At 68.0% G+C, this 41,849-nt stretch carries 28 protein-coding genes; 15 read left to right on the top strand and 13 right to left on the bottom strand.

From position 1 onward, the window contains the following. The first annotated feature begins 84 nt into the window (after positions 1–84). Genes VMD50_RS07470 through VMD50_RS07460 form a run of 3 tightly spaced genes read left to right on the top strand, consistent with a single transcriptional unit; the run spans position 85 to position 3,698 of the window. Positions 85–1,344 (top strand): glutamate-5-semialdehyde dehydrogenase, encoded by a 1,260-nt coding sequence (locus VMD50_RS07470; RefSeq protein ID WP_325426359.1) that lies wholly within the window; start codon positions 85–87, stop codon positions 1,342–1,344. 36 nt (positions 1,345–1,380) lie between these two features. Then, positions 1,381–2,256 carry an AAA family ATPase gene (locus tag VMD50_RS07465; protein WP_325426357.1) on the top strand — a complete coding sequence of 292 codons (876 nt, stop codon included), beginning with the start codon at positions 1,381–1,383 and terminating at the stop codon, positions 2,254–2,256. Further along, positions 2,241–3,698 (top strand): vWA domain-containing protein, encoded by a 1,458-nt coding sequence (locus VMD50_RS07460; RefSeq protein WP_325426369.1) that lies wholly within the window; start codon positions 2,241–2,243, stop codon positions 3,696–3,698. Before VMD50_RS07465 ends, VMD50_RS07460 begins: the two co-directional genes overlap by 16 nt. Positions 3,699–3,720: 22 nt before the next feature. On the opposite strand, the gene VMD50_RS07455 is transcribed toward VMD50_RS07460, so the two are convergent. Together VMD50_RS07455 and VMD50_RS07450 are read right to left on the bottom strand one after the other, a co-directional pair. After that, positions 3,721–4,149 carry a type II toxin-antitoxin system VapC family toxin gene (locus VMD50_RS07455; protein ID WP_325426356.1) on the bottom strand — a complete coding sequence of 143 codons (429 nt, stop codon included), beginning with the start codon at positions 4,147–4,149 and terminating at the stop codon, positions 3,721–3,723. Then, positions 4,133–4,366, bottom strand: a complete 234-nt coding sequence (locus VMD50_RS07450; protein WP_325426354.1) for an AbrB/MazE/SpoVT family DNA-binding domain-containing protein — start codon at positions 4,364–4,366, stop codon at positions 4,133–4,135. The genes VMD50_RS07455 and VMD50_RS07450 overlap by 17 nt, the downstream gene beginning before the upstream one ends. 71 nt (positions 4,367–4,437) lie before the next feature. Between VMD50_RS07450 and nadD the strand changes: the two genes are divergently transcribed. Genes nadD through VMD50_RS07425 form a run of 5 tightly spaced genes read left to right on the top strand, consistent with a single transcriptional unit; the run spans position 4,438 to position 7,764 of the window. Further along, positions 4,438–5,082: a nicotinate-nucleotide adenylyltransferase gene (gene nadD / locus VMD50_RS07445; RefSeq protein WP_325426352.1), complete on the top strand. Its 645-nt coding sequence runs from the start codon at positions 4,438–4,440 to the stop codon at positions 5,080–5,082. Continuing rightward, a complete protein-coding gene (rsfS, locus tag VMD50_RS07440) occupies positions 5,079–5,492 on the top strand; it encodes a ribosome silencing factor (RefSeq protein WP_325426350.1) in 414 nt (137 codons plus the stop codon). The genes nadD and rsfS overlap by 4 nt, the downstream gene beginning before the upstream one ends. Then, on the top strand, positions 5,489–6,169 hold the full coding sequence (gene gpgP / locus VMD50_RS07435) for a glucosyl-3-phosphoglycerate phosphatase (RefSeq protein ID WP_325426348.1): 681 nt from the start codon (positions 5,489–5,491) through the stop codon (positions 6,167–6,169). Before rsfS ends, gpgP begins: the two co-directional genes overlap by 4 nt. After that, on the top strand, positions 6,159–6,926 hold the full coding sequence (octT, locus tag VMD50_RS07430; protein ID WP_325426346.1) for a diglucosylglycerate octanoyltransferase: 768 nt from the start codon (positions 6,159–6,161) through the stop codon (positions 6,924–6,926). Before gpgP ends, octT begins: the two co-directional genes overlap by 11 nt. Positions 6,927–6,930: 4 nt before the next feature. Beyond that, the gene (locus VMD50_RS07425; RefSeq protein WP_325426344.1) at positions 6,931–7,764 is read left to right on the top strand and encodes a DegV family protein; all 834 of its coding nucleotides are present in this window, start codon (positions 6,931–6,933) and stop codon (positions 7,762–7,764) included. A gap of 54 nt (positions 7,765–7,818) precedes the next feature. Here VMD50_RS07425 and VMD50_RS07420 read toward each other — a convergent pair whose 3' ends face one another. From VMD50_RS07420 to VMD50_RS07390, 7 genes are all read right to left on the bottom strand, one after another. After that, positions 7,819–10,716, bottom strand: a complete 2,898-nt coding sequence (locus VMD50_RS07420; RefSeq protein ID WP_325426342.1) for an MMPL/RND family transporter — start codon at positions 10,714–10,716, stop codon at positions 7,819–7,821. Then, positions 10,713–11,141 carry an MmpS family transport accessory protein gene (locus VMD50_RS07415; RefSeq protein WP_325426367.1) on the bottom strand — a complete coding sequence of 143 codons (429 nt, stop codon included), beginning with the start codon at positions 11,139–11,141 and terminating at the stop codon, positions 10,713–10,715. Before VMD50_RS07415 ends, VMD50_RS07420 begins: the two co-directional genes overlap by 4 nt. Before the next feature lie 163 nt (positions 11,142–11,304). Continuing rightward, complete coding sequence (locus tag VMD50_RS07410) at positions 11,305–12,363, bottom strand: NAD(P)H-dependent amine dehydrogenase family protein (protein ID WP_325426340.1); 1,059 nt, start codon at positions 12,361–12,363, stop codon at positions 11,305–11,307. Between the two features lie 62 nt (positions 12,364–12,425). Continuing rightward, on the bottom strand, positions 12,426–14,174 hold the full coding sequence (locus VMD50_RS07405; protein ID WP_325426338.1) for an AMP-binding protein: 1,749 nt from the start codon (positions 14,172–14,174) through the stop codon (positions 12,426–12,428). 40 nt (positions 14,175–14,214) lie between these two features. Beyond that, positions 14,215–15,342 (bottom strand): acyltransferase PE, encoded by a 1,128-nt coding sequence (pe, locus tag VMD50_RS07400; protein ID WP_325426336.1) that lies wholly within the window; start codon positions 15,340–15,342, stop codon positions 14,215–14,217. Between the two features lie 40 nt (positions 15,343–15,382). Further along, positions 15,383–18,397 carry an MMPL/RND family transporter gene (locus tag VMD50_RS07395; RefSeq protein ID WP_325426334.1) on the bottom strand — a complete coding sequence of 1,005 codons (3,015 nt, stop codon included), beginning with the start codon at positions 18,395–18,397 and terminating at the stop codon, positions 15,383–15,385. Positions 18,398–18,466: 69 nt separating this feature from the next. Beyond that, positions 18,467–19,888, bottom strand: a complete 1,422-nt coding sequence (locus tag VMD50_RS07390) for a condensation domain-containing protein (protein WP_325426365.1) — start codon at positions 19,886–19,888, stop codon at positions 18,467–18,469. A 465-nt stretch (positions 19,889–20,353) separates the two neighbouring features. Here VMD50_RS07390 and VMD50_RS07385 point away from each other — a divergent pair, with 465 nt between their 5' ends. Continuing rightward, a complete protein-coding gene (locus tag VMD50_RS07385) occupies positions 20,354–31,441 on the top strand; it encodes a type I polyketide synthase (protein WP_325426332.1) in 11,088 nt (3,695 codons plus the stop codon). 13 nt (positions 31,442–31,454) lie between these two features. On the opposite strand, the gene VMD50_RS07380 is transcribed toward VMD50_RS07385, so the two are convergent. Genes VMD50_RS07380 through VMD50_RS07370 form a run of 3 tightly spaced genes read right to left on the bottom strand, consistent with a single transcriptional unit; the run spans position 31,455 to position 34,194 of the window. Further along, positions 31,455–31,907: a PPOX class F420-dependent oxidoreductase gene (locus VMD50_RS07380; protein ID WP_325426330.1), complete on the bottom strand. Its 453-nt coding sequence runs from the start codon at positions 31,905–31,907 to the stop codon at positions 31,455–31,457. A gap of 3 nt (positions 31,908–31,910) precedes the next feature. Then, positions 31,911–33,026 (bottom strand): acyl-CoA dehydrogenase family protein, encoded by a 1,116-nt coding sequence (locus VMD50_RS07375; protein WP_325426328.1) that lies wholly within the window; start codon positions 33,024–33,026, stop codon positions 31,911–31,913. 7 nt (positions 33,027–33,033) lie between these two features. Continuing rightward, positions 33,034–34,194 carry an acyl-CoA dehydrogenase family protein gene (locus VMD50_RS07370; protein WP_325426326.1) on the bottom strand — a complete coding sequence of 387 codons (1,161 nt, stop codon included), beginning with the start codon at positions 34,192–34,194 and terminating at the stop codon, positions 33,034–33,036. A 154-nt stretch (positions 34,195–34,348) separates the two neighbouring features. On the opposite strand from VMD50_RS07370, the gene VMD50_RS07365 reads away from it, so the two are divergent. From VMD50_RS07365 to holA, 3 genes are all read left to right on the top strand, one after another. Beyond that, complete coding sequence (locus tag VMD50_RS07365; protein WP_325426324.1) at positions 34,349–35,215, top strand: ComEA family DNA-binding protein; 867 nt, start codon at positions 34,349–34,351, stop codon at positions 35,213–35,215. A gap of 67 nt (positions 35,216–35,282) precedes the next feature. Next, entirely contained in the window at positions 35,283–36,827 is a 1,545-nt protein-coding gene (locus VMD50_RS07360) for a ComEC/Rec2 family competence protein (RefSeq protein WP_325426363.1), read from the top strand. A 59-nt stretch (positions 36,828–36,886) separates the two neighbouring features. Beyond that, positions 36,887–37,867 carry a DNA polymerase III subunit delta gene (gene holA, locus VMD50_RS07355; protein WP_325426321.1) on the top strand — a complete coding sequence of 327 codons (981 nt, stop codon included), beginning with the start codon at positions 36,887–36,889 and terminating at the stop codon, positions 37,865–37,867. Between the two features lie 34 nt (positions 37,868–37,901). Here holA and rpsT read toward each other — a convergent pair whose 3' ends face one another. Next, positions 37,902–38,162 carry a 30S ribosomal protein S20 gene (rpsT, locus tag VMD50_RS07350; protein WP_325426319.1) on the bottom strand — a complete coding sequence of 87 codons (261 nt, stop codon included), beginning with the start codon at positions 38,160–38,162 and terminating at the stop codon, positions 37,902–37,904. A 145-nt stretch (positions 38,163–38,307) separates the two neighbouring features. On the opposite strand from rpsT, the gene VMD50_RS07345 reads away from it, so the two are divergent. From VMD50_RS07345 to VMD50_RS07335, 3 genes are read left to right on the top strand one after another with little or no spacing between them, the layout of a single operon-like run. Further along, entirely contained in the window at positions 38,308–40,002 is a 1,695-nt protein-coding gene (locus tag VMD50_RS07345; RefSeq protein WP_325426361.1) for a circularly permuted type 2 ATP-grasp protein, read from the top strand. Continuing rightward, positions 40,002–40,979, top strand: coding sequence for an alpha-E domain-containing protein (locus VMD50_RS07340; protein ID WP_325426317.1), 978 nt, complete (start codon positions 40,002–40,004; stop codon positions 40,977–40,979). The genes VMD50_RS07345 and VMD50_RS07340 overlap by 1 nt, the downstream gene beginning before the upstream one ends. Beyond that, on the top strand, positions 40,979–41,818 hold the full coding sequence (locus VMD50_RS07335; protein ID WP_325426315.1) for a transglutaminase family protein: 840 nt from the start codon (positions 40,979–40,981) through the stop codon (positions 41,816–41,818). Before VMD50_RS07340 ends, VMD50_RS07335 begins: the two co-directional genes overlap by 1 nt. Positions 41,819–41,849: the final 31 nt, after the last annotated feature.

The following is a 41,849-nucleotide window of genomic DNA, read 5'->3' as shown; positions in this document are numbered from 1 at the left end:
GGGGACCGGGCGAAGCGGGTCGTCGACACCATCGGACCAGCGGGCCGCCTGACTTCGTCGGCGCTGGCCCGATACCCTGGTTCAATGAGTCTGCAAGCTCCCTCGCGTCCTGACTTGCGCCGGGATGTCCACGACGCCGCTCGCCGCGCCCGGGTCGCGGCCCGTGCGCTGGCGTTGTTGCCGACGGTCGCCAAGGACGCCGCGTTGCAGTCGGCGGCCGCCGCGATATGCGCCCACGCTGATCGGATCCTGGCGGCCAACGCCGAGGACCTCGAGGCCGCACGGGCCGCCGGCACCCCGACCGCGATGCTCGACCGGTTGGCGCTGGACCACAAGCGGATCGACGGGATCGCGGCCGGCCTGCGGCAGGTCGCCGGGTTGCCCGACCCGGTCGGGGAGGTGCTGCGCGGCTACACGCTGCCCAACGGCCTGCAGTTGCGCCAGCAACGCGTCCCGCTCGGCGTCGTCGGCATGATCTACGAGGGCCGGCCCAACGTCACCGTCGACGCCTTCGGCTTGGCGCTCAAGTCCGGCAACGCGGTGCTGCTGCGCGGCAGTTCCTCGGCGGCGAAGTCCAACCAGGCCCTCGTCGACGTGTTGCGCGCGTCGCTGATGAGCGAGGACCTGCCCGCCGACGCGGTGCAGCTGCTGTCGGCCGCCGACCGGTCCACCGTCACCCACCTGATCCAGGCGCGCGGCCTGGTCGACGTGGTGATCCCGCGCGGCGGAGCGAGCCTGATCGACGCGGTGGTGCGCGACGCCCGGGTGCCCACCATCGAGACCGGCGTCGGCAACTGCCACGTCTACGTGCATGAAGCCGCCGACCTGGAAGTGGCGGAACGGATCCTGCTGAACTCCAAGACCCGGCGGCCCAGCGTCTGCAATGCCGCCGAGACGCTGCTGGTGGATGCGGCGATCGCAGGTGTTGCCATGCCCCGGCTGATCGGCGCCCTCCAAGAAGCGGGGGTGACGGTTCATGGCGGTCTTGGTGCAGACGCGGACGAGGCCGACCTGCGCCGCGAATACCTGTCGATGGACATCGCGGTGGCGGTGGTCGACGGCGTCGACGCGGCGATCGCCCACATCAACGAGTACGGCACCGGACACACCGAAGCCATCGTGACCACGAACATGGCTGCGGCCCAACGCTTTACCGACGGCGTCGACGCGGCCGCCGTGATGGTCAACGCTTCGACGGCGTTCACCGACGGCGAGCAGTTCGGGTTCGGCGCCGAGATCGGCATCTCCACGCAGAAGCTGCACGCGCGCGGCCCGATGGGATTGCCGGAACTGACCTCCACCAAGTGGATCGCGTGGGGAGACGGGCAGACCCGCCCGGCCTGACGCCTTTCGGACAAAAGCTTTAGGAGAACTGAGACTGTGAGTGTGCCCGCCCGGCCGGCGCCGCTGTTCGCCGACATCGACGACGTCTCGCGGCGGTTGGCCGAGACCGGTTACCTGCCCGACACCGCCACCGCGACGGCGGTGTTCCTGGCCGACCGGCTCGGCAAGCCGCTGCTGGTGGAGGGGCCCGCCGGCGTCGGCAAGACCGAGCTGGCCCGCGCCGTGGCGCAGGCCACCGGCTCCGGGCTGGTGCGCCTGCAGTGCTACGAGGGCGTCGACGAGGCGCGCGCCCTGTACGAGTGGAACCACGCCAAGCAGATACTTCGTATCCAGGCCGGCTCCGGCAACTGGGATCAGACCAAGGACGACGTGTTCAGCGAGGAATTCCTGCTGCAGCGGCCGCTGCTGACCGCCATCCGGCGCACCGAGCCGACGGTGCTGCTCATCGACGAGACCGACAAGGCCGACATCGAGATCGAGGGCCTGCTGCTCGAGGTGCTGTCCGACTTCGCCGTGACCGTCCCCGAACTGGGCACGCTCACCGCGGAGCGGGCGCCGTTCGTCCTGCTGACCTCAAACGCCACCCGCGAACTGTCCGAGGCGCTCAAGCGCCGCTGCCTGTTCCTGCACATCGACTTTCCGAGCCCCGAGCTGGAGCGGCGCATCCTGCTGTCCCGGGTTCCCGAGCTGCCCGCGCACCTGGCCGAGGAATTGGTGCGCATCATCGGTGTGCTGCGCGGGATGCAACTGAAGAAGGTGCCGTCCATCGCCGAGACGATCGACTGGGGCCGCACGCTGCTCGCGCTGGGCCTGGACACCATCGACGACGCGGTGGTCGCCGCCACGCTCGGCGTGGTCCTCAAACATCAGTCCGATCAGCAGCGCGCGTCCGGGGAATTGAGGCTGAACTAGTGGCCCGCCGCATCCGCCCCACCCGCCCGCTGGCCCCGCACGGGCTGCCCGGCCACCTGGTGGGGTTCGTGGAAGCGCTTCGCGGGGCGGGCATTTCGGTGGGGCCGTCGGAGACCGTGGACGCCGGCCGGGTGATGGCCACCCTCGGGCTGAGCGATCGCGAGGTGCTGCGCGAGGGCATCGCCTGCGCGGTGCTGCGCCGCCCCGATCACCGCGACACCTACGACGCGATGTTCGACCTGTGGTTCCCCGCGGCGTTGGGCGCCCGCGCGGTCGTCGGCGACGAGGCGGCCGACGGGGCGCAGGGCGACTCGTTGCCGGCCGACGACGTCGAGGCGATGCGCCAGATGCTGCTGGACCTGCTCGCCGAGAACCCCGACCTCGCGGACATGGACGAGCGCCTGGTGGCGATGGTGGCGCGAATCGTGGAGGCCTACGGCAAGTACAGTTCCAGCCGCGGCCCGTCGTTCTCGTCGTATCAGGCGCTCAAGGCGATGGCGCTGGACGAACTGGAGGGCAAGCTGCTGGCGGGACTGCTGGCCCCGTACGGCGACGAGCCCACCCCCACCCAGGAACAGATCGCCAAAGCGCTTGCTGCGCAGCGGATTACGCAGCTGCGCAAGATGGTCGACGCCGAGACCAAGCGGCGCACCGCCGAGCAGCTCGGCCGCGACCACGTCCAGATGTACGGAATCCCACAGCTTTCCGAGAACGTCGAGTTCCTGCGCGCCTCGGGCGAACAGCTGCGCCAGATGCAACGGGTGGTGGCGCCGCTGGCCCGCACCCTGGCCACCCGGCTGGCGGCGCGCCGGCGCCGCTCGCGTGCCGGCGTGATCGACCTGCGCAAGACGCTGCGCAAGTCGATGTCCACGGGCGGGGTGCCGATCGACGTCGTGCTGGCCAAACCCCGTCCGGCGCGCCCGGAACTGGTGGTGCTGTGCGACGTGTCGGGTTCGGTCGCCGGGTTCAGCCACTTCACCCTGCTGCTGGTGCACGCGCTGCGCCAACAGTTCTCGCGGGTTCGCGTGTTCGCCTTCATCGACACGACCGACGAGGTGACCCACATGTTCGGGCCAGAAGCCGACCTGGCCGTGGCGATCCAGCGGATTACCCGGGAGGCCGGCGTGTACAGCCGCGACGGGCACTCCGACTACGGCAACGCGTTCGCGTCGTTCGAGCAGGCGTTCCCGAACGTGCTGTCGCCGCGCGCCTCGCTGCTGGTGCTCGGCGACGGCCGCACCAACTACCGCAATCCGGAGACCGAGCTGCTGTCCCACATGGTGACCGCGAGTCGGCACGCATACTGGCTCAACCCCGAACCCAAGCATCTGTGGGGCAGCGGCGACTCGGCGGTGCCGCGCTACCAAGAGGTCATCACGATGCACGAATGCCGCTCCGCCAAGCAGTTGGCCACGGTGATCGACCAGCTGCTGCCGGTGTGAGGCGCACACGTCGCGGCCCGCATCAGGCCAGCAGCTCGACCCCGACCTGGAGCTTGCGATAGATCTCCAGCGCGCGCCGGTCGCGGGTCACGAGCGTGAGCCGGTGCTCATTCGCGGCCGCGCCGACAAGCGCGTCATAGATCGAGCCGCCGGCAATCCCGGTCGATCCGAGCGCCGTGAGCAGCGCTGCGGCGGCGCGAGCTCCGAGGAACCTCGTCTCGGGGAACGTCTTGGTCAGCAGCTGCGTGACCGTCGCGGGGGTCCTCCGCGCCGGCGGCGGTAAGCGCGTCAGCACCGAAAAGGTCTCGAATGCGGCGTGGCCGGCCAGACCGAGGGTGCGGCCGCGCAGCGCCTGGAAGGTGTCCTCGTGATGTTCGTGATCCGCAACCACGAGTGCGACGGCGACGCTGGTGTCGACGAGCAGCGCGGTGGTGCTAGCGCTGGTCGGCATCCCGCAGTGCCTGCACTAGGGCGTCGTCGATGTCGACGCCGCCCGCGGGTATGACAAAGCGCCCCTCTCGCTCTTCGAGGGCACCATCGGCCAGTGGCTCGACGCGCAGACCGGCGCCGTCGGCCGTTACCTCGACTTCGCCGGGTTGAAGCCCGAGGTGGTCACGCAGCACCTTGGGAATAACCAATCGGCCTGCCTTATCAATGGTTGCGCGCATGCCTAGAGGTTACCATTACCGGGCTGACGTCATCCGAGCCGGACCCAAACGCTCAAGTAAGCTGGCACATCGTGCAAAAGCAGCTTCGCAGGCTCGGGGTGATGGGTGGGACGTTCGACCCCATCCATTACGGCCACCTGGTTGCCGCCAGTGAGGTCGCCGAGCTGTTCGACCTCGACGAAGTGGTGTTCGTGCCCAGCGGACAGCCGTGGCAGAAGAGCCGGCAGGTCTCCGCCGCCGAGGACAGGTACCTGATGACGGTGATCGCCACCGCGTCCAATCCCCGGTTCTCGGTGAGCCGGGTCGACATCGACCGGGGCGGGCCAACCTACACCCGGGACACCCTGCGGGATCTGCACGCCCTCAACCCGGAATCGCAGCTGTACTTCATCACCGGCGCCGACGCGCTGGAATCCATCCTGTCGTGGCAGGGCTGGGAAGAGGTGTTCGGGCTGGCGCGCTTCATCGGCGTCAGCCGGCCCGGATACGAGTTGCGGCGCGAACACATCACCGGGGTGCTGGGCGAGCTGACCGAGGACGCGCTGAGCCTGGTCGAGGTCCCGGCGCTGGCGATCTCGTCGACCGACTGCCGCGCCCGCGCCGAGCAGGGCCGTCCGCTGTGGTACCTGATGCCCGACGGCGTCGTGCAGTACGTCTCCAAGCGCCGGCTGTACCGCGCGCGCCAAACCACCCTGGCCACCGGGAACAACGCGTGACCGCGACGCAGGAAGCGATCGACATGGCGACCGTGGCCGCCAGCGCGGCCGCCTCGAAACTGGCCGACGACGTGCTCGTCATCGACGTCTCGGGCCAGTTGGTCATCACGGACTGCTTCGTCATCGCCTCGGCGTCCAACGAGCGGCAGGTCAACGCGATCGTCGACGAGGTCGAGGAGAAGATGCGCAAGGCGGGCTACCGCCCGGCGCGGCGCGAGGGTGCCCGGGAGGGGCGCTGGACGCTGTTGGACTACCGCGACATCGTCGTGCACATCCAGCATCAGGACGACCGCAACTTCTACGCCCTGGACCGGTTGTGGGGTGACTGCCCGGTGGTGCCGGTGGATTTGGACGAGGATCCGGGGGACCCGGACTCAGCGGCCCCTGACGAGTCGGCGAGCGCGCAATGAGGGTTCGCCGGCTGGTGATGTTGCGGCACGGGCAGACCGAGTTCAATCTCGGTAGCCGGATGCAGGGCCAGCTGGACACCGAGCTCAGTGAACTGGGCCGCGCGCAGGCGGTCGCAGCCGCCGAGGTGCTGGGCAAGCTGCAGCCACTGCTGATCGTTTCGTCGGACCTGCGGCGCGCCTACGACACGGCGATCAAGCTGGGGGAGCGCACGGGGCTGAAGGTCTGGGTGGACGATCGGTTGCGGGAGACCCATCTCGGTGACTGGCAGGGCCTGACGCACGCGCAGATCGATGTCGAGGCGCCGGGCGCGCGCCTGGCATGGCGCGAGGACGCGACGTGGGCGCCGCACGGCGGGGAAAGCAGGGTCGACGTCGCCGCCCGCAGCCTGCCGTTGGTCGCCGAACTGGTATCCGGCGAGTCGGAATGGGGCGACCCGAACGAGCCGGACCGGCCGGTGGTGCTGGTCGCCCACGGCGGGCTGATCGCCGCGCTGTCGGCCGCGCTGCTGCGCCTCCCGGTCGCCAACTGGCCGATTCTGGGCGGCATGGGCAATGCGAGTTGGGTGCAGCTGTCGGGCCACTCCGACGATTGGGGCGCCGGCGCCGATTTCGAGAGCATCCGCTGGCGCCTGGATGTGTGGAATGCTTCGGCGCAGGTGTCCAACGATGTCCTCTGAGCCGTCCCCAAAGCAAGGGTCCAGGCCCACCCTGCTGGTGTTCGCCGACTCGTTGGCCTATTACGGGCCCACCGGGGGGCTGCCCGCGGACGATCCGCGCATCTGGCCCAATATTGTTGCAGCGCAACTGGATTGGGATGTGGAGCTGATCGGCCGCATCGGCTGGACCTGCCGCGACACCTGGTGGGCGGCGACCCAGGATCCGCGGGCCTGGGCGGCGCTGCCCAGGGCGGCCGCGGTGATCTTCGCGACCGGCGGGATGGATTCGCTGCCGTCGGTGTTGCCGACCGCCTTGCGCGAGCTGATCCGCTATGTGCGCCCGCCGTGGCTGCGGCGCTGGGCCCGCGACGGCTACGGATGGCTGCAGCCCAGGCTTTCGCCGGTGGCGAGGCCGGCCTTGCCCCCGCATTTGAGCGCCGAATACCTCGAACAGACCCGTGGCGCAATCGATTTCAATCGCCCCGGCATCCCGATCGTGGCGTCGCTGCCGTCGGTGCACATCGCCGAGACATACGGCAAGGCGCACCACGGCCGGCCCGGGACGGTGGCTGCGATCACCGAATGGGCGCAGCAGCACGATGTTCCGCTGGTGGATCTCAAAGCCGCGGTGGCCGAACACGTGATGAGCGGCCGTGGCAATCCCGACGGCATCCACTGGAATTTCGAAGCCCACCAGGCGGTCGCGGAGCTGATGCTCAAGGCGCTGGCCGAAGCTTTGCAAAAATCTGAAGTCCCGAACGAGAAGCCGCGCGGGTAGGGCCATGGGTGTCGTGGTGGTGACCGATGCGTCGTCGCGCTTGCCGGCCGACCTGCTCGAAAAGTGGTCGATACGAGTGGTTCCGTTGCACATCCTGCTCGACGGCCGCGACCTGCGCGACGGCATCGACGACGTCCCCGAGGACATCTACAAGCAGCACGCCACCACCGCCGCGGCCACCCCCGCCGAACTGGCCAACGCCTACCAGCAGGCGCTGGCCGACAGCGATGGCGACGGCGTGGTGGCGGTGCACATCTCCTCGGCGCTGTCGGGAACCTACGCCGCCGCCCAACGGACGGCGGCCGACCTCGACCCGAACGTGCGCGTGGTCGACTCGCGATCGGCGGCGATGGGCACGGGTTTCGTCGCGCTGGCCGCCGCCCGGGCGGCGGCCGCCGGCGGCGACCTGGACGTGGTCGCGGACGCCGCGACATCGGCCGTGTCGCGCGGCCACGCGTTCGTGGTGGTCCACCGGCTGGACAACCTGCGTCGCAGCGGGCGGATCGGCGGGGCCACGGCGTGGCTGGGCACCGCGCTGGCGCTCAAGCCGCTGTTGCGCATCGATGACGGGAAACTCGTTCTGGCCCAACGCGTGCGCACCGTCACCCACGCGACGGCGGCGATGATCGACCGGGTCTGCGAGGTCGTCGGTGACGGCACCGCCGCCCTGGCGGTGCATCATGTCGCCAATCCCGACGGGGCCAAGGAGGTCGCGGCGGCGCTGGCGCAGCGGCTACCGGCGTGCGAGCCGGCGATCATCACCCCGCTCGGGCCGGTGCTCGCGCTGCACGTCGGTGCGGGAGCGGTCGCCGTGTGCGTGCAACTGCCGGAAGACTAGTTGTGGCGATCGCAAGCGCGGCGTAGCCGGGCGCTGCGGGTCGCCACCAGAAGACTAGGCGCGCACCGCTCGTCGGGCGTTGTCACCGCGCGGGTGGACAACCTGCGGCCACCAGAACCAGCGCCCGAGTAGGGTGGCGATCGACGGCATCAGCAACGTGCGCACGACCAGCGTGTCGAGCAACAGACCGATGCACACGGTCGAGCCGAACTGACCGAGCACCCGCAGTTCGCTGCCGAGCATGGACGCCATGGTGAAGGCGAACACCAGCCCCGCCGCCGTCACCACACCGCCGGTGCCGGCCATCGACCGGATGATCCCCGTCTTAAGTCCCGCATGGATCTCTTCCTTGAACCGGGAGACGAGCAGCAGGTTGTAGTCGGATCCGACGGCCAACAGGATGATGACCGACAGCGCCATGACGATCCAGTGGATCTTGATGCCGAATAGGTCCTGCCAAATCAGCACGGACAGGCCGAAAGACGCGGCGATCGAGCTGGCCGCGGTGCCGACGATCACCAGCGCGGCAACCACGCTTCGGGTGAGCAGCAGCATGATCATGAAGATCAGCGTGAGCGCCGAGACCACCGCGATCATCAGGTCGAATTTGGCGCCGTCGTGCATGTCCTTGAAGGTTGCGGCGGTACCGCCGAGATAAACCTTGGCGTCCGAGAGGGAGGACATCTTCAGCCCCTCCTGGGCGGCGGTGCGCTCCGCATCGACGCGCGAGATGCCTTCCGGCGTCATGGGATCGCCCTGATGGGTGATGAAGAAGCGTGCCGACTTACCGTCCGGCGACAAGAACATACGCAACCCCGTCTGGAAGTCCGGGTTGTCGAACGCCTCCGGCGGTAGGTAGAACATGTCGTCGTTCTTGGCCGCGTCGAAGCTTTGCCCCATGACGACGGCCGTGTTGCTCATGGCCTCGATCTGGTTGATCATCGCCGAGAACGTCTGGTACAGCGTCAACGTGATGCCCTTGGTGGCCTTCAGCGTCGCAATCAGCGTGGGGAACAGCGTCATCAGCTCGTGCGTGGCCGAAGCGGTGTGCTGGATGTCCGCCGTGAGTTCGTGGAACTTCTCGGCAAGCTGGTCGAACCCGTCCAACGAGTCGAACAGTGCCCGAGTTGACCAACAGATGGGAACGTCGTAGCAGTGCCTCTCCCAATAGAAGAGACTGCGTATCGGCCGCCAGAAGTCGTCGAAATCCGCGATGTGGTTCCGCAACGTATCGGTGATTTCCGATGTCTCGGCCGTGGTCCGTGCGCTGTCGTCAGCAGCCTTGGAAAGATCCTGCGTTATCGCGTACTGGCGTTCCGTGACGTCGATGTTGACCTGCAGCTGGTCGGCCAACTTGAGGATGTCGGCCATGCGTTCCTTGAGGAAATCCATGTTCTGCATGGTCGTTTGGCTCTGCATGCTGTTCTGGAACGGTATCGAGCTGTGTTGAATGGGAATGCCCAGTGGCCTCGTGATGTCCTGGATCATGGCGATGCCCACCGTGCGGATGACGTTTTTCGCCACCTTGTCCAACACCAGCATGTCGGCGGGGTTGCGCATGTCGTGGTCGGCCTCGATCATCAGCATGTCCGGGTTCATCCGGGCCTGGGAGAAATGCCGGTCCGCAGCCGCGTATCCCACATTCGCCGGGGCACTGGTAGGCAGGTAGTACCGGTCGTTGTAGCTCGTGACATAGCTCGGCAGGGCGACCATGCCGACGAGAACGACGGCGGAGCTGACGGCCAGAATCGGTGCGGGCCAACGCACCACCGCGGTGCCGACGCGTCGCCACAGCGTGCCCCTGACCGTCCGCTTGCGTTCGAAAAGCCCGATCTTGCTCCCCAGGAAGATCACCGCGGGACCCAGGGTGAGGCCGGCCAACACGACGACCAGCATTCCGATCGCAACGGGTGCGCCCATGGTGTTGAACCAAGGCAAGCGGGCGAAGCTCAGGCAGTACGTCGCCCCGGCGATGGTGAGACCCGACCCCAGCACAACTGGAGCCACGCTACGAAAGGTGGTGTAGTACGCGGTTTCCCGATCCTCGCCCGCCGCGCGCGCCTCTTGGTAGCGGCCCACCAGGAAGATGCCGTAGTCCGTCCCGGCCGCGATCGCCAGCATCGTGAGGATGTTCGCGGCGAAGGTCGTGAGGCCGAAGACGTTGTTGTACCCGAGAACCGCGACGGCTCCGCGCGCCGTTGACAGCGCGATGCCGGTCATGAACAGCTGGATCAGCGTCGTCACGATGGAGCGATAGACCAGCAGCAGCATGATCGCGATCGCGCCCAGCGTGAACAGCGTGATCTTGGCCAGGCTGGCGTTGCCGATGATGTGCATGTCATCGGACAGCGCCGCCGGACCGGTGACGTAGGCGTGCACGCCGGGTGGTGGCGCGTTCCGCTCGATCACCTTGCGGACGGCGTCGACGGATTCGTTGGCCAGCGTCGTTCCCTGGTTGCCGGCCAGGTTCAGCATGACGTACGAGGCCTTGCCGTCGGCGCTTTGGGCTCCCGCCGCGGTCAGCCGGTCCCCCCAGAAGTCCTGGATGTGCTGAATGTGCTTGGGGTCCTCGCGCAGCTGGCGAATGATGTTGTCGTAGTACCGGTGCGCGTCCGCGCCGAGGGGTTGCTGCCCCTCGAGGACGATCATGACGGTGCTGTTGGAATCGAATTCCTTGAAGTTGTGACCCAGCCGCATCATCGCCTTCATCGACGGCGCGTCCAGCGGCGCCATCGGCGCCGAGTGCTGCTCGCCGACCACTTCCAGTGTCGGAACGGCGACGTTGACCAGGACCGTGACGAACACCCAGACCAGGATGATCGGCACCGCAAACCAGCGGATCATGTGCGGGATCAGTGGCCAGTGGCCGCGCGGAGGGCGGCCGGCCTTCTGGACCCCGATCGGGCCGGTGTCCTCGGTGTCGTCGACGGCTCGGGTGTTCAACTCGCTCATGCCGACTTCACCAGGCAGAAGGTCTGGGCGTTGCGGCCATCGGAGTTCTGCTGCTCCCTGACGACGCCGTCCACGGTGATTTTGCAGCTGATTCGGTTGCCGTCGGTTTGCGCCATGATGTTGGCGCTCACCGCGGGAAGCGTGGTCGAGATCGTGGTCGACCACGGCAGCGGAGCCCCGTTGACCTGGTGCGTGTTGGCATTCTCGTCCCAGTAGTTGATGTTTGCAACGCTCCCGGGCGGACCGGAGACCTCGTAGACCACGACCTTCGGGTTGAACTGAACGATCTCGATGCCGGCGCCCGCGTTCGCGTTGAGGTCCTGCGAGCCGAAAATCCTGTGCAGCCGCGACACGACCAATCCCGAGACCGCCAGCACGACGATCAATAACAGCGGTATCCACGCCCGCTTGACGGCGCGGGTTATGGCGCCGGTCTTTGGTCTAACCTTCACCTGACCGCCTTCCCGCTCGCCGCTGCCCGGGGGACAACTTGGCTTGTCAACAGAACATTTGCTCAGCTAAGCATCGTAAACCGTAGTGCACGGAACCGTTCCTCGGGGTGCCGACTTTGTGACGACCGACACGGGGTCAGCGGGACACCCTGCCGGTGACCGGCGGCAGGTCGGCAAGCGTCACGATGCCGGGCTTGGCGGCCACTACGGCGGGGACCGCGTTGGTCACCGGCATCGCTGTGTAGATCATGCCCAGCCCCATGAACCCGGGCTCCGTCCAATCCTTCGGCGGCAGGCAGTGCAGCACGGTGCGCATGTTGGGCAGTCCGAACACCTGGATGACGTGGCCGTGCTCGAGGGGTTTGGGTGGGACCACATGATCGCCCATGGTCCAGTTGAATCCGACGCTGACGACGTTGCGATCGCCTTGCCAGCCGCGGTGGTAGCCGTAGACGCTGCCGACCGTTCCCGCGGGAATTTTCATGAAGCCCAGATCGGAGTCGGCGGTGGCCGCGGTGAAGGTGACGTCGAACGTCATCCTGTCCAGTTCGGCGCCGATCGCGTCGGCCATCATCGCCGCCGATTCCGCGAAGACCTCGCTTTCGGTCCGCACGCTCTCGGCCAGCCCCGGTGTGCCGGGGTCCTGTGAGAACCCCATCGCCGTCTGGGTTTCGGCCGACTCGTAGGTTGAGCAGTCCACCGACTCGGTGATGCGGATCTCGTCGACCCGCTCGCACGACGCGGACAGCACCATGCCGACCATGTTCGTCATCCCGGGGTGCGCCCCGCTGCCGAAGATCGTCGAACCGCCCCGTTGGCAGGCGTCCACGATGCGCCCGCGGTCCTCCGGTGTCTGCTTGCCACCGGTGATCCAGGCGGCGCTGGTGCACACGTTGACGCCCGACTCCAGCAGCCGCACGAGCTCATCGACGTTGGGCCACAACGGGTTATAGCAACAAGCGTCGGGCCGCAGCGCCAGCAGCGCATCGATGTCATCGGTGGCCTCGACCCCGGTCGGCTCCGGCCACCCGGACAGTTCGGCGGCGTCGACCCCGACCTTTTCTGCGCCGTGCGCGTACACCCCGACCAGTTCCATGTCCGGCCGGCCGATGATGGCGTGCAGCGATCGCCGCCCGATGTTGCCGGTCGTCCACTGGATAACGCGAAACGGACGGTCTGCGCTGGTTGTGCTCATCGGGGGCTCCTCTGCCGGTGCGGTTGACTCATTATGTGCAACCGGGCTCGGCGCTCCGGGCCCTAGGCGTCCAATCGGGTGAACTGGTCCTGCCGGTACTGCTCGACACAAGCGGCGCGCCGGATCTTGCCGCTCGTCGTGGTGGGAATCGACCCGGGTGGTACCAGGACGAGGTCCCCGACATTCAACCCGTGCGCATTGGATATCGCCGAGGTGACGTCGCTTTTGACGCAGGTGAGCCAGCGCGTCGCCTCCTCGGTGGAGTCTCCGCGCTTCTTGAGCTCGATGACGGTGACCAGCGTCTCGGTGCTGTTCACCGGGACCGAGATCGCCGCGACCCGACCACCTGTGATCTCTTGGACCGTGGCCTCGATGTCCTCTGGATAGTGATTGCGCCCGCGGATGATCAGCAGATCCTTGATGCGGCCGACGATGAACAGCTCACCTTCGGAGATGAAGCCGAGGTCGCCGGTTCTCAGCCAGGGGCCGTCGGGCGTGCCCGGCGACGGGTCCACGAGTACGGCACTGAAGCAGCGTTGCTCCTCCGGCGGTTTGCGCCAGTAGCCCTCGGCGACATTGGGGCCGTGTATCCAGATCTCGCCGACCTCGTCGTGCGGGCACTCGCGGCCGGTGTCGCAGTCGACGATGCGCAGCGTGGGTGATTGCGGCACTTTGTATTTGACCAGCGCCGTGCCGGTCCTGGCCGCGCATCGCTCAACGCGGCCGGCGGACAGCTCCCCGGCGTCGAAATCAACCGCGCCCGACGAGTCGCACCAGGTGCCGGCCGTCACGAAGACGGTTGCCTCCGCCAGGCCATACGAAGGACGCACCATATGGTCCTGAAAATTGAAGTGGGCGAACCGATCAACGAAGCGCTGCAATGTCGCCGGCTCTACCCGTTCGGCGCCGCTTATGATGCCCAGCACCCCCGCCAGGTCGAGCCCGCCCAGGTCGGCGTCGGTTGTCTTGCGGGCGGCCAGGTCGTAGGCGAAGTTCGGCGCCGCCGAAAACGCATGCGGACTCCTGGCCAAAGATTGCACCCACCTGGCCGGCCTCTCCAGGAACGAAACCGGACTCGTCAGCTCGCCGCGAAAACCGCCCAGGATCGGTGCGCAGACCCCCAACACCAAACCCATGTCGTGGTAAAAAGGCAACCACGAAACGATCGTGAGATCTGATGGGACCTTGATCTGGGACTCCGCGAAAAAGCTGCGCATCAGCTGGTCGAAATTCACCTGCAGGTTGCGGTGCGAGATCATCACTCCGGTGGGCAGCCGGGTGGAACCGGAGCTGTACTGCAAATAGGCCGTGCTCGGCAAATCGGCTGTCCGACCGATTGTTCCGCCATCGGCGTCCAGATTCAGGGCATCGATTTCGACGATTTTAGGGACGCCGTCCAGGCGGGCCTCATCGACGTATTCGGCGATGTCTTCCGCGACCGCCGACGTGGTGAGAACGATGGCGGGCGCCGTGTCGGCAAGGACCGCGCCCACCCGCTCATGAGTCGCGCCGCGGTGCGGCAACGGGAGCGGAACGGCGATGAGCCCGGCCTGCATGGAGCCCAGGAATGCCGCGATGTAATCGAGGGATTGGGGAGCCAGGATCACCGCCCGGTCGCCGACCGCGCCATGGTGGGCGAGTTCGCGCGCCACATTGAATGTCCGGCGGGACAACTGCGACCACGTGAGACTCTCGGGAACACCCGCCCAGTCGTCCTGGTAGTCGGTGAAGGTGAACGCTACGTCATCGGGCCGCAGGCTGGCGCGCGCGTGCAGCATCGAGAGGACGGATGACTGGGGAGGTGGCGTCACATCACGTCCGTATTGATCTGCCCAATGCGTCGCATCGAAGTCAGTGGTCAGCCTGTCCCGCGCCGTGGGACAACACGGACATGGCGCCGGCGAGGATCTGCGAGAACGGGTCGGCGCCGCCGCCGAATGTCGCCTGGTTGGCCGGCGCGGTGACGGCCGCGGGGTCGAAGCCGTGCACCGGGTCCACCTGAACCGGAGCGGTCGACGGGTCGTCGTTTCGCGAATAGCCGGCGTTCACCCGGGGGATCAGGATTGCGTCGAGCTTGTTCAGCGTGTCCTCCGGGATCCCGATGTAGGCCAGCGGCATGACAAGGGGAAGGTGCTTCTCCGGGACCATGATCGTCGTATCTTTCGCGCCCCTGGAGTTGATCGTCGTTCTGATGTTCTGCGGCGGCACCATGCTCGGGTTCGTGAAGGCCACCGCGGTGTGGCCCGTGGCGAGGCCCAGGAGGGTGTTGGCGAGGGCGAACATGTTGTCCGGGCGGTCCGGGAAGTCCGCGATCGAGTCGTAGGCCGCCACGAACTTGTTGGTGTCGTACTGGCTCTCGTACGGCGGTGGCATGCGGTAGTCGAGCGCGGGAACAACGCTGCCGACCGGGAACATGGCGCTCAGGAAACTCTGACCGAAGGCGTGCCGCCCGATCGGGTCGCCGAATGTGGCGAAGTTCAGCGTGTTCGGCGGGGGAGCGGTCGGGTCATTGGCGAGGCGAGCCTGCTCGCCGTCGACCACGAACCCGCCCTCGGACAAGCCGATCGCGGTACCCGGTCGGCTGGTTTTGATCGCCGCATCGAGGTTGTTTATCCCCACGTCGACCGACTCGCCGACGCTGGGGCCGTCCAGGCCCAGGCCCGGAAAGTTCTCATCGAGCTTGCCGATGCCCGGGAAGAGCCGCTCCAGCACGTGGCCCTGAACCTGCCCCGCCGGGTAGCGGACGATTTCGCGCTTCTGGCCGGGGAACCACTGGGCGCCCTCCTGGCGGATGTACTCGTCGTAGGGGATGCCCAGAACGTGAGCGCCTCCGAGGGCGAACGCGGTCTGGTCGCCCGGTGCTCCGGGGGTCGGCGGACCGCCGATGGGTGTGTCGTCGGCGGAGACCGTGCCGGCGCCGAAACACCCTGTGGCGCCGACAGTTACCAGCGCCGTCACTCCTGCGAGTAGTTTCTTCATCCCTACCCCTGACCCCTCGGCTTCTCCAGTCTCACATACGTCATGTCGGCGCCTTAAGCGGGTTGCGCCCCGCCGGCGACGGCCGCGCGCCCGCCCGTGACGGCCACCAGTTCGCCCGCCCGACCAGCGCGGCGATGGCGGGGACCGTGACGGTGCGTACCAGGAAGGTGTCCAGCAGAATTCCCAAACCGATCACGAAACCGCCCTGGGCCACCGTGCCGATGCTGGAGAACAAGAGACCACACATCGAGGCGGCGAAGATCAGCCCCGCCGCGGTGATCACCCCGCCCGTCGACCCCAGGGTACGGATGATGCCGTAACGCATGCTGCGCGGAGACTCGTCACGCATTCGCGAGACGAGCAGCATGTTGTAGTCGGCTCCCACCGCGACCAACACCACGAATGCCAGCGGCGGCACGCTCCAATGCAATTGCTGGCCCAGGAGGAATTGAAACACCAGAACGCCGATACCCAGCGCCGACAAATACGAAATGACCACGGAAGCAACCAGATACAGCGGCGCGACAATCGCACGCAGCAGCGCGATCAAAGTAAGGAGCACGACGAGGAGGGTCACCGCGATGATGAACCGGATGTCGTGTTGGTAGTAGTCGCGCGTGTCCTTCAGGCCGACGGTGTATCCGGCCATCGATACCGTGGCGTCCGCCAGCGTGGTATTCGGTTGGGCTCCCCGGGCCGTCGCAGTGATCGCGTTGACCTGATCCATGGCCTCGGTGCTGAACGGATTGAGCTTGGTTTGCACCAAGTACCGCACCGAGCGGCCGTCCGGCGAAATGAATGCCTTGGCGGCCTGCTGGAACTCCTTCAAATGCAACAGCTGGGACGGGATGTTGAACCCGGCCATCGCCGGTCGTGCCGCGTCGTGCTTCAGCGACAACAGAAAAGCCGCCGACTCACTGAGCCCGGCACCCAGCTGCTTGACCTGGTCGACGAGCTGGGCCACCGCGTCGGCCACTTGCCGGCTCCCACCGGCGAATCGGCCTGCCCCGTCCTGCAGCTTGTTCAGGTTCGCCTGCAGGCCGCCGGGTTGGTCCACCCCCATGGAATGCAGCACGCTGGTGAGCTTCGTCAAGGCACCACGCAGGCGGTCCGTCGACGCCTTCAGGGCCCGTTTGTCCGGGTACTCCTGCAGTTGGCGGGCCAGGTCATTGATCGCGTCGAGGTCTGCCTGATCGCGCGCGCCTGCCAGCTGCTCGAATGTGCCGCGGGTGGCGCTGCACGACGGATCGGCGTCGCAGACCGGGTTGCCCTGCAGCGCCGTCAGTACCGGGCCTATCCAGGCGAACATGTTCTTTCCGGCCGTGAAATTCCAGCCCATGGCATTGCTGAGCGAGTTGACGTGGTCGACGAGCTGGGCGGCGATGTCGACCTCTTTGACCAGCGTGTCGCCGCTGTACTGGTTCTTCGCCGATGAGAAGGCATTCTCCAGGTCCTGCACGCTGGCGGCGAGCTGGTTGACCTGGCTGCGGACATCGTTGAGGCTGCTGGCCAGCGTGCCCGCCCCGTCGACCAGCCGGTTGAGGTCGTTGGTGTGGTCGTTGATCAGGGTTGACCCGTTGGCCAGCAGAGTGCCGATGGCGCCCGCCTGATACGTGGCCCTGAATTGTTCGGGCACGTTCCCCGTCGGACGGGTGATGCCGCTGACGACGGCGACATTCGGCAGTTGGCTGACCCGGTCGGCCATCTGTTCCAGGTCCGCGAGGGCCTGCGGGGTGCGCAGGTCATGCGGCGATTGGATGAGGATGTACTCCGGGATGGACTGGTTCACGTTGAAATGGCGATCCAGCGCGGCATACCCGACGGAGCTGGGAGCCCGAGGCCGGAGGGCTTTGCGGTCGTCGTAGTTGTAGCGGACCAGGCCGGCGCAACTGGCCAGGATGATCAACACGAGCGCGCTGGCAACCAGATGGGCCCGGGGCCGGCGCACGATGCGGATGCCGGAACGCCGCCAGAACCGGGCGGTCAGCTCGCGCCGTGGCTTGACCCAGCCGCGCGGCCCGGCGAGCACCAGAATCGCCGGCAGCAAAGTGATCGCGGCGAGGAATGCCACGCCGATCCCGATCGCCGACGACACCCCGACCGTCTTGAAAATTCCCATGCGGGCGAAGCTGATCAGCAGAAATGTGATTCCCACGGTGGTGGCCGATGCGGCGATCACTTTCCCGATCGAGATCATCGCCCGCTTGACCGCCTGGTCGAAATCCGCACCTGAGCGCCGATAGTCGTGATAGCGGCTGATGAGAAATACGGCGTAATCCGTTCCGGCGCCGGCCATGATCGCGCTCAGAAACACGATGGACTGGTTGGAGACGCCGGAGCCGGTCACCTGCGAGTAGCCCGCCACCACCGCCTGCGCGATCACCAGGGACAACCCGATCGTTATCAACGGCAGCAGCATGGTGACCGCGCTGCGGTAAACCACCAGCAGGACGATGAGCACCGCGACGGCGATCGCCAGTTCGATCGGAAGCCGGTCCCGGTCGCCCGCGACCGTGAGGTCGGCGACGGTGGCCGCGGGGCCGGTGACGTTTGCGGTGAGATGCGTTCCGGCCGGGGCCTGCTTCAAGGCGTCTTTGACGATGTCGCCGATCCGGTTGAAGGCGGCGTACGACCGTGGCGTGCCCAACTCGCCCGCAACGCCGACCGGCAGCACCCAAGCTTTGTCGTCCTTGCTGGTCACGACGGAACGCAGGGGCGGTGTGCTGATGAAATCCTGCACCATCACGACGTCTCGCGTGTCCTGGCGCAGCGCGTCCACCAGCTTGCGGTAGGCGGCTTCGTCGGCGGGGCCAAGCCCCTTGTCGTCGGTCAGGACCACCAACAGGAGGTCCTCGGAGCCCGATTCGTGAAACGCCTCGGTCATCTTTCGGGCGGTGACGCTCGACGGCGCATCGCCGGGCAGGATGGCGAGCGGATGCTTCTGGGCCATCTCGCCCAGGGACGGCAGCGTCAGAGGAAGGGCGACCGCTATCGCGACCCAAGCCGCGATCACGACCCAGGGCCACCGCACCACAAAATCGGCTAGCCGTCGCATTTCACCCTCACCCCCGGCCCGCGCAATTTCGCACTCGGAGCCATCTAGAAGCCATCGAATTGCTCCACGCTATGCAACGCGTCCCCAATGCCCGCTGGCGGCGACCCGCGCGCACACGGACTTCATTGCTTCCATATAGCGGACAACCGACTTCTGGGCGACCGGATTGTCGGGAAACATGATCGCCATTGCGGTGCCCTCGCCGTACCGAAATACATAGATGGTCAGTTGATAGGAGTACCGGCCGTCGGAGTAGATCCCGATATTGTTCGCATAACCCAGGTCGGCCGCTGCAAGAACGGCGTTGAGCGGAGCGGCGCCGCCATGCAAGAAGTTCGACACCGGAAAGTTCGGCTGCGGCCAGCCCAGCCACGGCGCCAATTCCAATACGCGGTAATACGGCACCTTCGCCAAGTGCAGCCCGGAATCGAAAGAAGCCTGCGCCGCCCACGCGGCATCGCCGAAAGATGCCGCGGCGATAGGCACGGTGATCGGGACCAGGCCGGTAAACCAGCCCTGCGTCATGAAGTTATCCGTAGTTCTGCGGGTGTCCCTGGGAGTGAGGCCGTAGTACGTGAGGGCACCCGTGAACTCGTGCTCTACCAGGGCGAAGCAGGCGAACAACCCGCCGATGAACCGCGCGCCAACCGCGGTACAGGCCGATTCGAACCGCTCCGTCTGGGCTGCGTCCATCAAGAGTTCGGAGACCATGTCACTGCCACTCGGCTCCAGCGGGTTGCCGAGTGGGAGCGGGAATTCGGGAAAGCCGCCATTGTTGTTCTCGGCGAAGTCAATCCACGCGCGAACGCCGGGCGAATCTACGGTCAGCGTCGACGTGTAATGGCGCTCGCGGGCGCAGAAATCGTCAAAGCTGCCCGCATCGGGAAGCGCAAGGGGTTCACCGCCTCCGCTCAACGCCGCATACATCCCGTTGGCCTCGAGCATGGTTGTGCCGATCAACGTCGCATCCCCGTGGACGTGATCCATGGCGGCGAAGAAAGTGAAATGGTTCTCGTTCTGGATGATCCCGAAGGTGAAGCAGCCCCATTCCAGCGGATTCGGTATGGCCACGACGTGAGCGCGTATCTCGTCGACTGTCATGCTGCCGTGATTAATCGGCGTGAATTCGATGTCAGCGGGGTCGGTGAGGGTGTGCCTGACGAACTCGCCGTTACCGGTGTGGTCGAACCAGCTGCGGAAGGTGTCATGCCGACGCAGGTACGCGTTGACGGCGTGATGCATGGCGGGAACATCGCACTGACCGGGTACTTCACAGGTCGCGATGATTTGCCGGGAGAAGTCCAGGCCCGCGGCCGTCCGTTGGTGATAGTTGTGCAGATGTTGGCCCTGCATGTAGCTGACCGGCACACAACTGGCCGGCGCTTGTCGGACCTTGTCGGCAGCCGCGGTCGTCGGGTGCCAGGAGATGACTGATCCGGGGGTCGGCGTCCAATCACCTAGCGAGCCGATCGTAATCTTCCCGATTCGCAATATTTTCTCCCCGGTTTCTGCGGCTCTCCATGGCTGCGGGTCCGGCCGCGCGGTAGCGACACCAAGATAACCCTTGCGGCGAGCACCGGCGCCGACATGCGCGGATAGGGCCGCACCAGTCATCGGCGCGGGGGGCGGGGTGATGATGAAGGGCCCCTGGTAACCCGCGAGCGGGAGACCGGGCCCGCCGCCACGCCCGACGATACTTGCGCGATGCGTCGCCGCGAAGCACCCATACTTGGCATACTTGCCGTCGGAGGTGATTCGGCTGCGGCAACCGGTCCGGCATGTGTACATTCGCCACGACGGTCGCTGGAGGCAGTACGCCGGGGGGAATTCCGCCAGTTCTGGTCCTGGGTGCGTGCCATGGGCGGTCTCGAGCGTGGTTGACAGCAACCACGGCTCCGTCGCCGCTAGGGCTCCGCGGGCATCGAATCTTCCGATCCAAACAGGGAGGACAACCCCATGACATCCGCCGAAGACCCGATGCGGGGGGCATCGAGTTTTGCGATCGTCGGCTACGCGGCGCGCTTTCCCGGTGCCGCGGACGCTGACGAATTCTGGCAGGTGCTGCGGGAGGGCCGGGATGCGATATCGGAGGTGCCCGAGGACCGGTGGGACGCAGATGAATTCTTCGACCCGGACCCCGACGCGCCCGGGAAGGTGGTGACCCGTCGGGCGGGTTTCGTCGACGACGTAACCGGTTTCGACGCGCCGTTTTTCGGCATGTCGGCGCGCGAGGTCAGGTTGATGGACCCGCAGCACCGGCTCCTGCTGGAGACGGCGTGGCGGGCGGTGGAGCATTCGGGCACCGCGCCAACGGCTTTGGCGAACACCAACACCGGTGTGTTCGTCGGTTTGGCCACCCATGACTACCTGGGGATGGCATCAGACGAGCTGACTTATCCCGAGATCGAGGCCTACATGGCCGTCGGGACGTCGAATGCCGCTGCTGCGGGCCGGATCAGTTATCGGTTGGGGCTGCAGGGCCCGTCGGTCGCCGTCGACACGGCGTGCAGCTCGTCGCTGGTGGCGATCCATCAGGCATGTCAGGCGCTGCGCCTGGGGGAATGTGACCTCGCGCTGGCCGGCGGAGCGAACGTGCTGCTCACCCCGGCGACCATGATCACTTTCTCCCATGCCCACATGCTCGCGCCCGACGGCCGGTGCAAGACGTTCGATGCGGCCGCGGACGGTTATGTGCGCGGCGAGGGCTGCGGCGTCATCGTCGTGAAGCGGCTCGAGGACGCGATCCGCGACGGCGACCGGATTCGGGCCGTGATCCGGGGCAGCGCCATCAACCAGGACGGCGCGTCGGGTGGTTTGACGGTGCCGAACGGTGTTGCCCAGCAACGGGTTATCGCCGAGGCGCTGAAGCGCGCCGGCGTCGCACCCGGCGACGTCGGATACCTTGAGGCACACGGGACCGGGACATCGCTGGGCGATCCGATCGAGGCCCAGGCGGCAGGGGAGGTGCTCGGCGCCGGGCGCGAGGCGAGCCGGCCGCTGCTGGTCGGCTCGGTGAAGACGAATATCGGGCACCTGGAAGCGGCGGCGGGGATCGCGGGCGTGATCAAGGTCATCCTGTCGCTCGAGCACGAGCTGCTGCCGCAGCACCTGCACTTCCGCAATCCGTCGCCGCACATCCCGTGGGACCGGCTTCCGGTGCAGGTCGTGCAGGAGGCCACCGCCTGGGAGCGCAACGGCCGGCCGCGCATCGCGGGGGTCAGCTCGTTCGGGTTCGCCGGGACCAACGCGCACGTCATCCTCGAAGAAGCTCCGGCGGCGCCCGATCAGGCAGGTCAGGTCGCCGAGGCGCCGGGTCCGGTCGAGGCGGCGGGGGACCGGCGGTTCCGCGTTCTTCCGCTGTCGGCGCGCACGCCCGCCGCGCTGGTGCAGATCGCCGATCAATACCGCAGCTGGTTGAGCGCCCACCCGGAGGCCACCCTGGCCGACGTGTGCCTTACCGCCGGGGTGGGGCGAGCCCACTTCGAGCATCGGGCCGCGTTGGTGGTCAATTCGAAGGAATCCGCCGGTGAGTTGCTCGGTGCCCTCGCGGACGACCGCCCGGCGCCCGGTCTGGTGCGCGGAACATCCGACGACACGCCGAAGACGGCGTGGCTGTTCACCGGTCAGGGCAGCCAGTACGCGGGCATGGCCCGGGAGTTGTTCGAGACCGAGCCGGTGTTCGCCGAGACGGTGAAGCGCTGTGCGGCAGTGCTCGCAGACGTCCTCGAAAAGCCCTTGCTGGACGTCATTTTCGGCGCGGACGGCCCGGATGACGAAGAGACGCTGCGGCAGACCTCCTACGCCCAGCCCGCCTTGTTCGCGGTGGAGATGGGGCTCGCACGGCTCTGGCAGTCGTGGGGCTTCGAACCCGACGTGGTGCTGGGCCACAGCGTCGGCCAGTATTCGGCGGCCTGCGTCGCGGGCGTGTTCAGCCTCGAGGACGGCGCGCTGCTGATGGCCGAGCGGGGCCGCCTGTTCGGCAGTCTGCCCGCGGGGGGCCGGATGGTCGCGGTCTTCGCCGCCGCCGAGCGCGTCGAGAGCCTCACCGACGAGTTCCCGAGCCTGTCGGTGGCCGCCTACAATGGCGCCAACACCGTGCTGTCGGGACCCCTGCAAGACCTGGAGCAGGCGGTGGCCGGGCTGGAAGCCGACGGTGTGCGGTGTGACTGGCTGGACACCAGCCACGCGTTCCACTCGGCGCTGCTGGAGCCGATCCTCGACGAGTTCGAGTCGTACGCGGACCGGTTCAATTTCGGCCCGCCACAGCGGATGTTGGTCTGCAACCGCATCGGCGCCGCGCTTGGCAGGACTGTGAAACTCGATGGCGCCTATTGGCGCCGCCACGCGCGCCAGCCGGTGGAATTCGCCAAGAGCGTGCGCACGCTTGCGGATCTGGGTTGCAAGGTGTTGCTGGAGGTCGGCCCGCAGCCGGTGCTCACCGCCGCGGCGCTGCGCGCATGGCCCGATCCGGCCACCGCGCCCCGGGCGATCGCGTCACTGCGCCGAAACACCGCGGACCATCGCCAGATCACCGAAGCCCTTGCCGACGCATACGTCTCGGGCCACCTGCCCCAATTCGGCGCCGTCGCAGGACCGGCGCGCAAGCTCGACCTGCCCACTTACCCGTTCCAGCATCGCCAGTACTGGTATCGCGACAATCGGGTCCGCCCCAACCAGCAACAGACCGAGGCCGCTCGTACCGAAGCCGTCAGGCTCCTCGAGGACGGCCGGATCGAGGAACTCGCCACGCTCCTCGACGGTGCGAGCGCCGACCAGCAGACCCGGAATGTGCTGACAAAGCTTGCCGCACAACACAACCAGCAGCGTAGAACCCAGTCGATCACCGACGCGCGCTACGAGATCCGGTGGGAGAAGTCTGCCGCCCCGGTCTCAGACGCGGGAGCCGGCGAGGGCCCTGCCTGGCTCCTCATCGGCGACGATGCCGATGCACTTCAGCCATTGGTCGACGCCCTGACCGCGCGCGGGCACCAGTATCGGATTCACGGGCTGCCGCTGTCCGACGCGGACGAGGAACAGCTCGAGATCGCGTTGCTCGCCGCGGCGGCGGACCAGCCGGCGCTACGTATATTGCACGTCGCGGCCGTCGACTCCGACGCCGCGACATCGATGCGATCGCTGTTGCGGATGCAACACCGGGTCCTGGGCGCAACACGCCGGCTTTTCCGCGCGGCGGTCGCCACCGAGCTGCGCAGGCCCATCTGGGTGGTGACCCGCGGCGCGCAACGAGTCACAGACTCCGACACCGTGTCACCGGATCAGAGTTGCCTGTGGGGATTCGGCCGCGCAGCATCGCTGGAGCATCCGCAGGTGTGGGGCGGGCTGGCGGATCTGGCCCGGGGCACCGCCTTACCGACGACGGCAGAATGGTCGCGATTGATCGACCGGGTGGCGTCGCCGCGCGGCTCGGCCGGCAGCGAAGACCAACTGGCCCTGCGTGATCAAGCGGTCTACGTGCCCCGGCTGGTGCGACGGGTCGGGCAGCCGATCGCAACGCCGCCCCCGCTGCGCGACGGCGCCACGTACCTGGTGACGGGTGGGCTGGGTTCGGTCGGACTGGAAATCGCCGGATACCTGGCCGCGCACGGCGCCCGGCACCTGGTGCTGACCGGCCGGCGCGCGCCCGGCGATGCCGCGCAGGCGCGCATCGATGCCCTCCGCGAACAGCACGGCTGCGAAGTGCGGGCGGTCGCGGCCGACGTCTCCGACGCGCACGACGTCGCGCGCCTGTTGGCCACCGTGCAGGACGAAATGCCGCCGCTGGCCGGCATCGTCCATGCCGCGGGCGAGATCGGTACCACCCCGCTGCTCAGCCTGGAAGACGCCGAGGTGGATCGGGTGTTCGCCGGGAAGGTCTGGGGCGCTTGGCATTTGAGCGAGGCGTCCGCCGACTTGCAGCTGGACTTCTTCCTGAGCACCTCCTCGATCGCCTCGGTCTGGGGCGGCTTCGGTCAGACCGCCTACGCGGCGGCCAACGCCTTCCTCGACGGGCTGGCCTGGCGGCTGCGCGAGCAGGGTGTTCCCGGGGTCAGCGTCAATTTCGGTCCGTGGTCGGCGGGCATGGCCGACGAACAGGCCCGCGCCCGACTGGATCAGCGCGGGGTTCGGACGTTGTCACCGACTGATGCGCTGGCGGGTATGTCCGATCTACTGGCGGCGTCGTCAGCCCAGGGCGTGGTGGCCCGCATCGGCTGGGACCGCTTCCTGCCGCTCTACCAGCAAGCGGGACGGCGAGCGTTCCTGACGGAGTTGGAGCGCGAGGTGCCCACCGAGGTGACGGGGGTGGCGCCGTCCGGGAAGACCCAGCTGGTCGAGCAGCTCACCAACGCCCCGGTGCAGCAGCGCAAGAAACTGCTCGCGGATTACCTGCGCGACGCGGTGGCGGAGGTGACGCGAGTCGACGCCGCGGAGATCCGCGAGGACGCCGGATTCTTCGATCTCGGCATGGATTCGCTGATGGCCGTCGAATTGCGGCGCCGCATCGAGCAAGCGGTGGGCAAGGAGGTGCCGGCCACCCTGGCGATGGACCACCCACGGCTGTCCGACGTGGTCGATTACCTGCTCGGCGACGTGCTCGGCCTCAGCGAGGCGTCGGTGGATCCCGGGCCGCAGCTGGCCGCGGTGACGACTCGGACCGATGAGCCGATCGCGATCGTCGCGGTGGCGTGCCACTTTCCTGGCGCGTCCGATCCTGAAGCTTTCTGGAAGGTGTTGTCCGGCGGTGTCGATGCGATCCGGGAAGTCCCGGAGGACCGCTTCGACATCGACGAGTACTACGACCCGGATCCCGACACCCCGGGCAAGATCTACAGCCGCTTCGGCGGATTCCTCGACCAGATCGATGGATTCGACCCGGAATTCTTCGGTATCTCCCCGCGCGAGGCCATCTGGATGGATCCGCAGCAGCGGCTGATGCTGGAAACCGCTTGGGAGGCCCTGGAAAGGGCCGGGTATTCCCCCGGGGCGTTGCGCGGCAGCCGCAGCGGCATCTTCGTGGGAGTGGGCGCCAACGAGTATTCGCATCTGCTCTCCGCCGACTCGGTCGAGAAGCTCGAGCCCCACTTCATCACCGGCAATGCGCTCAATGCCATCTCCGGTCGCGTCGCCTTCGCGCTCGGACTGGAGGGACCGGCGGTCGCGGTCGATACCGCGTGCAGCTCGTCGTTGGTGGCCGTCCACCAGGCCTGCCAGGCATTGCACTCCGGTGACTGCGATTTGGCGCTGGCAGGTGGGGTGAACGTCCTGCTGAGCCCGGTGTCCATCATCGCCGCGTCACGCGCCAGGATGCTTTCCCCCGTCGGGCGATGCAAGACCTTCGACGCCTCCGCCGACGGCTACGTGCGCAGTGAAGGCTGCGGGATCCTGGTGCTCAAGCGGCTCAGCGATGCGGTGCGCGACGGCGATCGGGTTTGCGCGGTCATCCCAAGCAGCGCGGTCAACCAAGACGGTGCCTCCAGCGGTCTGACGGTGCCCAATGGTGGCGCGCAGCAACGGCTCATCAGCGCGGCGCTGGCTCGCGCCGGTCTTGCCGGCGCAGATGTTGACTACCTCGAGGCACACGGGACGGGTACGCCGCTGGGTGATCCGATCGAGGTGCAGGCGGCCGGGGCCGTCTACGGTGCCGCCCGTGAGGCGGACCGGCCGTTGCTGATGGGATCGGTCAAGACCAACATCGGCCACCTCGAGTCGGCATCGGGGGTCGCCGGATTGATCAAGGTCGTGTTGTCGCTGCAGCACGAAACGTTGCCGCAGAGCCTGCACTTCGAGAAGCCGTCGCCGCATATCCCGTGGGATTCGCTGCCCGTGCGAGTCGTAGACAAGGCGACTCCCTGGCAGGCCAACGGGAAACCGCGACGCGCCGGCATCAGTTCCTTCGGATTCACCGGCACGAATGCGCACGTGCTGATCGAGGAGGCGCCGGCACAACCGGCGACCCCCGACGAATACTCCAACACGGTCTCACCCGACGTCGCCGTGGCATCGGAGTCGGACGCTCAAGAGGAGACGGTCGGCGTGCTGCCGCTGTCCGCGCGGTCGCCGCAGGCGCTGGTGGCGTTGGCGCAGCGATACGAGGAATGGTTGAACGCCCATCCCAAGGTCGACGTCGCCGATGTGTGCTTCACGGCCGGGGTCGGGCGTTCGCATTTCGAACACCGGGCCGCGCTGGTGGTGGATTCGGTTCAGGGCGCCCGGGAGGCGCTGGCCGAGCTGGCCGAGAACCGGATACGACCGGGAGTGGCACGCGGCGAGTGCACGGACCCGCCGACGACGGCGTGGTTGTTCACCGGGCAAGGCAGCCAGTACCCGGGGATGGCGCGCGAATTGTTCGCCGCTGAACCGGTTTTCGCGGACACCGTGACGCGCTGCGCCGAAGCGGTGGGTGGGATGATGCCGCGTCCGTTGCTCGAGGTGTTGTTCGCGACCGACAGGGAAACCGCGGAAACGGTGCGGCACACCTCTTTTGCGCAGCCCGCGCTTTTCGCCATCGAGATGGGCCTGGCCCGGTTGTGGCAGTCGTGGGGCATCGAGCCCGACGTCGTGCTGGGGCACAGCGTGGGCCAGTACGCGGCGGCGTGTGTCGCCGGGGTTTTCAGCCTCGAGGACGGGGCACGGCTCATGGCCGAGCGGGGCCGGCTGTTCGGCAGCCTGCCCGACGGCGGGCGAATGGCGGCCGTGTTCGCCGACGCCAAGTACGTCGAGGAGATCGCCAACGAGTTCCCCCGAGTGTCGGTCGCCGCCTACAACGGTCCCAACACGGTGCTGTCGGGTCCCGGCCCGGACCTCGAACAGATCGTCGCCAGGGGCGGCAACGACGGGATCCGGTGCAGCTGGCTGGAAACCAGCCACGCATTCCATTCCGAGCTGCTGGAGCCGGTGCTCGGCGAATTCGAGTCGTACGCGGCGCGGTTGCAGTTCGCCGTTCCCACGTTGCCGCTGGTGTGCAACCGCACCGGCGCCGTGCTCACGGCGGAAACCCCGCTGGACGCGCAATATTGGCGGCGGCATTCCCGCCAGCCGGTGCAGTTCGCCGAAAGCGTGCGCACCGTGGCGGCGCTGGGGTGCTCGGTATTGATGGAGATCGGCCCGCAACCGGTGCTCACCGGGGCCGCGGTGCAGGTCTGGCCGGAACATCTCGCCGCGCCGCGGGCGATCGTTTCGCTCCGCAAGGGCATCGCCGACCGGCGCCAGATCGCCGAAGCGCTGGCCGGGGCCTACGTCAGCGGCCACCGACCCAGGTTCGCTGCGATGCATCGTCAAGCTCGCCGCAGACTCGAACTGCCCACCTATCCGTTCCAGCGCCGAAGCTTCTGGCCCAAGACTGCCGGCAACAGCGGCATCGCCGGCATCGACGGACACGGCGCCGCGTCCGGAATCCTCGGTAGCGCAAAAGATCTCGCCTCCGGGGATTCCGTCTACACCAGCCGGCTGTCGGTCAAATCGCAGCCGTGGCTTTCCGACCACGTCATCTATGGCACCGTTGTCGTTCCGGGGGCGACGTATGCCGCGATGGCCCTGGCCGCCGTCGGGCCGCCGGCGCGGGTGCATGACGTCTTTTTCTACGAGCCGATCATCCTGCCCGACAAGGCTTCTCGCGAGGTGCAGCTGACTTTGCATCCGCTGGAGGACGGCTTCCGGGACGGGCTGGGCTGGAGCTTCCGGGTGCACAGCCGCCCGTACGGCGTGCGTGATGCCGAATGGTCGCTGAACGCCGACGGCACCGTCGTCACCGGATTCGAGGCCGAGCCGGCGCCCGATCCGGTGGACTCAGCGGATTCCATTGCCGCGGTGATCGAGCGGATGAACCGCATGCGTCCGCAGGAGTTGTTCGACACCTTCGCCGACATGGAGCTGGCATGGGGGCCCAACTGGTCCGGTTCCCTGAAGTCGCTGTGGCTCGGCGAGGGTGAGGCGATCGGCGATATCACCGTCGGCGACGAACTCGCCGAACATCTCGGAACCGAGCCGATGCATCCGGTGCTGCTCGACCTGTGCACCGGTGTCGCCTTCCCGGCGTTCCCTGCGCTTCTTGCCGCCGAACAAGGGGTGAACGATCTGTTCTTGCCGTTGCGGTACGGGCGGGTGGAGCTGCGGGAGAAGATGCCGCGGCGGTTCTACTGCCGCGCGAGGTGGCACGCCAGCGCCCTCGACAGCGAAACCCAGGTCTTCGATCTGGACTTCGTCGATCGAGATGGCCGCCGCCTGGGCGGGATTCGCGAGTTCACGGTCAAACGCGCGCCCCGTGAGGCATTGCTGCGCGGGCTCGGTGGCGATGCCACCCGGCTGCTGTACGCCCTCGGCTGGCATGAGGTGCCGGCCCCGCCGTCGAGTGACGGTGCGGGAAACCCGAGCGGCACATGGCTGATCGCCGGATTCGGCGAACTGGCGGCCGTCCTGCCGGGCTGCGTCTTTTTTGACCGGACGACGAATCCGGAGCCGTTGGGACAGCTATTGGCCCAGGCCCACGAGCGCGGTATGCCGTTCTCCGGCATCGTCTGGCGCGCCGCCGGGCCGGGAGCAGAGGAGTCGAGCGCGCAATCTGCCGCGCGGCTGGAGACCGAGATCGCCCACCTGCTCAGCGCCGTGCACACCGTGCAGGCGAACGATGCGGTGAAACTTCCCGGCGGGCTGTGGATCGTCACCGAACGAGCGGTGGCCACCGAGTCCGGCGAGCCGGTCGACCCGGCGCAGTCCGCGCTGTGGGGACTCGGGCGCACCATCGTCAACGAGGAGCCGGCCGTGCGCTGCAAGCTGGTCGATTACGACGGTTCAGAGCAGGCCGTCCACGCGCTGGCCGGCCTCCTCGGCGCACCGATTGATGAACCCGAACTCGCGCTGCGGCAGGGCAAGTTCCTGGCGTCCCGGTTGCTGCAATGGTCGCGCAGCGGTCATCTCGCGGTGCCGCGCGCAGCCGATTACGTGCTGGCGCCCACCGAACGCGGCGCGATCGACAACCTGCGTCTGACCGAGGCCGAAGTGGCGCCGCCGGACGAGAATTACGTGCAGGTCCGGGTGGAGGCCGCCGGCCTGAACTTCCGGGACGTGCTCAACGTGTTGGGCCTCTACCCGGGCGATCCGGGCGCGATCGGCGGCGACTTCGCCGGCATCGTCACCCAGTTGGGTAGCGGCGTCACCGGACTCGAGGTCGGCCAACGCGTCTACGGCTTCATGCAGGGCGCGTTCTCCAGCCGGTTCAATGTGCCCGCGCAGCTGCTGGCGCCGATTCCCGCTCGCGTGAGCGCGGTAGCGGCGGCGACCATCCCCGCTGCGGCATTGACGGCCCGGCTCGCGTTCGACTGGGCGCAGCTTAAGCCGGGTGATCGGGTTCTCATTCACGCCGCCAGCGGCGGTGTCGGGTTGGCCGCCATCCAGATGGCTCAGCAGCACGGCGCGATCGTCTTCGCCACCGCGAGCACCTACAAACGCGCGACACTGCGCAAGCTGGGTGTGGAATATGTCTACGACTCGCGCAGCACGGATTTCGCGGACCAAATCCTCGCCGATACCGACGGCGCGGGCGTCGACGTGGTGCTCAACAGCCTGACCAATGAGGGGTTTGTCGAAGCGACCGTACGGGCCACCGCCCGGAACGGCCGCTTCGCCGAGATCGCCAAGCGGGACATCTGGACCCCGGAGCAGATGGCAGCGGCCCGTCCCGATATCGCCTACGAGATCGTCGCGCTGGACGCGACCACTTTCCAGGAGCCCGAGCGCATTCGTGGCTTGTTGGGCGAGGTGTCGGACGGGCTGGGCAGGGGCGAATGGAAGCCACTACCCGTCGAGATCTACCCGCTGACGGAGGCGAAGACGGCGTTCCGCCGGATGCAGCAAGCGCGGCATATCGGGAAGATCGTGCTGCAGATGCCCAAGCCGCTGCAGCCGCGCGGCGATCGGAGCTATCTGATCACCGGTGGACTCGGCGCGATCGGTCTGCACGCGGCGGCCTACCTGGCCCAGCTCGGTGCCGGTGACATAGTGCTGGCCGGCCGGCGCGCGCCCGATGCCGACGCGCAGCGGGCGATCGACGACATCACCGAGCGCTATCGGTGCCGCATCCACACCTTCGCGGCCGATGTCGGTGACGAGTCGCAGGTCGCCGAACTGCTGGAGCGGATCCGCGCGGAGTTGCCGCCGCTCGCTGGAGTGGCGCATCTGGCGGGCGTGCTCGATGATGCGCTGCTGCCGCAGCAGAGCCTGGAGCGTTTCCGGACGACCTTGGCGCCCAAGGCATTCGGTGCCCGCCACTTGGACCGGTTGACGAAGGACGACCATCTCGACTTCTTCATCGTGTCCTCGTCGCTGTCCAGCCTGCTGGGCACACCGGGGCAGGCCAACTACTCGACCGCCAACGCGCTGCTCGACGGACTGGTGGCGGCACGACAGGCACAAGGCTTGCCGGCGACCGGCCTCAACTTCGGTCCCTGGGCCAAGGGCGGCATGGCTTCGTCCGAGGCCGCGCGCGCCAATATCGGTGCGCAAGGGCTCATTCCGCTGGAACCCGCGGCCGCCCTCGGCGCGCTCGCCGAGGTGGTCGCCAACGGGGCAGCGCAGGCAACCGTCATCAAGGCCAACTGGCAGCGCGCCGCGAAGGTGCTGGGCGGTTCTCGTCCACCGATTCTCGACCTCGTGCTGCCCAGCGCCGCCACGGAGGCAACGGGCGACAGCGAGATGCTGCGGCAACTGCAGGAGATACCGGTGGCCCAGCGCGCCAGTTTCATCACCGAATTCCTGCAGCGCGAAGTGCAGGGTTTCCTGCGGCTGGCACAACCTCCCGCCGCGACCAGTCGGTTCTTGGACCTGGGTACGGATTCGCTGATGGCGGTCGAACTCCGCAACCGGTTGCACAGCCAGTTCGGGGGGGCGTTCACGATCAACGCCACCGCGGTGTTCGACTATCCGACGATCGGGGGGCTGGCCGAATACCTCGCCGGTCAGCTGCCGGAGTCCAAATCGGAGCCGGGCGAGGCGGAGTCGGTCGCGGCGCCGGAGTCGGTCCCGGAATCGCAGGCGGAGCCCGAGCCAAGTTGACGCCCGGCGGGGGTCAGTCGCTGATATCGAATGCAGCGATGACCTTGGTCGGGCGCACCCGCACCACAAGCTCGCCGGGAACGGCGTTGCGGCGGCCGAATTCGTCGGCGCGGTTGGCGCCCATGTAGCGCCCACCGGTCCGCGTCGCGATGTCCAGCACGTCCTGCGCATCCTCGCCCACCGACGCCAGACCCTGCACCTGGACGAACGAATACGGCGGGTGAGGATCGTCGACGCACATCACGACACGCGAATCGCGTGCCAGCGCACGGCCTTTCGAGGTGTCCCGGCCGGTGGTGAACACCAGTTGGCCCCCGTCTTGATCCACGTCGACCACAAACCACACCGGCGCGACCAGCGGCCGGCCGTCGGCGGCGACGTACCCCAGCATCCCGGTGCGGGTGCCCGCGGAGAGGAATGAGACAACCCTCGCTGACAGCTTCGTGAGCTTCGCGGACTCGGCCATGCGCTAGAGGCGGGCCAGGTCGTAGTCGCCGAGGTGCTCGATCAGGTTATGCAGGTGGTCGCCGGAGGTGCCCAGGGTGTGCTCGATAGCGGTGAGCCGCGCGGCGTAGTGGCTGACCGGATATTCCGCGGTCACGCCGATTCCGCCGTGCAGCTGGATCGACTCCTGCGCGATGTGCCGTCCGGACCGGCCGATCTGCACCTTGGCGCGCGACGCGATCAGCGGGTCCAGGTTGCCGTCGGCGATCGACATCGCGGCGTAGAAGCTCATGCTGCGCGCGACTTCCAGCGACACGTACATGTCGGCGGCCCGCTGGGTGAGCGCCTGGAATTTGTTGAGCGTGACGCCGAATTGCTTGCGCGTCTTGAGGTAATCGGTGGTCAGGCGCAGCGCTTCCTCCATCGCCCCGACGGCTTCGGCGCACAACGCCGACTGGGTGCGGATGATGGCGTCGCGGATTGCAGGTGAGGCGTCTGGAACTTCGGACGCTTCGCCAAGGGGTTCCGCGGCCGCGCCGTCCAGATCGACCTGGGCGCCGCGCTGACCGTCGAACGTGGGGTAGGGGTGCCTGTTCACGGCGTCCGCCTCGACCAGGAACAGGCCGGTGCCGCCGTCCGGCAACGCGGCGCTGACCACCAGCGCGTCGGCGCAGTCACCGGCCAGCACCGGGTTCTTGCGTCCGGTCAGCGTCCATGAATCACCTTGCCGCACAGCCCGAGTCGTCACCGCAGCAGTGGGCGTGCGGTGGCCCGGTTCCAGGTGGGCGAAGGCCAGCAGCCGTTGCCCGGCCGCGACCTCGTCGAGCTGTTGTCTCTGGGCGTCGCTGCCCAGTTCGGCGATCAGCGCGCCCGGTGCGAGCGCCCCGTGCAGGATCGGTTCGGGGGCCAGCCGGCGCCCGACCTCGGTGAGCACCACCATGATCTCGATCTGGCCCGCCTCGTCCGGCTCGAACCCGAGGCCCAGGATCCCGGTGTCGGCGAGCTGACTCCAGACGTCACGGCTCCAGCCGAGATCGGTGCCGATGACCTTGTTGCGGCTCTCCGGGTCGTAGGTGCGCGACAGCAGGTCGCGGATGGTGTCGCGCAGCAGGGCCTGCTCGTCGCTCAACTGAAAGTCCATTGCTGCCTCACAATCCGAGAATGGTGGACGCGATGATGTTGCGCTGCACCTCGCTGCTGCCGCCGTAGATCGTCGTCTTGCGGTAGTTGAGGTAGTGCGGCGCACTGTGTTGCGCCCAGTGTGGTGACGTGATGTCGGCTCCGTTCACCGGCAGCGCGTCGGGACCGGCCACCTCGACGAGCAGCTCGGTGGCGATCTGCTGCAGTTGGCTGCCGCGCAGCTTGAGCACCGACGACGCCGGGTTGGGCTGCCCGTCCGCGGAGCCCGAGACCACCCGCGACTGCGTGAGCTCCAGCGCCAGCACCTCGTTCTCGGCCTCGGCTAGTCGCGCCGCGAACAGGGGATCGCCGAGCAGTCCCGTTTCGGCGGCGTGCTTTTTCACCTCGGCGAGGCGCACCTTGGTGCGTCCCACGCCGGCGATGCCCGTGCGTTCGTTGCCCAGCAGGAACTTCGCGTATGTCCAGCCCTGATTCTCTTGTCCGACAAGCTGATTGGCGGGCACCCGGACGTCGGAGAAGAACAATTCGTTGATCTCCTGGCCGCCGTCGATCGTCTTGATGGGCCGCAGTGTGATGCCCGGAGTCTTCATGTCGAAGAGCAGAAACGAGATGCCGGCCTGGCGCTTGGGGGCCTGCGGGTCGGTGCGCACCAGGCAGAAGATCCAGTCCGCGTACTGGCCGAGCGTCGTCCAGGTCTTTTGTCCGTTGACGATGTAGCTGTCGCCGTCCCGGACCGCGGTGGTGCGCAGCGACGCCAGGTCGGAGCCGGCCTCGGGCTCGGAGAATCCCTGGCACCACCAGATGTCGAGGCTGGCCGTCGGCGGCAGGAAGCGTTGTTTGATCTCTTCGGAACCGAATTCGGCGATCACCGGGCCGACCATCTTGGTATTGAAGTTCAGCGGCTCGGGCACGCACGCCAGTTGCATTTCGTCGGCCCAGATCTGGTGCTGGGTGGGCGTCCAGTCCTTGCCGCCCCATTCGACCGGCCAGTTGGGCACGGCGAGCCCGTGCTCGTGCAGGATCTTGTGGCTGGTGACGATGTCCTCGCGGCGCACCGACGCCGAACCCGCGCGCACCCGCTCGCGCAGCTCCTCGGGGATCTCGGTGGTGTAGAACGTGCGAAGCTCGTCGCGGAACGCGGCTTCCTCGGGCGTGAGCGCCAGTTGCATGGCAGCCTCCTTTGGTTGAGGTGAACGTCGCGACCGTTCCATCTTGACCCATCGGATTCGGTGCCCGTGCACAGCCTCGGATTAGTCCACACGCCGGCCCCGCGCCGCGGCCGCGCGGGACCGTCGTGGCGGTCGGCGCGCCTACCGTCGGGCCATGAGAACAGAACTGCCCGCCGAGCGGCTACAGCGCAGGCTCGGCGCAGACCCGGAGACCGATTCACAGGCCCTGGCCGCGGACGAATCGGGGCCGGACCACGGCACCCCGGACGACGACCAGAATTCCCTGCTGCCGCGGTGGCTTCCGGAGGCAGCCGAGAGCCGCGGTTGGCTGGCGAAGATGCGCGCCGACCCCGGCCGCGCCGGTGCGATCGCGTTGGCGATCGTGGCCGCGCTGGCCGTGCTGGTCACGGTGTTCACCCTGATGCGTGAGCGGCCCCCGCCGGTGATGTCGGCCAAGCTGCCACCGGTGGACAAGGCCGTCACGGCAAGCCCCAGATCCTCGGCGAGCCCGGGTGCCGGCCCGCCGGCCGGGCCCGAGCGACCGGTGGTGGTCAGCGTGGTCGGCCTGGTGCACACCCCCGGACTGGTCACGCTGGCGCCCGGCGCACGCATCGCCGATGCGCTGCAGGCCGCCGGCGGCGCGGTGAACGGCGCCGACACCATCGGATTGAACATGGCCCGCCCGGTCGCCGACGGCGAGCAGATCGTGGTCGGGCTCGCTCCCGCGCCGGGGCAGCCGACGGCGCTCGGCAGTTCGGTGGCCTCGGGTACGCCGCCGGTGTCCGGGGCAGCGGGACCGGCCTCGGGGACGGTGAAGCCGAAGGCGGGTGAGGTGCTCGACCTCAACACGGCGACCGTCGAGCAGCTCGACGGGCTGCCCGGGGTGGGACCGGTCACCGCCGCCGCGATCGTGGCGTGGCGGCAGTCGAACGGCAAGTTCACCAGCGTGGACCAGCTCGCCGATGTCGATGGCATCGGTCCGGCGCGGCTGGAGAAACTTCGCCCGCTCGTCCGTGTCTGACACCGGTGCGCCAGCCGGGCCGCGGCGAACCGCGCTCTGTGGACGCGCTGTGCACGCGCACGTCGATGTGCGGCTGGTGGCGCCCGCGCTCACCGCCTGGGTGGTCACCGCCGCCGGGATCTGGTGGCCGGTCGGTCGGGTATCGGCGTCCTGCTGCCTGGTGCTGGTCGCGTTGGGGGCGCTGGCCTGCTACGGCGTGCGCACGTCCGACCGGACGCCGCGGCTTCCGGCGGTCGGCGCGGGCCTGGTGGCGGTCGGCGTGGTGGGCGCCGGGTTTGGGCTGGCGATCGGGCTGCGCGCCGACGCGGTAGGTCGCCACCCGATCACCGCCGCGTTCGGCACGGCCGCCCCCGTGACGGTCACCCCCACCGAGACCGCGCTGTCGCTCGGCGCGGGAAATCAGGGCCGGCTGATGTTTCGTGCCACCCTGCAACGCCTCCGCGACGACGAGGTGTCCGGCCGGGTGGTCGTCTTCGCCCGGGCATCGGACTTCGGCGACCTGATGGTGGGTCAGCCGGTGCGGTTCACCGCCCGCATCAACCGTCCGGGCCGCCGTGACCTGACGGTGGCGGTGCTCACCGCGTCCGGCCGGCCGACCATGGGAACCGCCGGTGCGGTGCAGCGGGCCGCTCACGCCGTGCGCCGCCGGTTCGCGGCCGCAGCCCGCGACGCCTTGCCCGCGGACCAGGCCGCGATGCTGCCGGCGCTGGTCCTCGGCGACACCGCGGCGGTCACCGGCGAGACCAGCCGCGAGTTTCGGGCGGCGGGCATGACGCACCTGACGGCGGTATCGGGGGCCAACGTCACGATCGTGTGCGCGGCGGTGCTGTTCTCGGCCCGGTTGATCGGACCCCGCGCGGCCGTCGTGCTCGCCGCCGTCGCCCTGGTGGCGTTCGTCATCGTCGTGCAGCCGACGGCGAGCGTCTTGCGGGCGGCGGTGATGGGCGCGATCGCGTTGACCGGGATGCTGTCTTCCCGTCGGCGGCAAGCGATTCCGGCGCTGGCGGCCACGGTGCTGATATTGCTGGCGCTCGCTCCGCAGCTGGCCGTCGACGTGGGTTTTGCGCTGTCGGTGCTGGCGACGGCCGCGCTGATCGTCATCGCGCCCGCCTGGTCGCGGCGCCTGGTCGGCAGGGGCTGGCCCAAGCCGCTGGCGGATGCGGTTGCCGTCGCGTGCGCCGCGCACGTGGTGACCGCCCCGCTGGTGGCCGGGATCTCGGGCCGGGTCAGCCTGGTGGCCGCGGCGGCCAACCTCGCGGTGGCACCCGTGATAGCGCCGATCACCGTGCTGGGCAGCGCGGCGGCCGTGGGCTGCCTGCTGTGGCCGCCCGGTGCGCAGCTATTGATCCGTTTCACCGGACCCGAACTGTGGTGGGTGTTGCACGTGGCGCAGTGGTCGGCCGATGTGCCCGCGGCGACGGTGCCCGTTCCGGCCTGTGCGCCCGGCGTGGTGGTGGTCGGGGCGGGCACGGCGTTGGTGTTCGCGGTGGCCGTGCGGCTGTGGCGACGGCGCTGGTTTCGCGGGGCGCTCGGGCTCGCCGGATCGGCGGTCGGGATGTGCTGGCTGGCCTGGTCTCTGTCCCGCCTCGTGGCGATCGCGAGCGCGGCGTAGCCGGGCGCGGCGGGTCGCCACCCTTCGGTCTCGTCGGTCCCGCGTGACACCATCGTGGGGTGAGCGAGGATGCGCACCACCTGCACCTGGTCCTGGGTGACGAGGAGCTGCTGGTCGAACGGGCGGTGGCCGGCGTGCTGCGGTCGGCGCGCAAACGCGCCGGCACCTCTGAGAACCCAGACGTTCCGGTGAGCCGGATGCGGGCCGGCGACGTCGGCACCTACGAACTCGCCGAACTGCTGAGCCCGTCGCTGTTCGCCGACGAGCGCATCGTCGTGCTGGAGGCGGCCGCCGAAGCGGGCAAGGACGCGGCCGCGGTGATCACCGCGGCCGCCGCCGACGTCCCGACCGGCACGGTGCTGGTGGTGGTGCACTCGGGCGGCGGACGGGCCAAGGCGCTGGCCGGCGAGCTGCAGTCGCTGGGCGCCCAGGTCCATCCGTGCGCGCGGATCACCAAGCTCAGCGAGCGCGTCGACTTCATCCGCAAGGAGTTCCGTGCGCTGCGGGTCAAGGTCGACGAGGAGACGGTGACCGCCCTGCTGGACGCCGTCGGCTCCGACGTGCGCGAGCTGGCCGCGGCGTGTTCACAGCTGGTCGCCGACACCGCCGGTGACGTCGATGCCGCCGCGGTGCGCCGCTACCACAGCGGCAAAGCGGAGGTGAAGGGCTTCGACATCGCCGATAAGGCGGTGACCGGTGACGTCGCGGGGGCCACCGAGGCGCTGCGGTGGGCGATGCTGCGCGGCGAACCGCTGGTGGTGCTGGCCGACGCGCTGGCCGAGGCCGTGCACAGCATCGGCCGGGTGGGGCCGCTGTCCGGCGACCCGTATCGCCTGGCGGCGCAGCTGGGGATGCCGCCGTGGCGCGTGCAGAAGGCGCAGAAACAGGCCCGGCGCTGGTCGCGCGACACGGTCGCGACCGCGATGAAGGTGGTGGCGGCGCTCAACGCCAACGTCAAGGGTGCCGTCGCCGACGCCGACTATGCACTGGAATCCGCGGTCCGGCAGGTTGCCGAGTTGGTGGCCGACAGGGGCCGCTGAGGAGCCCGGAGCCGCCGCGCTGGTTGGTGGGGGCTCAGATCTTGTTGAGCGCCCGCGCCAGCGCCGACTTCTTGTTGGCCGCCTGGTTCTTGTGGATCACGCCCTTGCTGGCCGCCTTGTCCAGCTTGCGGTTGGTCGACACCAGCAGCTCGGCGGCCTTCTCCTTGTCGCCGGAGTGGGCGGCCTCGCGGAAGGCACGCACGGCCGTGCGCAGCGAGGACTTCGCCGACTTGTTGCGCAGCCGGGCGCGCTCGTTCGTCTTGATGCGCTTCTGCTGCGACTTGATGTTGGCCACGCGTAATTTCCTTCTTCGAATCGGTATTTGCGGTGTTTGTCCGGGGTTCGCCCCACTCCCGATCGCGACTGCCCAGGTTAGCAGTCGGTTACGTTTTCTCCCAAAAGTGAGACCGTGGCCAGCCACAAAGTCAATGTGAGGCAGCATCTACCAAGTGAGTCTTCCGAGCCAGCTTGAAGAAACCAGGCGGGGACCGCGCGGCGCTACAGGGCGTCCGGACGCGCGCGCCGAGCGCATCTTCGGCGGATACAACCAATCCGACGCCTACTCGATGGCCTTCGATGAGATGTTCGACGCCCAGGGCACCGTGCGCGGTCCGTACAAGGGCATCTATGCCGAGCTCGCCCCCTCCGACGCCTCCGAGCTGAAGGCCCGCGCCGAGGCGCTGGGACGCGCGTTCATCGACCAGGGCATCACGTTTTCGCTGTCGGGCCAGGAGCGGCCGTTCCCGCTCGACCTGGTGCCGCGGGTGATCTCGGCCGCCGAGTGGAGCCGATTGGAGCGCGGCATCACCCAGCGCGTCAAGGCCCTCGAGCAGTATCTCGACGACATCTATGGCGATCAGGAAATTCTGAACGACGACATCATCCCGCGCCGGCTGATCACCTCCTGCGAGCATTTTCACCGTCAGGCCTTCGGCATCGTCCCGCCTAATGGCGTCCGGATCCACGTGGCCGGCATCGACCTGATCCGCGACGAAAAAGGCAACTTCCGCGTCCTGGAGGACAACCTGCGCTCACCCTCGGGCGTGTCGTACGTCGTGGAGAACCGGCGCACGATGGCGCGGGTCTTCCCCAACCTGTTCGCCACCCACCGGGTCCGCGCCGTGGACGACTACTCGTCGCACCTGCTCCGCGCGCTGCGCAACTCCGCGGCCACCAACGAGGCCGATCCCACCGTCGTCGTGCTGACGCCGGGCGTGGCGAACTCGGCCTACTTCGAGCATTCGCTGCTGGCCCGGCAGATGGGCGTCGAGCTCGTCGAGGGCCGCGACCTGTTCTGTCGCGACAACCAGGTGTACATGCGCACCACCGAGGGCGAGCGCCAGGTCGACGTCATCTACCGGCGCATCGACGACGCCTTCCTCGACCCGCTGCAGTTCCGCGCCGACTCCGTGCTGGGCGTGGCCGGCCTGGTCAACGCCGCCCGCGCCGGCAACGTCGTCATCTCCAGCGCGATCGGCAACGGCGTGGGCGACGACAAGCTCGTCTACACCTACGTGCCGACCATGATCGAGTACTACCTGGGCGAGAAACCGCTGCTGGCCAACGTCGAGACCTACCGGTGCTGGCTGGACGACGAGCGCGAAGAGGTCCTGGACCGGATCGACGAGCTGGTGCTCAAGCCGGTGGAGGGATCCGGCGGCTACGGCATCGTGTTCGGCCCGGAGGCCTCCGATAAAGAGCTGGCCACCGTCGCCAAGAAGATCCGCGACGATCCGCGCAGCTGGATCGCGCAGCCGATGATGGAACTGTCGACCGTGCCGACGCAGGTCGATAGCACGCTGGCACCCCGCTACGTCGACCTGCGGCCGTTCGCGGTCAACGACGGCAACGACGTGTGGGTCCTGCCCGGCGGATTGACCCGGGTGGCCCTGGTCGAGGGCTCGCGGGTGGTCAACTCCAGCCAGGGCGGCGGGTCGAAGGACACCTGGGTGCTGGCGCCGCGCGCCGCGTCGGGACCGCGGGAGCTGGGCGCCGCGGAGGTCGTGCGATCGCTGCCGAAGTCCATTCCCGACCCGGCGCTCGACGGTGCGCCGCGGTTGTCCCAGCAGCAGCCGCAGCCGACGCAGGTCCCGGACGAGCAACCCCAGCAGCAACAACAGCAGAGGATGCGCTGATGCTGGCCCGCAACGCCGAGGCGCTCTACTGGATCGGCCGCTACGTCGAGCGCGCCGACGACACCGCGCGGATCCTGAACGTGGCGCTGCACCAACTGCTCGAGGACTCCAGCGTCGACCCGGACCAGGCGTCCCGGCTGCTGCTGCGGGTGCTGGGCATCGACCCCCCGGACCACGACCTGGATGTCTGGTCGCTGACCGACCTGGTGGCCTTCAGCACCAACGTTTCGGGCGGCTGTTCGATCGTCGACGCCATCACGGCGGCGCGGGAGAACGCGAAGTCGGCCCGGGAGGTGACCTCCATCGAGATCTGGGAATGCCTCAACACCACCTACCACGCCCTGGCCGAACGCGAGCGCGCCGCCAAACGTCTTGGGCCACATGAATTCCTGTCGTTCATCGAGGGCCGCGCGGCCATGTTCGCCGGCCTGGCCGATTCGACGCTGTCGCGTGACGACGGATACCGCTTCATGCTGCTGGGCCGCGCGATCGAGCGGGTCGACATGACCGTGCGGCTGCTGCTGTCGCGGGTCGGCGACAGCGCGTCGTCGCCCGCGTGGGTGACGCTGTTGCGCTCGGCGGGCGCGCACGACACCTACCTACGCACTTACCGAGGGGTGCTGGACGCCGGCCGAGTGGTCGAATTCATGTTGTTGGACCGCCTGTTTCCGCGTTCGGTGTTCTACTCGCTGCGGCTGGCCGAACACAATCTCGAAGAGCTGCTGCACAACCCGCAGAGCCGGATCGGGTCAACCGCCGAGGCGCAGCGGTTGCTCGGGCAGGCGCGCAGCGAACTGGAATTCGTGCAGCCCGGTGTGTTGCTCGAGTCGTTGGAGAGCCGGTTGGCCAGCTTGCAACGGACCTGTAGCGACGTCGGAGAAGCGTTGTCGCTGCAATACTTTCACGTCACTCCCTGGGTGGCGTGGTCGGACGCGGGCCACCGCGCCCGGCTGGTCAGCAGGCAGGGCGAACCCTGATGTGGCGGTTGCGCGTGGTGCACACCACCGGCTACGCCTACCAATCGCCGGTGACCGCCTCCTACAACGAAGCCCGGCTGACCCCGCGCTCGGACACCAGACAAAACGTCATCCTCAACAGGGTCGAGACCATTCCCGCGACGCGGTCCTACCGCTACATCGACTATTGGGGCACCGCCGTCACGGCGTTCGACCTGCACGCGCCGCACACCGATCTCACGGTGACGTCCTCCTCGGTCGTCGAGACAGAGCGGGGGGAGCCGGCGGTGGCGGAGGTCGGCTGGGGTGACCTGCAATCGGCGGCCGTGATCGATCGTTTTGACGAGTTGCTGCGCCCCACGTGGCACACGCCGACGAGCAAGCGCGTCGCGGCAGTGGCCAAGAAGATGGCCAAGTCCTACGATCCCGCCGAGGCCGTCGTCGCGGCGGGCAAATGGGTGCGCGACCAACTGGACTACCTGCCCGGGACCACCGGCGTGCACTCGTCCGGACTGGACGCCCTGAAGGAGGGCAAGGGCGTCTGCCAGGACTTCGTGCACCTGTCGCTGATGGTGTTGCGCGGCATGGGAATTCCCGGGCGTTACGTGTCCGGCTATCTGCACCCGAAACGCAACGCCGTCGTCGGGGAGACCGTGGACGGGCGCAGCCACGCCTGGATCCAGGCCTGGACCGGCGGCTGGTGGAGCTTCGACCCCACCAACGACACCGAGATCACCGAGCAGTACGTCAGCGTGGGCGCCGGGCGCGACTACACCGACGTCTCCCCGCTCAAAGGGATCTACTCGGGTTCGGGGGCAACCGATCTCGACGTGATCGTGGAAATCACCCGGCTGGCGTAGCCGTTCGAAGCGTGCGGTACCCGGGGTGGAC

The organism is Mycobacterium sp. (assembly GCF_035506235.1).
GTDB lineage: Bacteria > Actinomycetota > Actinomycetes > Mycobacteriales > Mycobacteriaceae > Mycobacterium.
Note: the sequence above shows the minus strand (reverse complement) of the source record. Positions and strands in the feature narration are given on the sequence as shown.

Coding starts and splice junctions, on each gene's coding strand:
- VMD50_RS07470 (WP_325426359.1), top strand. CDS start 85: ATGAGTCTGCAAGCTCCCTCGCGTCCTGACTTGCGCCGGGATGTCCAC.
- VMD50_RS07455 (WP_325426356.1), bottom strand. CDS start 4,149: ATGCCGACCAGCGCTAGCACCACCGCGCTGCTCGTCGACACCAGCGTC.
- VMD50_RS07450 (WP_325426354.1), bottom strand. CDS start 4,366: ATGCGCGCAACCATTGATAAGGCAGGCCGATTGGTTATTCCCAAGGTG.
- gpgP (WP_325426348.1), top strand. CDS start 5,489: ATGAGGGTTCGCCGGCTGGTGATGTTGCGGCACGGGCAGACCGAGTTC.
- octT (WP_325426346.1), top strand. CDS start 6,159: ATGTCCTCTGAGCCGTCCCCAAAGCAAGGGTCCAGGCCCACCCTGCTG.
- VMD50_RS07425 (WP_325426344.1), top strand. CDS start 6,931: ATGGGTGTCGTGGTGGTGACCGATGCGTCGTCGCGCTTGCCGGCCGAC.
- VMD50_RS07420 (WP_325426342.1), bottom strand. CDS start 10,716: ATGAGCGAGTTGAACACCCGAGCCGTCGACGACACCGAGGACACCGGC.
- VMD50_RS07410 (WP_325426340.1), bottom strand. CDS start 12,363: ATGAGCACAACCAGCGCAGACCGTCCGTTTCGCGTTATCCAGTGGACG.
- pe (WP_325426336.1), bottom strand. CDS start 15,342: ATGAAGAAACTACTCGCAGGAGTGACGGCGCTGGTAACTGTCGGCGCC.
- VMD50_RS07395 (WP_325426334.1), bottom strand. CDS start 18,397: ATGCGACGGCTAGCCGATTTTGTGGTGCGGTGGCCCTGGGTCGTGATC.
- VMD50_RS07385 (WP_325426332.1), top strand. CDS start 20,354: ATGACATCCGCCGAAGACCCGATGCGGGGGGCATCGAGTTTTGCGATC.
- VMD50_RS07380 (WP_325426330.1), bottom strand. CDS start 31,907: ATGGCCGAGTCCGCGAAGCTCACGAAGCTGTCAGCGAGGGTTGTCTCA.
- VMD50_RS07375 (WP_325426328.1), bottom strand. CDS start 33,026: ATGGACTTTCAGTTGAGCGACGAGCAGGCCCTGCTGCGCGACACCATC.
- VMD50_RS07370 (WP_325426326.1), bottom strand. CDS start 34,194: ATGCAACTGGCGCTCACGCCCGAGGAAGCCGCGTTCCGCGACGAGCTT.
- VMD50_RS07365 (WP_325426324.1), top strand. CDS start 34,349: ATGAGAACAGAACTGCCCGCCGAGCGGCTACAGCGCAGGCTCGGCGCA.
- VMD50_RS07340 (WP_325426317.1), top strand. CDS start 40,002: ATGCTGGCCCGCAACGCCGAGGCGCTCTACTGGATCGGCCGCTACGTC.
- VMD50_RS07335 (WP_325426315.1), top strand. CDS start 40,979: ATGTGGCGGTTGCGCGTGGTGCACACCACCGGCTACGCCTACCAATCG.